The 57,671-nt window shown below is 61.2% G+C and carries 47 protein-coding genes, 2 tRNA genes and 1 other RNA gene (1 of these 50 only partly in view); 19 read left to right on the plus strand and 31 right to left on the minus strand.

Annotation, left to right across the window (positions count from 1 at the left end):
• Positions 1-402: the end of a bifunctional methionine sulfoxide reductase B/A protein gene (locus B3C38_RS10340; RefSeq protein ID WP_055201802.1), read on the plus strand. The gene continues 642 nt to the left of window position 1, outside the view; only the last 402 of its 1,044 coding nucleotides appear in the window; its start codon lies beyond the left edge, outside the window; its stop codon occupies positions 400-402.
• 300 nt (positions 403-702) lie between these two features.
• Here B3C38_RS10340 and B3C38_RS10345 read toward each other — a convergent pair whose 3' ends face one another.
• From B3C38_RS10345 to B3C38_RS10355, 3 genes are all read right to left on the minus strand, one after another.
• Complete coding sequence (locus B3C38_RS10345; protein ID WP_022333147.1) at positions 703-1,329, minus strand: CatB-related O-acetyltransferase; 627 nt, start codon at positions 1,327-1,329, stop codon at positions 703-705.
• An 11-nt stretch (positions 1,330-1,340) separates the two neighbouring features.
• Positions 1,341-2,603 (minus strand): Y-family DNA polymerase, encoded by a 1,263-nt coding sequence (locus B3C38_RS10350; protein WP_022333148.1) that lies wholly within the window; start codon positions 2,601-2,603, stop codon positions 1,341-1,343.
• Between the two features lie 106 nt (positions 2,604-2,709).
• Positions 2,710-3,162, minus strand: coding sequence for a LexA family protein (locus B3C38_RS10355; protein WP_022333149.1), 453 nt, complete (start codon positions 3,160-3,162; stop codon positions 2,710-2,712).
• Between the two features lie 76 nt (positions 3,163-3,238).
• On the opposite strand from B3C38_RS10355, the gene B3C38_RS10360 reads away from it, so the two are divergent.
• Together B3C38_RS10360 and B3C38_RS10365 are read left to right on the plus strand one after the other, a co-directional pair.
• Positions 3,239-4,123: a DMT family transporter gene (locus B3C38_RS10360; RefSeq protein ID WP_286727022.1), complete on the plus strand. Its 885-nt coding sequence runs from the start codon at positions 3,239-3,241 to the stop codon at positions 4,121-4,123.
• A 144-nt stretch (positions 4,124-4,267) separates the two neighbouring features.
• Positions 4,268-5,203, plus strand: coding sequence for a DUF1848 domain-containing protein (locus B3C38_RS10365; protein WP_286727023.1), 936 nt, complete (start codon positions 4,268-4,270; stop codon positions 5,201-5,203).
• Here B3C38_RS10365 and B3C38_RS10370 read toward each other — a convergent pair.
• The 7 genes from B3C38_RS10370 to B3C38_RS10400 all read right to left on the minus strand — a co-directional run bounded on the left by B3C38_RS10370 (position 5,200) and on the right by B3C38_RS10400 (position 9,493).
• Entirely contained in the window at positions 5,200-5,514 is a 315-nt protein-coding gene (locus tag B3C38_RS10370) for a hypothetical protein (protein ID WP_130064907.1), read from the minus strand. The two genes, B3C38_RS10365 and B3C38_RS10370, sit on opposite strands and share 4 nt — an antisense overlap.
• Before the next feature lie 102 nt (positions 5,515-5,616).
• On the minus strand, positions 5,617-6,777 hold the full coding sequence (locus tag B3C38_RS10375; RefSeq protein ID WP_286727026.1) for a MalY/PatB family protein: 1,161 nt from the start codon (positions 6,775-6,777) through the stop codon (positions 5,617-5,619).
• Between the two features lie 260 nt (positions 6,778-7,037).
• A tRNA-Asp gene (locus B3C38_RS10380) sits at positions 7,038-7,114 on the minus strand.
• A 495-nt stretch (positions 7,115-7,609) separates the two neighbouring features.
• Positions 7,610-7,686, minus strand: a tRNA-Asp gene (locus B3C38_RS10385).
• 55 nt (positions 7,687-7,741) lie between these two features.
• Complete coding sequence (locus tag B3C38_RS10390) at positions 7,742-8,278, minus strand: RsmD family RNA methyltransferase (RefSeq protein WP_018696062.1); 537 nt, start codon at positions 8,276-8,278, stop codon at positions 7,742-7,744.
• Entirely contained in the window at positions 8,269-8,835 is a 567-nt protein-coding gene (locus B3C38_RS10395) for a hypothetical protein (protein WP_278735208.1), read from the minus strand. The genes B3C38_RS10390 and B3C38_RS10395 overlap by 10 nt, the downstream gene beginning before the upstream one ends.
• Before the next feature lie 22 nt (positions 8,836-8,857).
• The gene (locus B3C38_RS10400; RefSeq protein ID WP_055210209.1) at positions 8,858-9,493 is read right to left on the minus strand and encodes a hypothetical protein; all 636 of its coding nucleotides are present in this window, start codon (positions 9,491-9,493) and stop codon (positions 8,858-8,860) included.
• Positions 9,494-9,547: 54 nt separating this feature from the next.
• Here B3C38_RS10400 and B3C38_RS10405 point away from each other — a divergent pair, with 54 nt between their 5' ends.
• From B3C38_RS10405 to B3C38_RS10420, 4 genes are all read left to right on the plus strand, one after another.
• Positions 9,548-10,963, plus strand: coding sequence for an ATP-dependent DNA helicase (locus B3C38_RS10405; RefSeq protein ID WP_130064904.1), 1,416 nt, complete (start codon positions 9,548-9,550; stop codon positions 10,961-10,963).
• On the plus strand, positions 10,956-11,531 hold the full coding sequence (locus tag B3C38_RS10410; protein ID WP_055201817.1) for a uracil-DNA glycosylase family protein: 576 nt from the start codon (positions 10,956-10,958) through the stop codon (positions 11,529-11,531). The genes B3C38_RS10405 and B3C38_RS10410 overlap by 8 nt, the downstream gene beginning before the upstream one ends.
• Before the next feature lie 158 nt (positions 11,532-11,689).
• A complete protein-coding gene (gene mutS, locus B3C38_RS10415) occupies positions 11,690-14,320 on the plus strand; it encodes a DNA mismatch repair protein MutS (protein WP_286727296.1) in 2,631 nt (876 codons plus the stop codon).
• Entirely contained in the window at positions 14,317-15,540 is a 1,224-nt protein-coding gene (locus B3C38_RS10420; RefSeq protein ID WP_286727027.1) for a WG repeat-containing protein, read from the plus strand. Before mutS ends, B3C38_RS10420 begins: the two co-directional genes overlap by 4 nt.
• A gap of 313 nt (positions 15,541-15,853) precedes the next feature.
• Here the strand turns inward: B3C38_RS10420 and udk are convergent, their stop codons facing one another.
• The 3 genes from udk to B3C38_RS10435 form a co-directional block, all read right to left on the minus strand.
• Entirely contained in the window at positions 15,854-16,477 is a 624-nt protein-coding gene (udk, locus tag B3C38_RS10425) for a uridine kinase (protein WP_022333162.1), read from the minus strand.
• Positions 16,478-16,551: 74 nt separating this feature from the next.
• Entirely contained in the window at positions 16,552-18,510 is a 1,959-nt protein-coding gene (gyrB, locus tag B3C38_RS10430) for a DNA topoisomerase (ATP-hydrolyzing) subunit B (RefSeq protein WP_286727028.1), read from the minus strand.
• 172 nt (positions 18,511-18,682) lie between these two features.
• Positions 18,683-19,420: a cell division ATP-binding protein FtsE gene (locus tag B3C38_RS10435; RefSeq protein ID WP_055201824.1), complete on the minus strand. Its 738-nt coding sequence runs from the start codon at positions 19,418-19,420 to the stop codon at positions 18,683-18,685.
• A 251-nt stretch (positions 19,421-19,671) separates the two neighbouring features.
• Between B3C38_RS10435 and B3C38_RS10440 the strand changes: the two genes are divergently transcribed.
• Both B3C38_RS10440 and ssrA read left to right on the plus strand, forming a co-directional pair.
• The gene (locus B3C38_RS10440) at positions 19,672-22,857 is read left to right on the plus strand and encodes an ATP-binding protein (RefSeq protein ID WP_286727029.1); all 3,186 of its coding nucleotides are present in this window, start codon (positions 19,672-19,674) and stop codon (positions 22,855-22,857) included.
• Positions 22,858-23,120: 263 nt separating this feature from the next.
• Positions 23,121-23,523, plus strand: a transfer-messenger RNA (tmRNA) gene (gene ssrA / locus B3C38_RS10445).
• 215 nt (positions 23,524-23,738) lie between these two features.
• Here ssrA and B3C38_RS10450 read toward each other — a convergent pair.
• Entirely contained in the window at positions 23,739-25,658 is a 1,920-nt protein-coding gene (locus tag B3C38_RS10450; protein ID WP_286727030.1) for a PQQ-binding-like beta-propeller repeat protein, read from the minus strand.
• Between the two features lie 84 nt (positions 25,659-25,742).
• Here B3C38_RS10450 and purT point away from each other — a divergent pair, with 84 nt between their 5' ends.
• Both purT and B3C38_RS10460 read left to right on the plus strand, forming a co-directional pair.
• Complete coding sequence (gene purT / locus B3C38_RS10455; protein WP_286727031.1) at positions 25,743-26,921, plus strand: formate-dependent phosphoribosylglycinamide formyltransferase; 1,179 nt, start codon at positions 25,743-25,745, stop codon at positions 26,919-26,921.
• A gap of 14 nt (positions 26,922-26,935) precedes the next feature.
• Entirely contained in the window at positions 26,936-27,376 is a 441-nt protein-coding gene (locus B3C38_RS10460) for a peptidylprolyl isomerase (RefSeq protein ID WP_055210220.1), read from the plus strand.
• A gap of 64 nt (positions 27,377-27,440) precedes the next feature.
• Here the strand turns inward: B3C38_RS10460 and B3C38_RS10465 are convergent, their stop codons facing one another.
• The 9 genes from B3C38_RS10465 to B3C38_RS10505 all read right to left on the minus strand — a co-directional run bounded on the left by B3C38_RS10465 (position 27,441) and on the right by B3C38_RS10505 (position 41,291).
• Positions 27,441-28,292 (minus strand): GNAT family N-acetyltransferase, encoded by an 852-nt coding sequence (locus B3C38_RS10465; protein WP_022333168.1) that lies wholly within the window; start codon positions 28,290-28,292, stop codon positions 27,441-27,443.
• Positions 28,293-28,488: 196 nt separating this feature from the next.
• Positions 28,489-29,676, minus strand: a complete 1,188-nt coding sequence (locus B3C38_RS10470) for a pyridoxal phosphate-dependent aminotransferase (protein WP_141417996.1) — start codon at positions 29,674-29,676, stop codon at positions 28,489-28,491.
• 184 nt (positions 29,677-29,860) lie between these two features.
• Positions 29,861-31,525, minus strand: a complete 1,665-nt coding sequence (locus B3C38_RS10475; protein ID WP_130064900.1) for a putative transporter — start codon at positions 31,523-31,525, stop codon at positions 29,861-29,863.
• 127 nt (positions 31,526-31,652) lie between these two features.
• Complete coding sequence (locus B3C38_RS10480) at positions 31,653-32,351, minus strand: LrgB family protein (protein WP_018696045.1); 699 nt, start codon at positions 32,349-32,351, stop codon at positions 31,653-31,655.
• A complete protein-coding gene (locus B3C38_RS10485) occupies positions 32,344-32,736 on the minus strand; it encodes a CidA/LrgA family protein (protein WP_022333171.1) in 393 nt (130 codons plus the stop codon). The genes B3C38_RS10480 and B3C38_RS10485 overlap by 8 nt, the downstream gene beginning before the upstream one ends.
• A 226-nt stretch (positions 32,737-32,962) precedes the next feature.
• On the minus strand, positions 32,963-35,596 hold the full coding sequence (gene feoB / locus B3C38_RS10490; protein ID WP_286727033.1) for a ferrous iron transport protein B: 2,634 nt from the start codon (positions 35,594-35,596) through the stop codon (positions 32,963-32,965).
• A gap of 82 nt (positions 35,597-35,678) precedes the next feature.
• Positions 35,679-37,043 carry an efflux transporter outer membrane subunit gene (locus B3C38_RS10495; protein WP_286727034.1) on the minus strand — a complete coding sequence of 455 codons (1,365 nt, stop codon included), beginning with the start codon at positions 37,041-37,043 and terminating at the stop codon, positions 35,679-35,681.
• Positions 37,040-40,177: an efflux RND transporter permease subunit gene (locus B3C38_RS10500; protein WP_286727035.1), complete on the minus strand. Its 3,138-nt coding sequence runs from the start codon at positions 40,175-40,177 to the stop codon at positions 37,040-37,042. Before B3C38_RS10500 ends, B3C38_RS10495 begins: the two co-directional genes overlap by 4 nt.
• A 4-nt stretch (positions 40,178-40,181) precedes the next feature.
• A complete protein-coding gene (locus B3C38_RS10505; RefSeq protein WP_286727036.1) occupies positions 40,182-41,291 on the minus strand; it encodes an efflux RND transporter periplasmic adaptor subunit in 1,110 nt (369 codons plus the stop codon).
• 174 nt (positions 41,292-41,465) lie between these two features.
• Between B3C38_RS10505 and B3C38_RS10510 the strand changes: the two genes are divergently transcribed.
• Positions 41,466-41,639: a histone H1-like protein Hc1 gene (locus tag B3C38_RS10510; protein ID WP_022333176.1), complete on the plus strand. Its 174-nt coding sequence runs from the start codon at positions 41,466-41,468 to the stop codon at positions 41,637-41,639.
• A gap of 107 nt (positions 41,640-41,746) precedes the next feature.
• Here B3C38_RS10510 and B3C38_RS10515 read toward each other — a convergent pair whose 3' ends face one another.
• The 4 genes from B3C38_RS10515 to B3C38_RS10530 form a co-directional block, all read right to left on the minus strand.
• Entirely contained in the window at positions 41,747-43,459 is a 1,713-nt protein-coding gene (locus B3C38_RS10515; RefSeq protein ID WP_286727037.1) for a lipid A phosphoethanolamine transferase, read from the minus strand.
• Between the two features lie 12 nt (positions 43,460-43,471).
• Positions 43,472-44,692, minus strand: coding sequence for a BamA/TamA family outer membrane protein (locus B3C38_RS10520; RefSeq protein ID WP_055210235.1), 1,221 nt, complete (start codon positions 44,690-44,692; stop codon positions 43,472-43,474).
• A gap of 4 nt (positions 44,693-44,696) precedes the next feature.
• Positions 44,697-45,215: a hypothetical protein gene (locus tag B3C38_RS10525; protein ID WP_055201849.1), complete on the minus strand. Its 519-nt coding sequence runs from the start codon at positions 45,213-45,215 to the stop codon at positions 44,697-44,699.
• A 102-nt stretch (positions 45,216-45,317) separates the two neighbouring features.
• Entirely contained in the window at positions 45,318-46,214 is an 897-nt protein-coding gene (locus B3C38_RS10530; protein WP_286727038.1) for a DUF4440 domain-containing protein, read from the minus strand.
• A gap of 141 nt (positions 46,215-46,355) precedes the next feature.
• Here B3C38_RS10530 and B3C38_RS10535 point away from each other — a divergent pair, with 141 nt between their 5' ends.
• Entirely contained in the window at positions 46,356-46,826 is a 471-nt protein-coding gene (locus tag B3C38_RS10535; protein WP_055201853.1) for a low molecular weight protein-tyrosine-phosphatase, read from the plus strand.
• A gap of 128 nt (positions 46,827-46,954) precedes the next feature.
• Here the strand turns inward: B3C38_RS10535 and B3C38_RS10540 are convergent, their stop codons facing one another.
• Both B3C38_RS10540 and fabG read right to left on the minus strand, forming a co-directional pair.
• A complete protein-coding gene (locus tag B3C38_RS10540; RefSeq protein ID WP_022333184.1) occupies positions 46,955-47,833 on the minus strand; it encodes a PorV/PorQ family protein in 879 nt (292 codons plus the stop codon).
• A 267-nt stretch (positions 47,834-48,100) separates the two neighbouring features.
• On the minus strand, positions 48,101-48,847 hold the full coding sequence (gene fabG, locus B3C38_RS10545; RefSeq protein WP_018696030.1) for a 3-oxoacyl-[acyl-carrier-protein] reductase: 747 nt from the start codon (positions 48,845-48,847) through the stop codon (positions 48,101-48,103).
• A 171-nt stretch (positions 48,848-49,018) separates the two neighbouring features.
• Here fabG and glyA point away from each other — a divergent pair, with 171 nt between their 5' ends.
• From glyA to B3C38_RS10575, 6 genes are all read left to right on the plus strand, one after another.
• The gene (glyA, locus tag B3C38_RS10550) at positions 49,019-50,299 is read left to right on the plus strand and encodes a serine hydroxymethyltransferase (RefSeq protein WP_141405605.1); all 1,281 of its coding nucleotides are present in this window, start codon (positions 49,019-49,021) and stop codon (positions 50,297-50,299) included.
• A gap of 12 nt (positions 50,300-50,311) precedes the next feature.
• Entirely contained in the window at positions 50,312-50,992 is a 681-nt protein-coding gene (locus B3C38_RS10555; RefSeq protein WP_195622563.1) for a DUF2461 domain-containing protein, read from the plus strand.
• A 196-nt stretch (positions 50,993-51,188) separates the two neighbouring features.
• On the plus strand, positions 51,189-53,117 hold the full coding sequence (locus tag B3C38_RS10560) for a PTS mannitol transporter subunit IICBA (RefSeq protein WP_286727039.1): 1,929 nt from the start codon (positions 51,189-51,191) through the stop codon (positions 53,115-53,117).
• 8 nt (positions 53,118-53,125) lie between these two features.
• Positions 53,126-53,389, plus strand: coding sequence for an HPr family phosphocarrier protein (locus tag B3C38_RS10565; RefSeq protein WP_237958177.1), 264 nt, complete (start codon positions 53,126-53,128; stop codon positions 53,387-53,389).
• Entirely contained in the window at positions 53,386-54,987 is a 1,602-nt protein-coding gene (gene ptsP / locus B3C38_RS10570) for a phosphoenolpyruvate--protein phosphotransferase (protein WP_286727040.1), read from the plus strand. Before B3C38_RS10565 ends, ptsP begins: the two co-directional genes overlap by 4 nt.
• Before the next feature lie 35 nt (positions 54,988-55,022).
• Positions 55,023-55,871 (plus strand): alpha/beta hydrolase, encoded by an 849-nt coding sequence (locus tag B3C38_RS10575; protein ID WP_022333191.1) that lies wholly within the window; start codon positions 55,023-55,025, stop codon positions 55,869-55,871.
• A 154-nt stretch (positions 55,872-56,025) separates the two neighbouring features.
• On the opposite strand, the gene B3C38_RS10580 is transcribed toward B3C38_RS10575, so the two are convergent.
• Positions 56,026-57,006: a FecR family protein gene (locus B3C38_RS10580; RefSeq protein ID WP_286727041.1), complete on the minus strand. Its 981-nt coding sequence runs from the start codon at positions 57,004-57,006 to the stop codon at positions 56,026-56,028.
• A 40-nt stretch (positions 57,007-57,046) separates the two neighbouring features.
• Complete coding sequence (locus tag B3C38_RS10585) at positions 57,047-57,658, minus strand: RNA polymerase sigma-70 factor (RefSeq protein WP_141405608.1); 612 nt, start codon at positions 57,656-57,658, stop codon at positions 57,047-57,049.
• Between the last annotated feature and the right edge of the window lie 13 nt (positions 57,659-57,671).

Below are 57,671 nucleotides of genomic sequence, written 5' to 3' on the forward strand. Positions count from 1 at the left end.
GTCGAGTCGGGCTACATCGGCGGCACGACCGAAAATCCCACCTATGAAGAGGTATGCAGCCACCGTACGGGACATGCCGAAGCCGTACGTGTGGTATTCGATCCTGCAAAGGTGTCCTACGAGACGCTGGCACGCCTGTTCTTCGAAATCCACGACCCGACCCAGGAAAACGGGCAGGGCCCCGACCTCGGCGACCAGTACCGTTCCGAGATATTCTACACCTCGCCCGCCCAGCAGGCGACGGCCGAGAGGCTCATCGCCGAGTTGCGGCGCAAAGGCTACGACGTCGTGACGCAAGTCACCCCTGCGGGCCGTTTCTGGCCCGCCGAGGATTACCACCAGCGATACTACGAGCGCAAGGGTACGCAGCCGTACTGCCACGCCTATACCAAGCGGTTTTGAGCCTGCGCCGGACTTGCCGTCGCATTGCGCCCGCCGCCTCCGTAAGGGCATTTCCGATTCCGATACGATTGTAAGACACCCCGCCTCACAGCGGGGTGTCGTGCCGTTCGGGCGTAATCCCGGCCAGGGGCGATACGGGGCCTCGGCGCCGAAGGGTTCTGAAAATCCGCTGCGACGAAACGCTCCCGGCCGAGGACAGATTGCCTTTCGGCCGTGGATTGGTTGCCTTCCGTCCGTGGACAGGCTGCCTTCCGGCTGTGGACAGGTCGCTGTGTTTTAGGCCGTTGCCGCGTGCAAAGCCTATTCTTCGGTGAGTTTCCCGATCTCGCCCTGCATGATATGGGGCAGATTTTCGCGGATTTTCCCGATGGGCCAGTCCCACCATCGCAGTTCCTGCAACCTGGCTACGGTGTCCGCGTCGAAACGCCTGCGGATCTCCCTGGCCGGCACGCCGCCGACGATGGTGTAGGGCGGGACATCCCTGGTGACGACCGCCCGCGCCGCGATCACCGCGCCGTCGCCGATCCTCACACCGGCCATGACGACCGCTTCGTACCCGATCCATACGTCGTTCCCGATTACGATGTCGCCTTTGTTGTCCCACGCCGCGGCGACATCCTTCCTGTCCAGCCCCCACTCCTCGAAAAAGAGCGGGAACGTATAGTTGGCCAGCGATCCCAGCGTGTGGTTGGCACTGTTGAACAGGAACTTGGCGCCGCACGCTATCGAACAGAACTTGCCGATCACCAGCCGGTCGCCGTTGACGGGGTAGTGGTACAGGACGTTGTTCTTTTCGAATTGCGTCGGGTCGTTCACGAAATCGTTGTAGATCGTGTAGTCCCCGACCTCGATCATCGGGTTGCCGATGACCGTGTTCAGGTAGACCGTCTGCCGGTCGTTCGTGCGGGGATAGGTCTTGCTATTCATGGTTGGTCGTTTCAGTCTGCTTTTACGGTGATGATCTGTTTCCAGTCGGTCGTATATTCCTGCGAGAGGTGCTGGCGGTTCATCTTCAGCGGGGCGAACCCCTGTGCCGCCACCACGACCCTGTTGCGGCCGTAGGTGCGGTTGGTCGCGTCCATGGCGTCCATCAGCCGGGCGTGCCTGGCACGATCCACGGGGTCGAACAGGTCGGTTTGCAGCCCCGTGCGCGACGAAATGTCCGAAAGCGTAATCCCGGCTTTCTTGTAGCCGTAGCCTTTGCGGAATATGCGTTGCAGGGCCTTTGCCGCCAGCGGCACCAGCTCCAGCGTGTCGTCGGTCGGCACCACGGGGCGCACGGTCTGGCTTTCGAAATACTGGGGCAGCTCCTCGCGGTGGCGGTTGGTGAGGATGTAGACCGTCACCTCGCCGCAGAGGCTTTGCTGGCGGCGCAGTTTCTCGGCGGCCATCGAGACGAACGCCGCCACCGAGGTGTGTATCTCCTCGTATTGGGTCAGCTCGTGCGCGAAGCTGCGCGAGACGGTGATCTGCTGTTTGGCCGGCGGGGCGCTCTCGAAGTCGATGCACGCCTCGCCCTGAAGCTCTTTCCATGTGCGCAGCCCCGTGACCCCCATGCGGCCGCGTATCCATGCCTCGGGACGCTGCACGAAGTCCCATGCCGTACGTACGTTGGCGGCCTGCAACATGCGCCGGTGCTTGCGCCCGATGCCCCAGACATCCTCTATCGGGAATTTGCGCAGTACCTTTTCGATGTCCTGCGGACGGTACATCAGGCAGGCGCCCTGCAACTTGGGGTACTCCTTGCAGAGTTTCGACGCGATCTTGGCCAGCGTTTTGGTCGGGGCGATGCCGATGCTCACGGGGATGCCCGTATTGCGGCGTACCGTGCGGCTGATGTGCCGTCCCAACTCCTCCAGTCGTCCGGTTTCGATGCCCCGCAAGTCGAGGAACGCCTCGTCGATGGAGTATACCTCGGCGGCAGGAACCATGCGGCGGAGCGTCCAGATCACGCGCCGCGACATGTCGCCGTAGAGGTTGAAATTACTCGAAAAGACGGCTACATTATGCCGTTTTTCGAGGTCGCGGATCTGGAAATAGGGGTGTCCCATGCGGATGCCGAGCGCCTTGGCCTCGTTCGAGCGCGCGATCACGCAGCCGTCGTTGTTCGACAGCACGACCACGGGCAGCCCTTCCAGTTCGGGGCGGAAGACCCGCTCGCACGAGGCGAAGAAATTATTGCAGTCGCAAAGTCCGTACATCGTTTTTTCGTGTTGCATGTCGTCCGTCGCCCTCTCCCTGGGCGTTGCCGCTCCCTCGCTGGGATATTGCTAGGGGTGAGGTAGTTGCGGCGTTTCGGCGGCCGCTTCAGACCTTTTTGATGGCGTACGTCACCACGCCCCATACCGTGAAATCGCTCTCCTGGCCGATCTCGATCGGTTTGTAGCGCTTGTTCGCGGGCACGAGGACGATCTTGCCCTGTCCCATCCGCAGGCGTTTGAGGGTGAATTCCCCGTCGAGGAAACATACGGCGACACAGCCGTCGTAGGCCTCCAGCGACTTGTCCACGACCAGCAGGTCGCCGTCGGCGATGCCGTCGTCCTGCATGCTGTCGCCCGCGACCCGAGCGAAGAATGTCGCACCCGGATTGCGGACCAGCTCCCGGTTCAGGTCGAGGGGCGGGTCGAGGTGGTCGTCGGCCGGCGAGGGAAAACCCGCCGAGACGCCGCTCGTCGCCACGGGAAGTTCCGTGCGGGTCGAGGTGTCGGGGCGGACGAGCCGGAGCCGTATTTCTTCCTGGTTGTCCATCTTGTTATCCATAGTCGCTGCAAAATTGCAAAAAATTTCGTGTAAACCGGCAATATTTCCTACATTTGCCTCCTGAAATCCCGGTTTTATGGAACGTGCCAAAGGTATTCTCTACGCGGCCCTGTCGTCGTCGACCTTCGGGCTGGCGCCGCTCTTCACACTGCTGCTGCTCGGCCTGGGCTACTCTTCGTTCGAGGTGCTGTCCTACCGTTGGGGTGTCGCGTCGGTGTTTCTCTGTGCCCTGGCGCTGCTCGCCGGGCGCAGTTTCCGCCTCTCATGGCCGGAATTGCGGACAGTATTCTTCCTGAGCCTTTTCCGCGCCGCCACGTCGCTGAGCCTGGTCATCGCCTACCAGCATATCGCCAGCGGCGTCGCGTCGACCATCCATTTCATGTATCCGCTGGCCGTCGCCTTGGCCATGATGTGCTTCTTCCGCGAAAAAGGCTCCGTATGGGTCTTTGCGGCCATCGGCATGTCCATCGTCGGCGCCGTGCTCCTCTCGCTGGGCAACGTCGATTTCACCCGGGGGAATACCACGCTGGGCATGGTCTCGGCCGCCGTTTCGGTCGTCTCCTACGGCGGTTATATCGTCGGCGTGCGCAAGAGCCGTGCCGTGGGGATCGACTCCACGGTGCTGACCTGTTACGTGATGGGGCTGGGGGCTTTGTATTTCATTGCCGGCGGCCTCTTTACGGGCGGTATCCGCATCGAGACGGACGGCACGGCGTGGCTCTGCATCCTCGGGGTGGCGCTTCCGGCCACGGCCGTGTCGAACATGACGCTGGTGCAGGCCATCAAACGCATCGGGCCGACGCTGACCTCGGTTTTCGGGGCCATGGAGCCGCTTACGGCCGTGGTCATCGGCGTCGCGGTCTTCGGCGAACGCTTTACGGCGCAGGGCGCTGCGGGCATCCTGCTGATCGTCGCCGCCGTCATGATCGTCATCCTGCACAGCGGCCGCCGGAAATCCTGACCACGCTGTGCTGCGGCGTGCTGCCGCCCGGGGAGCGCGGCTTCCGGATAAAGGCGGCGCGCATCCGGCCGGGAGACGGCTTCCCGGATACGGATAACGTACTCCCGGACAAAATAGAACTGACGGAAAACCCGTTTTACCGATATGATCATCAGTGCCAGCCGCCGGACGGATATTCCGGCTTTCTATGCGCCGTGGTTTTTCAACCGCCTGCGGGAGGGTTACCTCCTTGTACCTAATCCGTTCAACCCCAGGGCGCTCAGCCGCATCAGCCTCGGGCGCGACGTCGTGGACTGCATCGTATTCTGGACGAAGAACCCGGTGCCGATGCTGCCGCGGCTCGGGGAGTTGTCGGGTTACAACTATTATTTCCAGTATACGCTCAATCCCTACGGTGCCGACCTGGAAAAGCACTTGCCGCCGCTCGAAAAGCGGATCGAGACCTTCAAACGCCTCTCGGATAAGGTAGGGCGCGACAGGGTGGTGTGGCGCTATGACCCGATTCTCACCAATGCGGCCTGCGACGTGGATTTCCACTGCGAGGCCTTCGCCCGGATCGCCCATGCCCTGCGGGATCATACGACGACCTGCATGCTGGGCTTCATCGACCATTACCGCCATATCCGCGGTGTCCTCGGGGCGCTCGGTATCGGGCCCTTGCAGCGGGACGAAATCCAGCGGATGGCCGTGTCGTTCCGCCGGACGGCGGCCTCGACGCCGATCGCATTGAATACCTGCACCGCAAAGGTCGACCTTCGGCACCTGGGCATCCCGGCCGGCATGTGCATCGACCGCGGGCTGGTCGAACGCATTGCGGGCTATCCGATCGCGGCGAAGAAGGATGCGAACCAGCGCCATATCTGCAATTGCGTCGAGAGCATCGACATCGGCACCTATGAAAGCTGTCTGAACGGCTGTGTCTATTGCTATGCCATCCGGGGCAATTACGGTACGGCGGAGTATAACCGCCGCAGGCACGATCCCCGCTCGCCGCTGATGATCGGGCATCTTTGCGACGGTGATGTGGTGAAGGAGCGGCCGGTGAAAAGCCTCCGCAGCACGCAGCATACGCTGTTTTAACAGGACGGCGTCTCTTCGGGGGAGTGTTTCTTCGATATTTTCCCGGATAGCTCCCGGTATGTGCAGTTCATTATTTCATAGCGTTTTACTTCATGCGTCCTGCGGTCTTCCTGCACCAGATAGGCGCGTTTTGCCCACGCCTCGATCGTGAAATCGCATGCCGGCCCTTCCAATTTCAGCACGTGCGAGTCCATCAGGTTCCAGAAAATGAAGCGCAGCTTGTTGGCATAGCTTCCGTTTGCAAACGACATTTGTACGCCTGTTTCGTCCTTAAAATAGACGCTGTTGAAATTTTCTCTTGCCCGTCCCATAGCAGTTGTGTTTAGTCGGTGCAAAGGTCGGAAGGTATAATGACAAGTTTTGACACCGTTGTGTTTTTTTTGAATGCACGATGCCGGAATGGAGTTCTCGAACTATCGTTTCAGCACCTTTCGCAGCCTGTCGAGCCCCTCGGCCAGCAATTTCCGCGGGCAGGCGATGTTCAGGCGGATGAAATCCCGGCCGGCCTCGCCGTATATCGACCCGGGGTTTATGCGCAGTTTCGCCTCTTCGAGCAGCTTCGTCTCCAGCTCGTCGGACGTAAGCCCCGATGCCCGGCAGTCGACCCACACCAGATATGTCCCCTCCAGCGGCAGCACCGGGTACTGCGGCAGGTTGCGGTCGAAATACTCCCGCAGGAAGCGGTAGTTGCCATGCAGGTATTCGTTGAGCGCATCGAGCCATTCGGCGCCTTCGTCGTAGGCTGCGATCAGCGCTTCGATGGCCAGGGGGCCGATCTCCCCGGTTTCGTTGATCTGGAGCGAGTGCCCGATCCTTGCCCTCAGGGCCGCATCCGCCGCAAAGATGTTGGCGACCTGCAACCCCGCGAGGTTGAATGCCTTGCTCGGCGAGGTGCAGGTTACCGAGCGGCGTTCGAACTCCTCGCAGAGCGAGGCGAACGGCGTATAGCGGAATCCCGGCATCACCAGCTCGCAGTGTATCTCGTCGGCTACGACCACGACGTCGTGGCGCAGGCACAGCTCCCCGATGCGGTGTAGCTCCGCGGGCGTCCAGACCCGTCCGGCAGGGTTGTGCGGGTTGCACAGCAGCATCAGCTTCACGGCCGGGTCGGCGGCTTTACGCTCCAGGTCGTCGAAGTCGATCGTGTAGGTGTTGTCGCGGTATACCAGCGGGCTTTCGGCCGCCTGGCATCCGCTGTTGTGGATCGAGGTGAAGAAATGGTTGTAGACCGGCGTCTGGATCAGGACTTTGTCGCCCGGTTGCGTCAGGGCCTTGATGACGGCCGACAGGGCGGGGATGACGCCTGTCGTATGGAGCACCCATTCCGGCCGTATCTGCCAGCCGTGGCGGAGGCGGAACCACCCCGTAATCGCATCGTAGTAGGCTTTCGGAGCCGTCGCATACCCGAAAATGTCGTGTTGCACCCGCCGCTTCAAGGCGGCTGCGACAGCGGGTGCCGTGCGGAAGTCCATGTCGGCCACCCACATGGGCAGCACCTCGGGATCGGTATCCATATCCCATTTGATCGCGTTCGTCCCGCGGCGCGGGATTATTTCATCGAAATCGTATTTCATGCGGAATTGTATTTGCTTGTTCATAAATACGTCGGAGCCTCCCCGAAAGTTTCATTCCGGGTTCCGGTTTTGCACGGCAGGCAGGCTGCCGGCTGACCCTCACGTTCCGGCAGCGTACCCTTATGCTCGCCGATGTACCCTTATCTGCTTCTCCTTTCCCCATCCGTACCGCCATGCGATGCGGGGAAACGAAAAACGAGGCAGTCGTAAACTGCCTCGTTTCCTGTTTTTTATCTCCAAAGATTTCCTCTCCGGTTTGCTGGCGGTGCGTAGGGGACTCGAACCCCTGACCCCGTGCGTGACAGGCACGTATTCTAACCAGCTGAACTAACGCACCATTTTGGTATTGCGAGTGCAAAGATACTATATTTTCTAAAACCTGCAAATAATTCCGTGATATTTTTTTTGCCGTTTGCCTGCCGTGTCCGGCTGTGCCGCCGCCGGATGCGTGCCTCCCGGCAGGTGTGCTGTTCCCTGCCCCCTCCCGGCCTGTCCGGTGCTTCCCCGCCTCCCGCCGGGGATGTGGATGGATGCTCCGGAGCCGGCGGATGTTTTTCCTTTCCGGGGTCGCCGGGCGGATTCTCCGGAGCATCCTATTGTTTCCCTTTCCCGGAACCGTAGGGTAGGTGTCCTTGGGGACTTTCTTTCCGGCGTGAGCCCTCCCCCTTGTTCCGGCAGGCGTACCCCCTCCCTTATGCTCGTCGACATACCCTTATCTGCCTTGCCTTTCCCCGTCCGCACCGCCATGCGATGCGGGGAAACGAAAAACGAGGCAGTCGTAAACTGCCTCGTTTCCTGTTTTTTATCTCCAGAGATTTCCTCTCCGGTTTGCTGGCGGTGCGTAGGGGACTCGAACCCCTGACCCCGTGCGTGACAGGCACGTATTCTAACCAGCTGAACTAACGCACCGTTTGGTCTATTGCGAGTGCAAAGATAGTGTAATTTTTCAAAACGGCAAGCGCTTTTACGGCTTTTTGAAGAAAGAAAATTGTACGCTTCCGTAACTCCTTAATTGCCAGAACTCCTCGCAGGCCGAGAAATCCATTTTTTTCGAATGTTCGAAGATGAAAATCCCCTCCGGGCGCAGCAGGTTGCCCTCCAGCACCAGTTTCACCACCTGTTCGCTGCCCTCCAGGTCGTAGGGGGCGTCCGAAAAAATCACGTCGAACTGCTTGGTGCAGCTCTTCAGGTAGAGGAACGCATTGGCCTTCACGGGATAGAGGTTGCCGATGCCGAGCTGTGCCGCCGTCTGCCGGATAAAGTTGTAATGCACCGGGTTGATCTCCACCGATGTGACGCTCCGTGCTCCGCGCGAGGCGAACTCGTAGCTTATCGACCCCGTCCCGGCAAAGAGGTCGAGCACGTCGCACTGCTCGAAATCCACCAGGTTACCCAGTACGTTGAACAGGTTTTCCTTGGCGAAATCGGTCGTCGGGCGTGCCCGCAGGTTGCGCGGCGGGTTGATGGCCCGCCCCTTGTATTTTCCGCTGACTATTCGCATACGATCCGTTTGAAATAACCTTTCAGCAGCTTGCCGCACGCCTTGGCGTCGTCGCCGGAAATCCTGAGTTCGCAGCTTTTGAGCGCGAACTCCTTTTCGAGCCGTTCCGTGAAGTAGCATACGTCCGCCGTGTCCGGTGCGGGGATCACCCCCGCGAAGCGGAGGCTGCCGTCGTACACCTTAATATATAGGAGTCCCGCCGTGCGGTATGCCCATACGGTCGGTGTTCCGGCCTGCACCTCCCGGAGCAGCGGGGTGGTGTAGAGGATGCGGTCTCCCAGCTTCTCCTCCGCCTGCCGCAACGCCTCCCGGTGCGCAGCCATTACGGCGACGATTCCCTGCACGGGGAGGCTGCATACGGCGCGCTCTTCCGCGGCGGGAGCCATGCCGTTTGCCGCGAGCAGCGTCCCGGCGTCCCCGGTGCCGAGCACCTCCTCCGGGACGAGCATCGTCCGTGCCGTCAGCAGCTCCGCCTCCACGGGTTCCTCCCCCGGAAATTCCCCGTCGAGGCCGTGCGCCGAAAAAGAGTGTCCATCCAACGTAAGCTGAATGGACACCTTATTTGTAGCTTGCGGAGTGTTACTCCCAGTTACCTGCTTCATTGTTACCAGCTTCCATTGAACCGAACTTGACGCCGGGGTAGCGGTTGAAGTTGTTCTCCTCGTCGTCGATCAGGTTGATGATCTCCTGGCGGTAAGCCACCGTGTCGAGGAACATCTTGTAGGGTGCGCGGCACTCCACGATCGGGATCACGACCTTCGACTCGGTGGTGATGATGCCTGCCTCCATGATGTACTGGGCCTTGTCATCGGTGCCGGGGATGTAACGCAGCTGCTCAACGTCCTGTTTCGAAAGGCGCTTGGGCGAGAAGATCGTATCGATCACGGCGATCTTGAACTTCTCGACGTTCTTTTTGCCCATCTTCTTCAGCTGTGCCATGGCTACGGAGTCATCCTCGTCGACGATCTTGCGCTCGAGTTCGAGCGTATCCTGCAGGATGAAATTCGCCAGCGTGTCGAAACTGCCCGTGAAACGCTGGTACTTCGACTTGAATGCGCGCTGTGCCGTACGGATGTCCTTGATGCGGTCGATGACCTGGGCTTTCTTGGCCTTCAACTCGTCATCGAACTTGATCGGGGTCGAGATCTGGTCGTAGATAACGTAGACCAGCGCCACGATAGCTACAGCAAGAATGATTTGAGCGATTTTTTTCATTTTTTAAGCTAATCTAATATTTGTTTGTAATTTTGTACAAAATAAAACACACGCATGTTCAGCACACGTATTGCGACCCAAATTTACGCTAAAATTTGTTTTGAAACAACTCTTGGGCAAAAAAAAATCATAGAAAAATTGTCCGAATACCTTGCAGGTGACGATTTTTCGCGGATTTTCGTGCTGAACGGGTATGCCGGCACGGGCAAAACGACGCTGATTGCGGCACTCGTGGGGGCGCTTAAGGATTTGAATATCAAACCCATCCTGCTCGCCCCGACGGGCCGTGCGGCCAAAGTCCTCGCCCAATACGCTCAGGAAAAGGCTTTTACCATTCACAAGCGGATATACCGACAGCGCACCAATGCCGATTACGAATCGAAATATTCGCTCAACTTCAACGCCGAGAAGGGGGCGGTATTCATCGTCGACGAGGCCTCGATGCTCTCCGACAGCCCGGGCGGCGGGGCGCTTTTCGGTTCCGGGTCGCTGCTCGAAGACCTCGTGCAATACGTCCGCAGCGGCCGTGACTGCCGCCTGGTGCTCGTCGGCGACAGCGCCCAGCTGCCGCCCGTCGGGGCGGATCGCAGCCCGGCGCTCGACGCCGCGTCGCTCGCCCGTTTCGGCGATGTCGAGTACGCCACGATGGATGACGTGGTGCGCCAGGAGGCCGAGTCGGGGATTCTTTTCAATGCCACGCTCGTGCGGTGCATGCTCGAGAACGGCATCCACGAAATCCCGCATTTCGAAATGGGCTTCCCCGACATCGAGGCGGTCGAAGGCGGGGAGTTCCTCGAAAAGCTGCAGGATTGTTACGCCCGGTACGGCCGCGACGAAACCATCGTCATCACCCGTTCGAACAAGCGTGCCAACCGTTACAACGAGGGCATCCGCCGCAACGTGCTCTATGCCGAGGAGGAGATCGAGAGCAATGACATGCTGATGGTCGTGAAGAACAACTATTATTATACCGGGCACACCGAAAACTGCCCGATGCACTTTATCGCCAACGGCGACATCGCGCGGCTCAAACGGCTGCGGCGCTACGAGGATTTCTACGGTTTCCGTTTCGCCGACGTCGTGCTCGAATTCCCCGACTACGAGGATACGGAGATCGAATGCAGGATCCTGCTCGACACGATCGCCTCGGAATCCCCGTCGCTGACCCGCGAGGAGTCCTCGCGCCTTTTCTACGAGGTCGAGAAGGACTACCTCGACGTCAAAAGTAAAATCAAGCGCTTCAAGGAGATCCGCGAGAACCCGCATTTCAACGCGCTCCAGGTGAAATTCTCCTATGCCGTGACGTGCCATAAGGCCCAGGGCGGGCAGTGGAAGGCCGTTTTCGTCGACCGCTGTCTGTTCGGCGACGAGCCCATGACGCGCGACATGCTCCGCTGGCTCTACACGGCGCTGACGCGCGCCACCGATAAACTGTACCTCGTAAATTTCGACAAGAAGTTCTATGAATAGCGAACTGCATCCCCTCGAACCTTTCCTGCCGGCCAACGCCCGGGTGCTGATGCTGGGCAGCTTCCCGCCCAAGCGCATCCGCTGGTCGATGGATTTCTTCTACCCGAACCTGCAAAACGACATGTGGCGGATCGTGGGCTACCTTGCCACGGGCGACAAGTCGCATTTCCTGATGCCCGGCGGCCGGAAATTCGACAAGGAGCGCATCGAGGCCTTCTGCCGCTGCCGCGGGATCGCACTCTACGACACGGCGGTCGAAGTCATCCGGCTGAAAGACAATGCGTCGGATAATTTTCTTCAAGTCGTGCGCGAGGTGGATCTCGCCTCCCTGCTGGCGCGTATCCCGGCCTGCCGCACCCTCGTCACTACCGGCCAGAAAGCCACCGATACGCTGCGTGCGATCACGGGGTGCGACGAACCGGCCGTAGGCCAGAGCATCGGGTTCGAATATGCCGGGCGGAACATGCGGCTGTGGCGTATGCCCTCCTCGTCGCGGGCCTATCCGCGGCCTGTGGAGTGGAAGGCCGAATTTTACCGAAAAGTATTCGAAATGAATGAAATTCTGTAAAATAGAGTATCTTTGCGTAGCAAAAAAAACAAAAATAATTTCCATTCCCGGCTTGGTTTGAGAACCAAATTCTGTTATCTTTGTATGGAAATTACATACAATTTTTTATTGTGAACGCAGAGAAAAAAATAGACAAAAAATACGTCGAGACACCGCTGATGAAGCAATATTATTCGATCAAGGCGGTGCATCCCGATGCCATCCTGCTCTTCCGGGTAGGGGACTTTTACGAGACATTCGGCGAGGACGCGATCAAGGCCAGCGGCATCCTCGGCATTACGCTCACGCGGCGGGCCAACGGATCGGCAACCTACGTCGAACTGGCCGGGTTTCCCTACCATGCCATCGACACCTACCTGCCCAAGCTGGTACGGGCGGGCGAGCGCGTAGCCATTTGCGAACAACTCGAAGACCCGAAGCTCGTCAGGGGGCTGGTCAAGCGCGGCGTGATCGAGCTGGTCACCCCGGGCATCGTGCTGGGTGACAATATCCTGGCCAACAAGGAAAACGCCTTCCTCGCTTCGGTCTACTTCGGCCGGCAGACGACCGGTGTGGCGTTCCTCGACATTTCGACGGGCGAGTTCTACGTGGCCGAAGGCTCCGACAACTACGTCGACAAGCTCATTTCGAACCTCGCACCCAAGGAGATCATCTACCAGCGCGGTTACGAAGACCGCTTCTCTGCCGCTTTCGGGTCGAAACATTACACCTACCGGCTCGACGAATGGGTCTTCTCGGAGGAGGTCAACCGTGAAAAACTCTGCAAGCAGTTCATGACCACGTCGCTCAAGGGCTTCGGCGTCGACCATTTCACCAGCGGCATATCCGCCGCCGGCGCCATCCTCTACTACCTCGAATTCACCGAGCACCGCGACATCGCCCATATCCGTTCGATTTCGCGTATCGACCAGGACGACTACGTGTGGGTCGACAAATTCACGATCCGCAACCTCGAGCTGTTCTCGTCGAACGGGGGGTGCGAGAAGTGCAGCTTCGCCGATGTCATCGACCGCACGCTCACCCCCATGGGCGGCCGCCTGCTCAAACGTTGGATCGCCATGCCCGTCAAGGATACCGTGCAGATCAACGAACGGCTGGACGTAGTCGGACATTTCGTCGAGGATGCCGACCTGGCCGACACCGTGCGCGAGCAGGTGGCGCTGGTGGGCGACATGGAGCGTATCGCGTCGCGTATCGCCGCGGCGCGGGTGACGCCCCGGGAACTGGTGCAGCTCAAGAATTCGCTCTTTGCGGTCGAATTGCTCAAGGCGGCGCTCGAATCCACGGACGACGACCGATTGCATGCGCTGGCGGCGCAGATCGACCTGATGACCGACGTGCGCGACCGCATCGCGCGGGAGATATACCCCGATCCGCTCAACAACCAGATTCAGAAGGGCGGCGTCATCGCAGACGGCGTGGATCCCGAGCTGGACGACCTGCGCCGCATTGCGCTCCACGGCAAGGATTACCTGGCACGCATCCAGCAGCGCGAGAGCGAGACGACGGGCATCCCGTCGCTCAAGATCAGCTACAACAACGTCTTCGGCTACTATATCGAAGTGCGCAACGCCCATAAGGACAAGGTTCCCCAGAGCTGGATCCGCAAGCAAACCCTTGCCAATGCCGAACGCTACATCACCGAGGAGCTGAAGGAATACGAAGAGAAGATCCTCGGGGCCGAGGAGAAGATGCTGGTGATCGAACAGCGCATCTATGCCGACATCATCGCCCACATAAGCCGTTCGCTCTCCGTGCTGCTGCGCGACGCCGCTGTCGTGGCGCGTGTCGACTGCCTGCAATCCTTCGCCCGCATCGCCTGCGAACGCCGCTATGTCCGCCCCGTGCTCGACGACGGCAAGCGCATCGACATCCGCCAGGGACGCCATCCCGTCATCGAGACGCTCATGCCCGTAGGGGAGGAGTATATTCCCAACGACGTGTTGCTCGACGACAAGGAACAGCAGATCATGATGATCACCGGCCCCAACATGTCGGGTAAGTCGGCCCTGCTGCGGCAGACGGCGCTCATCATCCTGATGGCGCAGATGGGATCCTTCGTTCCCGCCAAGTCTGCGCATATCGGTGTGGTGGACAAGATATTCACGCGCGTCGGGGCGTCGGACAACATCTCGCAGGGCGAATCGACCTTCATGGTCGAGATGCTCGAATCGGCCAGCATCCTCAATAACATCTCCGACCGCAGCATCGTCCTGCTGGACGAAATCGGCCGCGGCACGAGTACCTACGACGGTATTTCCATCGCCTGGGCGATGGTCGAGTACCTGCACAACCACCCGACGGCGCACGCCAAAACGCTCTTCGCCACACACTACCACGAGCTGAACGAAATGGAGCAGATGTGCCCCCGCGTGAAGAACTACCACGTGAGCGTCAAGGAGATGGGCAACCAGATCGTCTTCCTGCGCAAGCTCGAACGCGGCGGCACGGAACACTCGTTCGGTATCCACGTGGCGCGCATGGCCGGCATGCCGATGTCGGTGGTGTCGCGTGCCGACGAGATCCTGCGCAACCTCGAATTGGTCTATGGCAACAACGAAATCGTACCGAGCCGCAGCCTCAAAAGCCGCGGCAAGAAACCGTCGCCGTCGGTCAGGGAGGCCGCCGAGGCCGGTGCCCCGCAGAACATGCAGTTGTCGATGTTCCAGCTGGACGATCCGGTGCTGGTGCAGATCCGCGACCAGATCAAGGGGCTGGACATCAATTCGCTGACACCCATCGAGGCGCTTAATAAACTCAACGAAATCAAAAAGATAACAGGCATATGATCAAGCATCGCATCATGTCCGTGGCGACTTTGCTGGGCGGAGTGATTTTTACCGGACATGTCGTGGCGCAAAGCCCGGAGGTGGCGCGGCGGCTCGATGCGAAATACGATGTGGTGTGGCCTGCGGTCGACGGACTTATAAGGGTCAATAAGGGCGGGTTCCGTATTCCCGATTCGCGTATGGAATCCAACGGGAAATACGGCTATGCCGATACCCTCGGGCAGGTGGTGGTGCCGCCGGCCTATGACGATGCCGCGGATTTCGGCAACGGCCATGCCGTGGTCGGGCGGAAAGTCCGGGACGGCAGGATGCTCTACGGCCTGATCGACCGCTCGGGGCGTGTGGTCGTGCCGCTGGAGTGGGAGCGCTTGGGCGGTGTCCGTGACGGGGTCTGTGTGGCCCGCACCGGCACGGCCGCCGAACGGGAATTCTCGCTCGCCGATACGCTGGGCTATGTACGCAGCATCGGTTACGACTATTGCAGCGATTTTTCCAACGGGCTCGCCCGCGTGGGTGTTGGTGCCTATGTCGAGAAGGAAAACGTGGCGGGGATTACGTTTCGGGATGCGTACGAATTCCGCGGGAAGTTCGGGTATATCGCCCCGGATGGCAGAATCGTTATTCCTGTGCAGTTCGACGACGCCCGGGATTTCGCGCAGGACGGGCTGGCCCCGGTCGGCATTCAGGGAAAATACTATGTCAAATGGGGGTTCATCGACAAGTCGGGGCGACAGGTCGTGCCGTGCAACTTTTACAGTGCCGAGGAGTTCCTGGGCGACCGGGCCGTAGTGAGCAAGGTTGTTGCGGGCGGGAAATTGGCCTACGGCTATATCGACCGCAGCGGGAAGGAGGTAATCCCCTGTCAGTTCGACATGGCTTCGGGCTTCCGCTTTGCCAACACATGGGTCGGCATGGAGCAGGACGGCGAATATACCTATACGCTGATCGGCCCCAACGGGGAAACTGTGCTGCCGTTCCGGGTGGGCGATTTGCAGGACGGAGGAAAATACGGGCACGCGGCGGCCTCCATCTCCGATGCCACGGGGTGTAAACGCTTCGGGATCGTCGCCAATAACGGGAAGGTGATCCTGCCGTTCGAGTACGACCATATAGCTATTTTTTCGGAGTGGGATGCGGTGAACAACCGCTGGCAGGAGAGCGCCATGGGAACAAAGGACGGGCAAAATTTCAGCTTCGACATCTCCCGGCGGGGCGAGTAGCCTTTTCCGCCCCGGCGTGTTCCTTCCTTCCGGCATTCGGTTCCGCGGCAGGCGGGTGCTTTCTGTTTTGTTTGGCCCCGGGTACCCATGTGCAGTGACGGTTGGCTGCCGCAGCCGGCAAGTCGCAGCTGATCGTAGCCTTAGGGTGCAAAGCGGCTGCGGCTTGGATTCCGATTCCGAAATAAAACCCCGGCGCAATCTCTTTGCGCCGGGGTTTTCGTTGCAGGATATCCGTAAATTCCTCGGAGTCCCGTCCTGTTATCTCCTTTCCCATAATGCCGTTCTCGGGCCTTTCGGTCACCCGGTTGTCCGGCTACTCGTTACGCGCGATCAGCGAACTGATGTTCTGGATCAGCATCGCCACGGCCACCGAGTTGAAACCGCCCTCGGGGATGATGACATCGGCGTAGCGCTTCGAGGGTTCGACGAACTCGTCGTGCATGGGCTTCACGGTCGAGGTGTATTGCGTGATGACCGACTGCATCGTACGCCCGCGCTCGCAGACGTCGCGCAGGATACGGCGCGCCAGGCGTATGTCGGCGTCCGTGTCCACATAGACCTTGATGTCCATCATGTCGCGCAGCTCCTTGTTTTCGAAGATCAGGATGCCGTCGACGATGATTACCTTCGAAGGCTTCACGCACACGGTTTCCGCCGTACGGTCGTGGTCGACGAACGAGTAGACCGGGTGCTCGATGGGGACGTTGTCCTTCAGCGCCTTGATGTGGTCGACCAGCATCTGCGTGTCGAACGCCTGCGGATGGTCGTAATTGAGTTTCGTGCGTTCCTCGTAGGTCAGCTCGGGGTGCGCCTTGTAATAGTAGTCGTGGCAGAGCGTCACGACGTCGTCGCCTACGAAGGCCTCTTGCAGGCGTTTGACGAGCGTGGACTTTCCCGAGCCGGTTCCTCCGGCGACTCCGATTACGGTAACTTTCATAGTGTCAGTCTGTAATATCGGTTATATAAAGAAAAGGATCGCACCTTTCGCAAGGGCAATCCTTTTCCTTTTCATTATGCGTCGATATTTGCGTAATGCGCGTTTTTCTCGATGAATTCGCGTCGGGGCGGCACTTCGTCACCCATCAGCATCGAGAAGATGCGGTCTGCCTCGGCAGCGTTTTCGATGTTCACCTGGCGCAGGATGCGCGTGTCGGGGTTCATCGTCGTTTCCCACAGCTGGTGGGCGTTCATCTCGCCGAGACCTTTGTAACGCTGCACGTGCGCCCCCTTGCCGAATTCGGCGGTGATGGTGTCGCGTTCCTTCTCCGTCCAGCAATAGCGCTCCTGCTTGCCTTTCTTCACGAGGTAGAGGGGCGGGGTGGCGATGTAGACGTGGCCGTTCTCGATCAGCTCCTTCATCTTGCGGAAGAAGAACGTCAGCATCAGCGTCGCGATGTGGCTGCCGTCGACGTCGGCATCGGTCATGATGATGATCTTGTCGTAGCGGAGTTTCTCCAGGTTGAGCGCCTTGCTGTCCTCCTCGGTGCCGATCGTCACACCCAGCGCCGTGAACATGTTCTTGATCTCCTCGTTCTCCCACATGCGGTGCTCCTGCGCCTTTTCGATGTTCAGGATCTTACCGCGCAGCGGCATGATGGCCTGGAAATTACGGTCGCGGCCCGATTTGGCCGTGCCGCCTGCCGAGTCACCCTCGACGAAGAAGATTTCGGCGATCGAACGGTCGCGGCTCGAACAGTCGGCCAGTTTGCCAGGGAGCCCGGCTCCCGAAAGCACGGTCTTGCGCTGCACCATCTCTCGGGCGTGGCGTGCCGCGTGGCGTGCCGTCGCGGCCAGGATGACTTTCTGCACGATGGCCTTGGCATCCTTGGGGTTCTCCTCCAGGTAGTGGCCCAGGGCGGCAGACATCGCCTGATCTACGGCGGCCGAGACCTCGTCGTTGCCCAGTTTGGTCTTGGTCTGGCCCTCGAACTGCGGCTCCTGCACCTTCACCGAAACCACGGCCGTGAGGCCCTCGCGGAAGTCGTCGCCGTTGATGTCGAACTTCAGCTTGGCGAGCATGCCCGAATCCTCGGCGTATTTCTTGAGCGTGCGGGTCAGCGCGCGGCGGAAGCCCGTCAGGTGCGTACCGCCCTCGATGGTGTTGATGTTATTAACATAGGAGTGCACGTTCTCCGAGAACGAGTCGTTGTACTGCATGGCCACCTCGACCGGGACACCGTTCCTTTCGGTGTCGAGGTAGATGATCTGGTCGATGATCGGCGTGCCGCGCGTGGCATCGAGGTACTGGACGAACTCCTTGAGGCCCTCTTCCGAATAGAAGTGGTCTTCGCGGGTCTTGCCTTCGTCGTCCTTGCGCTTGTCGTAGAGGTTCAGGCGGATGCCCTTGTTCAGGAACGCCAGTTCGCGCAGGCGGTTGGCCAGGATGTCGTATTTGTATTCCGTCGTGAGCGTGAAGATGCTCTCGTCGGGTTTGAACGTGATGGTGGTGCCGCGGTCGGAGCATTCGCCGATGACCTCGACCTGCGAGGTGGGAGCGCCCTTGCTGTACGTCTGGCGGTATATTTTCCCGTCGCGGCTGCGGATCTCGGCGATCAGCAGCGTCGAAAGCGCGTTCACGCACGATACGCCCACGCCGTGCAGGCCGCCCGAAACCTTGTAGCTGCCCTTGTCGAACTTACCGCCCGCATGGAGAACCGTAAGCACGACTTCGAGTGCCGATTTGCCCTCCTTTTCGTGGTAGTCGGTCGGGATGCCGCGGCCGTTGTCGCGTACGGTGATGGAGTTGTCCTCGTTGATCGTCACGTCGATGTCGGTGCAATAGCCCGCCAGCGCCTCGTCGATCGAGTTGTCGACCACCTCGTAGACCAGATGGTGCAGGCCCTTCTCGCCTATGTCGCCGATATACATGGCGGGGCGCTTGCGCACCGCCTCAAGCCCTTCGAGAACCTGGATATTCGAAGCGGAATATTCTTCTTCTTGCTTTTTTACGTTTTCTAATTCGGTACTCATCTGTCGTCTTTAAAATATCGTACAAATATACGAAATATATCCCGAATAAACAATAGCCGTCTGGCTTCTGCCAGCCGATTTTTTGCGGTTGCAGGACGTTTCGGAGGCATCCCCGCAGGGTGTGCCGCAACATACCCCGGGCGGGATGCGGCAGCGTGGGGTTTACGGTCTGTTATCCGAGTTCGGCTTTGAGGTCTACCTCGCGGATTTTACCCTGCGCAAAGAGTATGGCGCGGGCGGGGTAGTTCTCGATCAGTGCGGTGTTGTGCGTGGACATGACCACGGCACAGCCGCGGCCGGCAATCTCCTGGAAGAGCCGCATGATGCCTTCGGCCGTCACGGGGTCGAGGTTGCCGGTGGGCTCGTCGGCCAGCAGTACCTGCGGGTCGTTCAGCAGGGCGCGTGCGATGACCAGCCGCTGCTGCTCGCCCCCCGAGAGTTCGAACGGCATTTTGTAGCTTTTGGCCTCGAGGTCTACGAGCTTGAGCACCTGGTCGATCCGCTCCCGGATCTGGTCTTCGCGCTTCCATCCCGTGGCTTTCATTACGTAATAGAGGTTCATGAAGACGTTGCGGTCGGTCAGCAGCTGGTAGTCCTGGAATACGATGCCGATCCGGCGGCGGAGGTAGGGGATGTCGCGGCGCCTGAGCCTGCGCAGGTCGTAGCCTGCCACGCGTCCTTCGCCGGAGAGCAGCTGCACCTCGGCGTAGAGGGTTTTGAGCAGGGTGCTCTTGCCGCTGCCGACGCGTCCGATCAGGTAAACGAATTCGCCCGGAGCCACACACAGGTTCACATCCGACAGCACCATCTCTCCCCGGCGCATCAGCTTCTCGGCCGAGGTGCTGCCGAACGGGTTGTCCGCATGGTAGATGGCTGCGTTTTTCAGCCTTACGACATATTTTTCGCTCATAGGTTCTGGTCGCTGGAATTATTTTCCAAAGATAGTCAAAATATCCGTACGGGGATGTCGGCACGGCGAAAAAAACCGCCAAAACTGCTTCTGAAGGGATATTTTGATCCTTCTCGACCGGAAATATACAACAAAAAAGCCCTTTGGGTTGCGCAAAAACAACCGTATAATTTGCATTTCCGCCCGAGGGTGCTTAAATTTGCACGATAGGCCGTGACGCCTCGGTCTGTTGGTAAGCAAAAAATCTGTGAATGAAAGAAAATGAGATCCTGCGGGAGATTATGCGGGATGCCAAAATCGGTTGGTGGCAAGCCGACCGTAACCGCCGCGTGTTCCATATTTCGGAAGGGCTCCGCGACCTGCTGGGGGTCGCTTCGTGCGAAGTGACCTACGAAGAGTTCGGGAAGATGATAACTCCGGCCTACCGGGAATACGCCCTCGCCTCGATCGGGGTGCGGGGCGGCGCCGAACGCCTCTATCCGCTGCAAGGGGCGGAGGGAGAGATATGGTGCTACTGGAAACTGTTGCGCGAAGAGGTCGCCGACGACGGGGGAATGCTGCTGACGGGCTATTTCCGGGTGGTCGACCCGCCGTCCGAAGTGGTGAATTCGCAGGAAAAGCAACGCATCAATGACCTGCTGTTCCGGCTGAACAGCATTTCGCAGACGCTGCTTTCGCTGCTCAAGGTCGACGACCTGGATGCCGTGGTGAACAAAATCCTGGCCGACGTGCTGACCATGTTCGATGGCGGCAGGGCCTATATCATCGAATCCGACCCCGAACACCGCTTATATAATTGCACCTACGAAGTCACGGCCGAGAACGTCACCGGGGAACAGGAGCTGGTAAGCGGTATTTCGATGGACGAGGTGCCCTGGTGGACGCAGCGCATCGCCAACGGCCAGCCCGTAATCATCTCTTCGCTCGACGAATTGCCCGACGAGGCTTTCCGCGAGCGCGAGGTGCTGGCCATGCAGGACATCAAGTCGCTGATCGCCGTGCCGCTCCTCTCGCGCGACAAGGTGTGGGGATATGCCGGCATCGACATCGTGAACCGGCCCCGGAGATGGACGGGCGAGGATTTCCAGTGGTTTTCGTCGCTGATCAATATCATCAGCCTCTGTATCGAATTGCAGCGCTCCGAGCGCGAGGCGCAGTCCGAACGCAAGTACCTCCAGAGCCTCTACCACCACATGCCCCTGGGGTATGCCCAGCTGCGGGTCATCCGTGACGAGCAGGGGAAACCCGTCGACCTGCTGGTGCTGGATACCAACTACACCGCCGACAAGATCATGGGTACCAAGCGCGAAACCTATATCGGCAGGCGTATCTCCGAACTGGGACTGGATATGGAGCAATATCTGAAAACTTTTACGGAGGTGCTCCGCAGCGACGGATTTATCGAGCGCGACTCCTTTTACGAGATCTCGAAACGCTGGATACATTCCATCCTCTATACGACCCGGTCGGACGAGGTCATCAGCCTCTTTTCCGACACTACGGAAATGCGCAATGCCCACGAGGCGTTGTTCAACAGCGAAAAAATGCTGCGCAATATTTTCGACAACGTCCAGGTCGGGGTGGAGCTTTATGACAAAGAGGGCTGCCTGGTCGACATCAACACCAAAAACCTCGACATCTTCGGCATCGCGGCGAAGGAGGATGTGCTGGGGATCAATTTTTTCGAGAACCCGATCGTGCCCGAGGAGATCCGCCGCAACGTGCGCAACGGGCAGGAGCAGTCCTTCAGGCTCGATTATCCTTTCGACCGGCTGGGCGGCTACTATCCCTCCCGCAAGAAAGGCAGCGTGCAGATATATACCAAGGTGACCATGCTGTACGACATGTACGGCGAACTGGTCAACTTCCTGGTGCTGAATATCGACAACACCGAGATCAACGAAGCCCACCACAGACTGGAGGAGTTCGAAAGTTCGTTCTCGCTGGTGAGCCGCTTCGGCAAGGTGGGGTACGCCCGCTTCGACCTGGTGACCCGCGACGGGTATGCCGTGCCGCAATGGTACCGCAACCTGGGCGAGGAGAGCGACACCCCCATGACGCAGGTGATCGGCGTCTACAACCATGTCAATCCCGAAGACCGGGAGGCCATATTCCGGGAAATCGGGCGGGTCAAGGCCAACGAGTCGAACGGCTTCACGCTCGACCTGCGGGTCGGGCTCCGCGACGGCAAGAGCGGGTGGACGCGCGTCAATGTGGTGCGCAACCCGCTGAATACCGACCCCTCGAAGATCGAAATGGTATGCGTCAATTTCGATGTCACGGAACTCAAGCAGACGGAGAAGAGCCTGATCGAAGCCAAGAACAAGGCCGAGGTCAGCGACCGCCTGAAATCGGCCTTCCTGGCCAATATGAGCCACGAGATACGTACGCCGCTCAATGCCATCGTGGGATTCTCGAACCTGCTGGCCGAAACCGACGATATCGCGGAGCGCCGCGAGTACATGCAGGTCGTCGAGGAGAATAACGATCTGTTGCTCAAATTGATATCAGATATCCTCGACCTTTCGAAGATCGAGGCCGGAACGTTCGAGTTCAATTACGGTATGGTCGACGTCAACCGCATGTGCGAGGAGGCGGTGCGAGCGCTGAGCCTCAAGGTACAGGACAAGCCCGTCGAATTGCTTTTCGGCGACCATGAGGCGCAATGCTGCATCGTCGGAGACAAGAACCGGCTGTTGCAGGTCATCACCAACTTCATCAACAATGCGGTGAAATTCACCGAGCAAGGCTCCATCACGCTGGGCTACCGCCGGGAGGCCAGGGACTTGCTGTTCTACGTCGAGGATACGGGAAAAGGCATCTCCGAAGAGCATCTGCGCACTGTTTTCGACCGCTTCGTCAAGCTCAACAGCTTTGCGCAGGGCACCGGGCTGGGGCTTTCGATCTCGAAGAGCATCGTCGAGCAGATGGGCGGGCATATCGGCGTCGAGTCGGAGGAAGGCCGGGGCTCCCGTTTCTGGTTCACCATACCTGCCGTGGCATGCAATGCCGGGCCGGACGACGAACCGTCCGTTGTGGCTGAGGCTCCGCATCCCGTGTCCTGTCAGGACGGGAAACTCCCGTTGCTGCTCGTGGCCGAGGATACCGACAGCAATTTCCTGCTGGTGTCGCTGATGTTCCGCAAGGAGTTCGACATCGTGCGGGCCGTCAATGGCGAGGAGGCGGTGCGGATATGCCGGGAAATGAACCCTGCGGCCATCCTGATGGACATCAAGATGCCTGTGATGGACGGGTTCGAGGCTACGCGGCGGATCCGCGCGTTCGATCCCGCCGTGCCGATCGTCGCGGTCACGGCATTCGCCTACGACCGTGACCGGCAGAAAGCCTTCGCTGCCGGGGCCAACGGATATGTCGCCAAGCCGCTCAGCGGGGAGCATATCCGCCGCGTATTGGGGACATTGCTGGCGGAGATATAACCGCGTCGTGCGTTGCGGGTTTTGCCGGTAGGGAAGTGTCCGACGTTTTCCGGGGGATCGCCCGCCGCGAAACAACGGCGGCGCTGTGGCAGCCCGGTAGGGAAACCTGTGCCGGGAAGGGGTACCGCGGTGGCCGCGTCCGTTCCTGCCCTGTTTCCGGAAAATCTGCCGATCCCCGATGTATTTCCTGCCCGAGGAGCGGTATTTGGAAAAAAAGTATTATTTTTGCACTGTTTCCATGAGGCTTTGTCCCGCGAAATTCTGGGGGTGCCCGGTTTTGACAGCAGGCAGAGTTTGATTGTAAGCACGCCGAGCGCTGTGTGGCGGCTCGTAAATCCCGACGCTCAAGATTCAAATGGCAATAACAGCTATGCACTCGCTGCATAATTTTCAAGGAAAATTAGCTTAATCGCCGGGCCCAAGGCGGCTTGACGACGAGTATCCCGGGGAGTGGTTCCGCCCTTTAACCGCTTTCCATATGGGGTATCATCAATTCAGGGATAGTGCACCGGAGCGTCCCGGCCGGTGTGCGAAATTCAGGGACTGGGACTCGGGTTCGGTTGCCGCCTGCCAGGCCCGGGTAGAAGGATCAAACGGCGGCTAAGCGTGTAGAAAGCTTTCGGGTTCCCTGTTTGGACGCGGGTTCGACTCCCGCCACCTCCACGAATGTAAAACGCATCTGCTTATAAATAAAGCGGATGCGTTTTCTTGTTGTATTATATCCTTTATTGCTTGCAGAACGGATGTCGGCGCAGCGGCCCTTCGCAATTCGTGGCGGACACTTTTATGCGTCTTAAAACGTGGTTTCGGTCGTATGTCCAGCAGCCTTATGAGGGCGATGGCCTGCATCTGGTTTCGCAGGCGTCTGTCGCAAAGTGCCGTCAGGGAATCCGGAAGAGCTTGCCTTCGGCGAAGGTAATCCACAGCGACCCGTCGGGCGCCTGGCGGAAATCGTTTCCTGCCGAATTGCAGCATTTCACACTCCACAGCAGCGTGCCGTCTTCGCGCACGGCGGCAACCTGCCCGAGCCTCCCGGCGACATAGACCACACCGTCGCGCACACAGGCCGGGCAGGAGTTGTATTCGTATCCCCATCCCAGATCGGTGCACCATGTTTCGCGGTAGGCGTCCGCCGACGTGTCCACGGCCGCCAGCTCGCCGTCCATCGTCTTGTAATAGAATTGCCGTCCGTCACCGCCGAGGCCCGTCGTTTCGCGCGCTTTGCGGCTGTTGTCGCGCCATAGCTGCCGTCCGGTAGCCAGGTCGAGGCAGGTCACGGCCCGGTCGGGCGCCACGATGAAGACCTTGCCGCCGGCGATGCGGGGCACGACATGCCCCGGGGAGAGGAACACGCCGGGGCGGCCGTTGTTCCATTTCCAGAGGCATCTGCCCGTCGCGGCGTCGAGGCAATAAAGTTGCCTGTCCCACGCCCCGAATACCAGTTTCCCGTCCGCGAGCGTCGGGCGCCCCTGCGCCTGTCCCTGTCCGTAGTCGTAACGCCAGAGCAGTTTGCCGCTGCGCAGGTCTATGCGGCCGACGGAGCCGACGCCCAGCCCGATGTAGAGCGAGCTGCGGTCGACGAGCCCGTCGCCGACGACGGCCGTGGCGGTCGGCAGATGCCACCTTCGGCGGCCTGTCCGGGCGTCGAAGGCCCATATCCCGCCCGAGGCGGCGCCGACAATCACCAGCCCGTCCGTGCAGAGCGGGGTGGTGTAGAGCGCGTCGGGAAACCTGTGCCGCCACACTTCGCGCCCCCGGCGTGTGTCGTACGCCCGCAACACGCCCTGTGAATTGCCGTAGTAAACCATGTCGCCGCAGCATCCCGCGCCCGTCAGTACCATGGCGCTGTCCTGCAGGACGTATTCCATGCGACCTTCGTAGTCGGGTGCGGCGGGCGGCGGGTCGCAGGGCAGGGCGAGTATTTGCGGATCCCCTTCCAGGCATACCGTATGGCGGGTGCGTGCGGTGTGTCCGAGCGGCTTTTCGCGGATGCGCACCGAGTCGGCGAAGAAATCGAGCAGGGTATATCCCGGCGCCTCGCCCGGCCTGCCGGCCAGTGCCCGGCCGGGTATGCCCGCGATGCCGTCGAAATTGCGCAGGTCGAGCCGGTGGTAGTGCCCGTAGAGCGAGGCGGTGATGCCCAGCCGTTTGAGCGTTGCGACCACCTCCTGCCTGTTGGTGAGGTCTTTGTTGAGCGGGTAGTGGCAGAGGCTTACGATACGTTCGCCGGGACGGGCCCCGTCGGCCTGCGCTCCGAGCCATGCGAGGTCTTCGGTGCGCACGACGCCGTCGGCCATTTTCATGTAGGGCCCGCAGTTGTAGCCCAGGAAAAGGTAGCCTCCCGCACGGTGCGCGACGCGCCCGTCATGGCCGAATATGCGGCGGAATGTCGTGCATCCGCTCTCCGACCAGGTCGTTTCATGGTTGCCCATGACGGTGAACCACGGTTTTTCGAGCTGCGACATCAGCCCGTACACGTGCTCCAGTTCCTCGTCGCTGCCCGTGTTGGTGAGATCCCCGCCGAAGATGACCAGTTCGGCATCCGACGCGTTGGCTTCGGCGACGGCCACGCGGAAGAGCGAGTCCTGTGCATTGCCCGGCGTGACATGTATGTCGGTGAAAAAGACGACGTGCAGCGTATCGGCCGGGGAGGGGCGTGTTTGCGCCGCGGCGGTTCGGGTGTCCCGCCGCGCTGCGTGATCCGCCGTCGCGGAGGCTCCTGCCGCAGGCGCATGCACGGGAACGAGTGCCGACAGGCACCACGCCATGCCGAAGCACAGCCGGAGGGTTTGATTTTTCATGGCCGTCGAGGTAAGTTTTAATGCGGTAAGGTACGAAATTCAGGGCAAAAAACATATCTTTGTGCCACTGAAAAATACAGACATATGGCTAAAAAGATCATGCTGCTCGGTTCGGGCGAACTGGGCAAGGAGTTCGTAATCGCGGCGCAGCGACTGGGACAGACCGTCGTGGCGTGCGATTCCTATGCGGGCGCCCCTGCCATGCAGGTGGCCGACGCCTGCGAGGTGTTCCCGATGCTCGACGGCGATGCGCTCGCCGCCGCCGTGGCCCGGCACCGCCCCGACGTCATCGTCCCCGAGATCGAGGCGATCCGCACCGAACGCCTCTACGACTTCGAACGCGAGGGCATCCAGGTCGTGCCGAGCGCCCGCGCCGTCAATTTCACGATGAACCGCAAGGCCATCCGCGACCTTGCCGCCCGGGAGCTGGGGCTGAAGACCGCCCGTTATTTCTACGCCACGTCGCTCGCCGAACTGGAGGAGGCTGCCACCCGGATCGGGTTCCCGTGCGTGGTCAAGCCGCTGATGTCCTCCTCGGGCAAGGGGCAGTCGCTCGTCAGGAATGCCGGCGAACTGGAGAGAGCCTGGCACTACGACTGCGAAGGGTCGCGCGGCGATATCCGCGAGCTGATCATCGAGGAATTCATCCGCTTCGACAGCGAAATCACGCTGCTGACCGTCACGCAGAAGGACGGCCCGACGCTCTTTTGCCCGCCAATCGGCCATGTGCAGAAGGGCGGCGACTATCGCGAAAGTTTCCAGTCGCCCTACGTGGCACCGGAACACCTCGCTGAGGCGCAGCGCATGGCGGCCGCCGTCACCGAAGCCCTGACCGGTGCCGGGCTGTGGGGCGTGGAATTCTTCTTGAGCCACGAAAACGGGGTTTATTTCTCCGAACTTTCGCCGCGCCCGCACGACACGGGCATGGTGACGCTGGCCGGGACGCAGAACCTCAATGAGTTCGAACTGCACCTGCGCGCCGTGCTGGGGCTGCCGATCCCCGCGGTGACTTTCGAACGCCTGGGCGCCACGGCCGTGGTGCTCTCGCCCCTGGCAAGCCCCGTGGCGCCGCGCTACGAGGGGATCGACCGGGCGCTGGCCTCCGATCCCCGTACCGACGTGCGGATCTTCGGCAAACCCTCGGCGCGCGTCAACCGCCGCATGGGCGTCGTCGTGGGCTATGCGCCGCTGGGCGACGACCTCGATGCCCTACGCGGACGGGTGAAGGCCGCGGCCGCCGAAATCAAAGTCCTCGAACCTTAAAAACCTGTTTCGATATGGCACAATATGCAATTATTTCGACCGAGAAAGGCGACATGAAGGCCGAACTCTATACGGAGGAGACCCCCGGTACGGTGGCGAACTTCGTCGAGCTGGCCAACCACAATTTCTACGACGGGCTGACCTTCCACCGGGTGATCCCGGGCTTCGTCATCCAGGGCGGCTGCCCGCGGGGCGACGGCACGGGCGGCCCCGGGTACAAGATCAAATGCGAGACCTCGGCGCCGCGCCAGTACCACGACCGGGGCGTGCTCTCGATGGCCCATGCCGGAAAGGACACGGGCGGCTCGCAGTTCTTCATCTGCTGCGCCCGCGAGTCGACGCAGCACCTCGACGGCCGCCACACCTGCTTCGGCCGGGTGGTCGAGGGGCTGGACGTCATCGACGACATCCGTCCCGGCGATCTGATCCTCTCGATCCGCATCGTGGAGGAGTAGGCATACCGCCCGCGTGTACATGAACAAAGCCCTCCCTGTGCGGAGGGCTTTGTCCTTGCCCCCCCTATATTTTTTTCACCATTTCGAACTGCCGCCCCGTCACGGCGATGTTCGCCGCCTCCAGGAACGCCGTTAACGATTCGCAGCCGGCCTCGGTGTTTATGGCCTTGACCGAATCCGCCTTGTTGAGCCGGAGCGCTTCCCGCAGCAGCGAGGTGGCGATCCCCCGCCGCCTGTACCGCTTGTCGACAGCGATTAGGGCAATGTCGCCCGAGGCGGGTTCGAAGATGCAGTATCCCACTTGTGTCCCCTCTGCGCGGGCGCTCAGCCCGGCGAAGTCCCCCGCAGCCCGCCTTATGGCCTCGGGGCTGTTCTGCCAGGAGGGCATGAAATCCCAGAACTGCGGGTCGGGGGCGAACCGTCCCACATCGACGGGCGTTACCGTACAGGCAATGTCCGGGATTTTCGCGCCGAGGTGCACGTGCGCGCCCTGTTGTATGGAATAATTGAATTCACGCGCCGTTTCGAACCCGAGCTTCCGGTAGACCGATACCGCCTTTGTGTTGTGTTGCAGGACTTCCAGCAGGTATTGCCGGATTCCGGCCTCCCGCAAGTAGGGGATGGAGTGTTCGAAGACCTTTGCAGCGAGCCCCTGCCCGCGATAGGCTTCGAGGGTTCCCGTGCCGGTGTCGTAGGCCGTCGGCAGGCCGTTGAAATTCCCTCTCCCATTCAGGGTGAACGCGGCGATCCGCTCCCCGTCGAACGCGGCGAACGACAGGCGGGGATCGAAACCGCGCCTGCGCAGCATGCGCCGGAGCTGTGTTTCGTCCAGTTGGACTTCGTAATCGGCGAATGCCTGGCCGAATGCCTCGAACAGCGTGCCGAAACATGTATTTTCCAGTGATTTTATCTCCATATGTGTCTGTTTCGGATTTCGGGGGACAGGGCTCCGTCCCCTCTTTTCAAGAGTCGTCGGTTGCAGCTTCTTCCCGCTGCGGGATCGCGCTTTACGCCGGGCACCGCCCCCTCTTCGCCGGAAAGCGAACTGAAAAAAACTCCCCTCGGGAACCGATGTCCGCGAGGGGAGCGCCTTATTCCGTATTGCCCGGGAGTTATTTCCCGAACTTGGCGATGATATTGTCCGTAGCTTTTTTCAGCAATTCCTCAGGGCAGCAGAGGGTGATGCGGATGTAACGGTTGCCCTCCGAGCCGAAGATGCCGCCCGGGGTCAGGAACACGTCGCATTTGTCCATCACCTCGTCCGAGAATGCAAAGCTGTCGCCCTCGTACGATTCGGGCAGCTCGGCCCATACGAACAGCCCGGCCTGGTGCTCGCGGTATTTGCATCCCAGCGCGTCGAGCAGCGCATAGGCCTGCTTCTCGCGGCCGTAATAGATGCCGTTGAGCTCCTCGAACCACTCTTCGCCCAGTGCCAGCGCCGTGTCGGCCGCCGCCTGGATCGGGTAGAACATGCCCGAGTCCATATTCGACTTGAACGTCAGGATCGAGTCGATCCACTCCTTCTTGCCCACGACGACGCCCACGCGCCAGCCGGCCATCGAGTGGCCTTTCGACAGCGAGTTCATCTCCAGTGCGACGTCGCGTGCACCCTCGGCCTCCATGATCGAGATCGGGGCGGCGGCATTGCGGATGAAACTGTACGGGTTGTCGTGCACGATCAGGATGTTGTGCCGGGCACCGAAATCCACGATTTTCTGGAACAGCTCCATCGTCGGGGTCTGGCCCGTCGGCATGTTGGGGTAATTGACGAGCATCATCTTCACGCCGTCCAACCCGGCCTTCTCGATCGCCTCGAAATCGGGGTAGAAGCCGGTCTGCTTGTTCAGCGCATAGGGAACCATCTCGCCGCCCGAGAGGCGTACGGCAGCCGAGTAGGTGGGGTAGCCGGGATTGGGCACGAGCACCTTGTCGCCTTTATTGAGGAACGTCATGCATATGTGCATGATGCCCTCCTTCGAGCCGATCAGGGGTAGTACTTCGTTGTTGTAGTCCAGTTCCGTGCGGTACCATTTCTTATACCACTCCGCAAAAGCCTTGCGCAGGATGGGTTCTCCCTTGTAAGACATGTATTTGTGTACGTCGGGGCGCTGTGCCTCCTTTGCGAGGCGGTCGATGACCGACTGGTGCGGGGGCAGGTCGGGGCTGCCCATAGCGAGTTTCACGATCTGACGGCCCGTTGCCGCTTCGATTTCGGCGATCTCGCGCAGACGGCGCGAAAAATAGTACTCTCCGATGCCGTCCAACCGATGGGAACGGGCGATATTGACTGCTTTTGCCATAGTATAAGGGTGTTTGGATTTTTGCCAGCAGCAAAGATAGGTATTCCGATTAAAATTTAAAAGCCATCGTTGAATTTTATCTGCCATCCGACTCTCTCTGACGCTTCATTTCCCGCCCAAAACTGCTTTTGAGCGACATGCGGGACGGGTAACAGTTCGTAACATTTTTTACGAACCACCCCGCTTACAGCGCGAAGAGGATGAATATCTGCGCCGTCAGCACGCGCAGGAACATCACTACGGGATAGACCGTCGAATAACCCACGGCCGGCATGTCGTTGCCTGCCGTCGCATTGGCGTAGGCCAGCGCCGGGGGATCGGTCGTCGATCCGGCGATAAGTCCCATCAGCGTGTAGTAGTTCATTTTGAGCCACAGCCGCGCCACCAGCGCGACGATTATCAGCGGCAGGACGGTGATGGCGACGCCGTATCCGATCCAGCGGTAACCGCCGTCGACGATGGCGTCGATGAATCCGTCGCCCGCGCCGATGCCCACCGCCGCGAGGAACAGCGCGATGCCGATTTCGCGCAGCATCAGGTTGGCGCTCATCGTAGTGTAGGTGACCAGGTGGAAATGCGTGCCGAAGCGTCCGATCAGGATGGCCACGATCAGCGGGCCTCCTGCCAGTCCGAGCTTCACGGGCTGGGGTACGTTGAGCAGCGGAATTGACCCCAGCAGCACACCTAAAGCGATACCTACGAAGATCGTCACCAAATTAGGCTGGTTCAGCTTCTTGAGCGAGTTGCCCAATACGTCGGCCACCTGCGCCACGGCTTTCGCGGGCCCTACGACCATCACACGGTCGCCGACCTGCAGTTCCAAGCCCTGATAGGGGATCAGATCGACGCCCGCGCGGTTTACGCGCGTGATGGTGATGCCGTATTTCGTGCGCAGGCGCAGGTCGGAGAATTTCTTGCCGTTGAGCGACGATTTCGTAATCAGGATGCGGCGCGACACCAGCTCGGCATTGGGCGTATTGTTGCCCCACTGCTCGTCGGTCATCTCCACGCGGCGGCCGAAGAAGGCCACGATCGCCTCGATGTCCTCGGCCTGCGAGATCAGCCACAGCCGGTCGCCGATATGTATCACGCTCTCCGCATCGGCCATCGAGATCGTTCCGTCGGGACGCAGGATGCGCGATATGACGAACTGACGGTTGATCAGGTCGCGGACATAGGCCACCGTGCGGCCGTCGAGCGTCTTGTTGGTGAATTCGACCGAAACCTTGTCGGCGAGCTTGTGTTCACGGCTCAGCGCCGCCAGCCCCTCGTCCTCCTTTTCGAACTTCACGCGCAGGGCGTAGCGGATGAAGATCATCGTGAATATGATGCCCACGACGCCGAGCGGATAAGCCACGGCGTATCCCAGCGCGATCGTGGGGTCTTCGATTCCCAACGCATCGGTGTAAGCCTGCTGCGCGGCACCCAGTCCGGGGGTGTTGGTCACTGCGCCCGAAAGGATGCCGACCATCGTCGGAATCGGCGTGCCCGTCGCCAGATGAACTACATAGGCCGTCGCCACGCCCAGCAGTACGATCGCTACGGCACACATGACCAGCGTCATGCCGCCGTGCTTGAACGATGCGAAAAATCCCGGTCCGACTTGCAGACCGATCGAGAAGACGAACAGAATCAGCCCGAATTCCTGCACGAAGTGCCTGACCTCGCCGTCCACCGTCATTCCGAAATGACTCAGGACGATACCTACGAACAGAATCCATGTGATTCCGAGCGAGATGCCGCCGATTTTGACTTTTCCGAGCAAAATGCCGATGGTGATGACCAATGCGAAGGTCAGCACGGCATGGGCGATGCCGCTGCCGAAGAACAAGGTGTGTAACCACTCCATATTAACCTACTTTTGTGCGAATTGCCAGCAATTGTGCAAAAGTAGTATTTATTATAGAATTTAAAAAACTTTGATGCGACTTTTATAAGCCCGATATATGCCCGTCCGCCTGCCGCAGGGCTTACTGCTAATACAGATACCGCTCCATCAGCGGCATCAGCAGCGCCGTAGCCAATCCCATCAGGGCCATCGCCAGTCCGCTCAGGGCTCCTTCGACGGCTCCCATCTCGATGGCGCGCGCCGTACCGATGCCGTGCGCCGCGGCTCCCAGCGCAAACCCCCTTGCTTCGGCATCCCGCACGCCACAGCGGCGCAGGATCCACTCGCCGAAGATACTGCCGAAGATCCCCACGCAGAACACCACGACCGACGTGACGGGGACGATGCCGCCCAGCGGCCCCGAAACCGACACGGCGATGGGCACGGTGACCGACTTGGGGGCTATCGAGTTGAGTATCTCGCGTCCGGCGCCGAACGCCATGGCGATATATACGACGCTCAGCACGCCCGCCACGCAACCCGCAAGGGTGGCGATGCCGACCGGGAGCAGGCTTCCGCGCAGTTGTTCGACCTGTTCGTAGAGCAGGTAGCCGAGTGCGACGACCGACATGCCCAGGGCAAAGTCGAGGATGCCCGTGGCTTCCTGGTAGCGGGCATAGCCGATGTCCGCCGCACGGAGGAATACGATGACGGCGACGAACGTGAGCAGCACGGGATGCAGCAGCGGCATCCGGATGCGGCGGTAGACCGCCGTCCCGAGGCAGTAAAGCCCCACGGTGAGCGTCAGCAGGAAGAGGTCGGTGGAGAGGAACGCCTTGTCAATCATTGTCCGGGGTGTTTGCGGCGGTTTCACGAAGGTGCCGGATGCGGCGCAGGCGCGAGCGGCGGTTCAGGCTCTGGAACGTCTGCCCCGTCACCAGCAGCACGATGATCGTCGAGGCGATGCCCGAGATTACGATCGCCCACAGGTTGTCGAGGATCACGCGGTAGGAGTCCATCAGCCCTACGCCGTAGGGGACGAAGAAGAGTGCCATGGCCCCCAGCAGGAACCGGGCTGCGGGACGTACCGTTTCGGCTTTGACCCAATGCAGGCACAAGGCTGCGAAGAGCAGGATCATGCCGATGATGTTACCTGAAACATAACCTCCGGTAAGGATGCTCAATGCATTGCCGATCAGCCAGAAAAGAAGGATGTAAAAAAGTCCGGGCATTGTGTGTGCGCTTGATTCCGGGGCAAAGATAGCATTTCCGGCCGGAAGTTGTTGCGCCCGCCTGTGATTTTATGTGCGGAGTGTCTTTTTCAGCGGGCACTGCGTACTGGCGCACGACGCGCATCCGCCGCGCCGCCTGCCCCTGAAGAAGCACCACATCCGCCGCACTACGACGGCTGCGACCGCGATGCCGATACCCCAGACCGCAAAGTCCTGCCACCCCATGTCAGAGCCACATGAAAAGGCGGTAGACCGCCCATGCTACGACCCACGCCAGCACCGTGTTGTAGGCCACGGCGGCCGCGGCCCATTTCCACCCGGCCTCGGCGCCGATGGCGGCGATGGTCGCAATGCAGGGGAAGTAGAGGAGGATGAATACCAGGAAAGCCAGTGCCGATGCCTGCGTGAAGTCGCCGCTTGCCAGCAGCTTGCGGGAGAGGTTCACGGTTTCCTCGTCTTCGCCGGCCGGCTCCGTGACCTTGCCCGCCTGCGTGCCCGTGCCGATCTGTGCGTCAGTGTTTTCCGCAATGCGGATCGCCGTCTGTCCGTCCGCCCCGCCGATAACGGCGATGCTGCTTTCCGGTACGCCTTCGATCTCGATCTTTTCGCCCGACCCCGTGACGATCTCCGTCGTGCCAGCGCCGGGGGCGGTTGCCGCCTCCCCGCCGTCGGAATAGAGCACGCCGAGCGTGCTGACGACGATCTCCTTGGCCGGGACACCCGACAGCAGTGCCACGCCCGCCTTCCAGTTCAGCCCCAGCGGAGTGAATACCGGCGCGCAGTTCTGCCCGAGACGCCCGAGGTAGGAGTTCTCGTAGTGGGCCGCCGTGCCGCCCTCTTCGCTGCGGGGGTAATAGCTCAGGAACCATACGACCATCGAAGCGATCAGGATCATGCCTCCCATCTTGCGCAGGTATTGCGCGCATTTGTCCCACATGTGGGTGAGCGTCGTCTTCCATGTCGGCAGGCGGTAGGGCGGCAGCTCCATGACGAAGGGCGTTTCGTCCACCGGGAACATGAAGCGCCGCATCAGCCGTGCCGTGACGACGGCCAGCACGACTCCCAGCACATAGAGCCCGATCATCACCAGACTGGCGTCGGCGGCGAAGAACGTCCCGGCGAGCAGGAGGTAGATCGGTATTCGTGCACTGCATGACATGAACGGGGTTATAAGTATGGTTATCAGCCTGCTGCTTCGGCTCTCGATCGTCCGGCTGGCCATGATGGCCGGGACGTTGCAGCCGAAGCCCATGATCAGCGGGATGAACGATTTGCCGTGCAGGCCGATGCGGTGCATCACGCGGTCCATGATGAACGCGGCGCGCGCCAGGTAGCCCGAGTCCTCCATGAACGAGATGAACAGGTAGAGGATCATGATGTTGGGCAGGAAGACGATGACTGCCCCCACGCCGCCGATGATGCCGTCGACCAAGAGGTCGCGCAGCGGCCCCGCGGGCAGCAGCGCGTCCACGCCGCTGCCGATCCATCCCACGAGCGTGTCGATCCACTCCTGCGGGTAGGCGCCGAGGCTGAATGTGCACCAGAACATCAGCCACATCAGGAAAAAGAAGATCGGGAAGCCCCACAGCTTGTGCGTCACGAAGGTGTCGATCAGCTTCGTGGCCGAGGCCTCTTCGCGTTTCCCCGGGGTGTAGGTCTCCTTGAGCGCCCCCTGAATGAACCCGTATTTCTGGTTGGCGAAAGCCGTCTCGACATCCTCGCCCAGGGCTTCGGCAATGCGTTTGGCCTCGCGGTCGCGGATCTCCGCCCACTCGGGGTAGCGGCTGCTGCCGCGCAGCTGTTCCTCGACCTGCCTGTCGCCTTCGAGCATCTTCATGGCGTAGTAGCGCGGCGGGAAGGCCTTGGGCAGTTCGCCGCGGTAGTCGCTCATGTCGTCCTTGAGCCGCCGGAGCCCCTCTTCGATGACGGGGCCCATGTTTATGTGGATGTGGCGTACGCGCTCGTCCTGGTTCTCGTACACGGCGATCACGGTGTCCAACAGCGCTTCGATGCCTTTGCCGTTGCGTGCCTCGACGGGTACCATCGGTACGCCGAGCATCCGTCCCAGGTTGTCGTAATCGAGCTCCGAACCGCGTGAATCGAGCTCGTCATACATATTGAGAGCCACCACCATGCGCGGGTTTATATCGATCAGCTCGGTCGTCAGGTAGAGGTTGCGTTCGAGGTTCGACGCCACGACCGAATTGATGATGACGTCGGGTGTCTTTTCGGCGACATGGCTGCGGACGTAACGCTCCTCGGGGGTATAGGCCGAAAGGGCGTAGGTGCCCGGCAGGTCGGTCACCTCGAAGCGGTAGCCGCGGTAGTAGCGGTGCCCGCTCTTGGCGCCGACGGTCACGCCGCTGTAATTGCCCACGTGTTCATGGCCGCCCGATATGGCGTTGAAAAGCGAGGTCTTGCCGCTGTTGGGGTTGCCCACGAGCGCCACGCCGATCGTGCGGCTGTGGCGCGAGATGACCTCGTCGGCCGTGGCGCAGTCGTCTTCCGCGCCCGGCGTCCCGGCGGCGGGGTATTCGGGGGCTTGTTCCGGCGTTCCGCAGCCGCAATACCCGTGGCGGTGCCCGGGATGATGGCGGTGGTGGTGATGTCCTCCGGCAAGGTATTCGTTCACTTCGCTGTCGGAGAGTACGACGACCATGTCGGCCTCGGTACGGCGCAGCGAGATGTCGTAGCCCATGATTTTATATTCGATCGGGTCTTTCAGGGGGGCGTTGAGCAGTACTTCGACCCGCTGCCCGCGGACGAATCCCATCTCCATGATGCGCCGGCGGAAGCCTCCGTGGCCCGTCACCTTGAGGATCGTGGCCGACTCGCCGGTCTTAAGTTCGGATAAACGCATTGTCGCTCTTTAGTTTTGGCGCCAAAGATACGACTTTGCGGCCGGATATGCAATCCCCATTTGTGGGTATATTCGGGCGGCCTTACCACCCGCCGCCCAGTGCCTTGCAGAGGTTCACGTAGTTGATGTACTGCTGTGCCGCGATGTTCACCAGCTCCATCTGCGACTGGTAGAGGCTCCGCTGGGCGTCAATTACGTCGAGGTAGTCCGACAGCCCGCTGCGGTAGAGCGCCTGCGTCATGGTGGCGATGCGGTCGTTCGAAACGACCAGTTCGCAGGAACGCTCTGTCTGGGTGCGGTAGGTGGCGATGGCGACCAGCGCCTTCTCGACATCTGCGAATGCCGTCAGCACGGTTTGCTCGTAAGTCTTTGCCGCTTGCGTATAACGCTCCATGGCCGCCAGCTCCGAGCGGCGCAGCTTGCCGAAGGCGAACAGGGGTTGCGTGAGCGAGCCCAGCGCATCCCACGCCCAAGGGTTTGCCGAAGTTAAACCTTTGATCGAATTGGAGGCTATTCCTCCTTTGGCTGTCAGTGCAATGGACGGGAATCTTGCCCCGCGTACAACCCCGGCATTCGCGGCCGCTTGGAGCATATTGTAACGCGCCTCCATGATGTCCGGGCGCCGCTTGAGCAGTTCCGACGGAAGCCCTACGGGGATGTCGGCGGGATGGCGGTCTGCGAGCAGGCGCAGCCCCGAGCCCGTGCTGTCCGCCGCCTGCGGCGTTTCGCCCAGCAGTATGTCGAGCGACAGCCGCGTCTGCTTCACGGCGCGCTCGTATTGCGGGATGTCCGCCTCGGCCGTGTAGACCAGGCTGCGTGCCTGCTCCAGCGCCACGCCGTCCGACATGCCGTAGCGGAACATCGAGTCGATCAGTGCGGCCGATTCGCGCCGCAGGGTGCAGCTGCGCCGGGCGATCGCCAGGTCGCGTTCGTATTCGAGCAGCGTGAAGTAGGTCGTGGCGACCTCCGCGGCCAGCGACAGCCGCACGCCCCGCAGCGCCCATTCCGAGGAGGCGATCTGCGCCCTGGCCGCCCGTTTGGCGTTGCGCAGCTGCCCAAACAGGGCGATTTCCCACGAGAGCGACGGTTCGACGGCGTAGGTCTGTACGATCTTGGTCTGCGGCGTGTATTCCCCCTCGGCCGTGACGCCTATGCCCACCTGGGGCAGGAACTGCGCCCGCACGACGCCGAGGTTCTGCCGCGCCTCTTCCACGCGCGAAGCCGCTACGGCCACGTCGCGGTTGTTCTCCAGCGCCCGCTGCACGAGGTTGGCGAGCACCGTGTCCCCGAACAGCCGCCACCAGTCGGAGGCGAGTGCCGCGGTGTCCCGCGGGAAGCCTTCGCCGTAGAGGTAGCCGTCGGGCACGTCGATCTTGGGCGGGTAGAAACGGGGTGTGCAGGCCGCGCAGGCGAGTGCGAAGATTAGGGTAAGGTATCCGGTTTTCATAGTTTTTCCTCCTGTTTTTTGCGTTCGCGGCGGCGTTCGAAATTCCCGATGCGCCCCACGAAATAGTAGAGTGCCGGGTAGACGAAGATGCCCAGCAGCGTGGCGAACAGCATGCCGCCCACCAGTGCCACGCCCATGATGTTGCGTGCCGTGGCGTAGACCCCGCTGGCGAATACCAGGGGCATGACGCCGAGGATGAACGCGAAGGCGGTCATGATGATCGGCCGCACGCGCAGTTTGGCGGCGCCGATCGCGGCGTCCATCAGCGACAGGCCCTTTTCGTTGAACAGCCGGTCGGCGTACTCCACGACCAGGATGGCGTTCTTGGCCGCCAGGCCGATGAGCATGACCAGCGAAATCTGCATGTAGACGTCGTTGACGAAGAAGGCGTCCAAAAGGTGCGATACCCCGATGAAGAGCACGGCGCCCAGCACCGCGACGGGGACGCTCATCAGGATCGCCAGCGGCAGTCCCCACGACTCGTAGAGCGCCGCGAGGGCCAGGAAGACGAACACCAGCGCCAGCAGGTAGACCAGCCCGCCCGTCTTCGAGGCATTGGCTTCCTGGTAGGAGGTGCCGCTCCACGCCGTGCCGATGTCGTCGGGCAGCACCTCGCCGGCCGTACGGGTGATCTGCTGCATGACGGTCGTGGTCGAGGCGCGCGCCGTGGGCGTCACCGTGAGGGAGATCGAGCGGTAGAGGTTGAACTGCGAGACGTATTCCACGCCCACCGTGTCGACGACCTCCACGAACGACGATACGGGCACGCTCTCGCCCGAGGACGAGGCGACGTAGTAATTGTCGAGCGAGCGTTTGTCGATCCGGTATTCGGGGGCCGCCTGAATATAGGTCTGGTAGAGCTTGCCGAAACGCGAGAAGTTGTTGATGTAGGCGCCTCCCAGCAGGGTCGTCAGGTCGCCGTACAGCACGCCCAGGTCGACGCCTGCGGCGAGCGCCTGCTCCTTGTCGATGCGCAGGCGGCGCTGGGGCACCCCGGCGTTGAACTGCGTGGTCACCGAGGCGATCGAGGGCTGTTTGCGCAACGAATCCATCAGCCGTCCGGCCTGGGCGAGCAGGTAGGCCGTGCCGCGCCCTTCGAGATCCTGCACCTCGACCGATACGCCCGAGGTGATGCCCAGCCCGGGGATCGAGGGCGGGATGAAGGCATAGCACTCGGCGCCCGGCACAGCGACGTACAGCTCGTCGGTGAGTTTCTGTGCGATTTCCATGGCCGAGAGTTTGCGGTCGGCGAAGTCGACCAGCGAGACGAAGATGATGCCGCTGTCGGTCGAGGCGATGCCCGCCATCATGTTGAAACCTGCGGCGAACGAGGTCGAGGCCACTTCGGGCAGGGTGCGGATCACGGCGTCGGCCTCCTCCATGGCGGCCTGCGTGACGGGCAGCGCCGAGGCTTCGGGCGTGGAGACCATCACCATGACGTAGCCCTGGTCTTCCTCGGGGAGGAACCCGGCGGGCAGCTTGCGCCATACGACGAAGATGACCGCGAGTACCACGGCGATGAATACGCCCGTGCGCGTCACGTGGCGGATAAGCGTCGGCGTAAAGGCCGTATAGCGATCCATGTTGCGGGAGAACCAGCGATTGAAAGCGGCGAAAAAGCCTTTCTGCGGCGGTTCGCGGCGGCGCAGCAGCAGGGCGCACAGCGCCGGGGAGAGCGTCAGGGCGTTGAATGCCGAGATCACCACCGAGACGGCGATCGTGATGGAGAACTGCTGGAACAACCGGCCTGTGATGCCGCCCGTGAACGACACGGGGACGAATACGGCCAGCAGCACGACCGTCGTGGCGACGATGGGCGAGGCGACGTTCTTCATGGCTTCGAGCGCCGCGGCGCGGGGCCGCATGCCGGCGGCGATGTTGACCTGCGCGGCCTCGACGACCACGATGGCGTCGTCGACCACCAGGCCGATGGCCAGCACCAGCCCCAGCAGCGAGATGATGTTGACCGAGAACCCCAGCAGCGGGAAGAGCGCGAAGGCGCCGATGAGCGAGACGGGGATCGCCACGAGCGGGATGACGGTCGCCCGCCAGTCCTGGATGAAGAGGTAGATGATGAAGATCACCAGTAGGAGGGCGATCACCAGCGTGTGGAATATGTCCCGGATACCGGCGTCGATGCTGGTCGTGGTGTCGACGATCGTGGTGGCCGCAATGCCGTCGGGCATGCGTTTTTCGAGCCGTGCCATCGCCGCCCTGACCTTCTTGCCCACCTCCACGGCGTTGCTGCCGGGCTGCTGGTAGACGACGATCATGGCCGTGGGCTTGCCCTCGAAGAGCGAGCTCACGCCGTAGCTCTGGCTGCCGAGCGAAACCTCGGCCACATCGCACAGCCGGATCTGCTGGCCTTCCGAAGTCGTGACGACCACGATATCGCCGAACTGCGCGGGGGTGGTGATCTGCGGCGGCATGGTCACCGTATAAGTATAGGTGGTGCCGTCGGGCGCGGGTTCGGCCCCGAACTGCCCGGCGGGGTAGATGCCTCCCTGGTTCTCGATGGCCGCGGTGACGGCCGAGACCGGGATGCCGTAGTATTTCAGCACGTCGGGCTTGAGCCATACGCGCATGGCGTACTCGCCGGCGCCCATGATCGACACCTTGCCCACGCCGTTGATCTTGAGCAGCTCGTTCTGGAGGTTGATGTAGGCGTAGTTGGAGAGGAACTCGGCGTCGTAGCGTCCGTCGCTGTGCAGCGAGAAGACCAGCAGGAAGCCGGTCATGGTCTTGCGCGTGGTGACGCCCTGCTTGGTGACCGTCAGCGGGAGCTGTGCGGTGGCCGACGAGACGTTGTTCTGGGTGAAGATGGCGTCCAGGTCGGGGTCGGAGCCTATGTCGAAGGTCACCTGCATGACCATCGAACCGTCGTTGGCGCTGGTGGTTTGCAGGTAGAGCATGTCGCTTACGCCCATGACGCTCTGCGCCACGGGTGTCGCCACGGCGTTGTTGACCGTCTCGGCATCGGCGCCGTCGTACGTGGCCGAGACCTCGACCACGGGCGGCGTGATGTCGGGGTACTGTTCGATCGGCAGGTTCAGGATCGAAATCAGCCCCACGAGCACGATGACGATGGCCAGCGACAGGGCGAAGATCGGGCGCGAAACGAAAAATTTCTCCATGGCGTCACTTTTTTTCGGGGATGACCTTCATACCGTCGTGCAGTTTCTGCTGCCCGGCCGTTACCACCAGTTCCCCGTCGATAAGCCCTTCGTCGATGCACCACATCGTCCCGTACGTGTCACCCGGGATCACCCGGCGGTACATGGCCGTGCTGTCGGGGCGCACCACCCAGACCGAGTTGACGCCCTGTGCCTGCCTCACGCACGCCTGAGGAACGACCACGCGCGGCCGTACCGGGCCGACGTTGGCCTCCACACGGGCGAACTGCCCGGGTTTGAGCGAACGGTCGGGGTTGGGGAACATCACCACCAGCACGAGCGTCCCGGTCGTGCTCGACACGTCCTTGCGCGTGTAGTCGTAAAGCCCCTCGTAGGGGTATACCGTGCCGTCGGCCAGCATCAGGCGGATGTCGGTAAGCAGCCCCGCGTTGTCGAAGATCGAGGTGCGCGGCCCCGCCGCGCGCAGGTATTGCGCCATAGGGATCGCCACGTCGACGGTCAGCGTATCGATGTTCGAAATGGTCGTCAGCACGCCGAACTGCGTGCCCGGCCCCACGTAGTCGCCCACGTGTGCCGAGGTGTTGGAGATGATGCCGTCGATGGGCGAGCGAAGCTCCGTGTAGCCGACGTTCATGCGGGCGCTGCTGAGGGTTTGCTCGGCCGAGCGGACGGTGGCTTCGGCGGCTTTGTACTGGGCCGTATACTGGTCTAACTGCGACTGGCTGATGGCGTTGATCCTGGCCAGCGGCACGGCGCGGTCGTAGTTGTTGCGGGCTTCGACGGCCTGTGCCCGGGCTGATTGCAGGGCGGCCTCGGCTGCGAGCATCGAGGTCGAGAGCTGGTCGGGGTCGATCGTGAACAGCAGTTGCCCGCGCTTCACGGGCATGCCGTTGGCGAACTGCTTCGTAAGCAGGTAGCCGTTCACGCGCGGCTGGATCACCGCGTCGAAATTGCTCGCCAGGTAACCGATGAACTCCATGCGGTTGGGGACGCTGTCCGTGACGGCTTCGGCCACGCCGACCCTGAGCGGGGGCATGGCGGTTTGGGGCTTGTGCCTGCGGCACCCCGCGAGGAGTACGGCGAGCAGCCCCGTGATAAGGAAAAGTCTGTTCATACCGGGATGTTTTACGCCCTTGCAGGGACAAAAAACGTACCGTGAACAGGGTGAGAGTTAGTTAAAAAGGGGATTTTATGCTAAAAAAGGCTGATTTTTTTGGCTGCAAATGATGATGTTTAGATAATTTTTATATCTTTGCGTTGATAACAAACCCAAATTAATATAAAAGTTATGAAAGAATTAGTAGCAAAGATCAATGCCGAATACGAAGTATTCGCAGCAAATGCAGCAGCACAGGTGGAGAAAGGCAACAAGGCTGCCGGTACCCGTGCCCGCAAGTCCGCACTGGAGATTTCGAAGCTGATGAAGGAATTCCGCAAGATTTCCGTAGAGGCTGCGAAATAATCGCTGACTACGTAGACGCAACAAAGGCTGTCCTTGGGGGCAGCCTTTGTTGTTTTCGTGCCGTATGCGGATCGTTCCCGCGACAAGCCGCACGGTCGCGGCGCAGGTCAGGGCTCGATGCCGAATTTGCGGAACACCTTCATATCCTCTGCGGAGAGGCCCGTCTTGCGGAACGGTACGGCCTCGTTGTGGTCGTTCAGGTAACGGCGCGGCCGGGTGCGGTCGTAGTCCGCGTTGACCAGCGACACGCCCGTGTCGATGTAATTCCCCCGGATCGAAGCCATGTCGGCCATGGTGTGGAACAGCGCATGGGTCGTGGCGGGCGCCGTGGCGTTTGCCTCGGCGGCAGCGGCCTTGTCGGGGAAATTCTGCCGGTAAGCGTCGGAGAACCACGCCAGCGAAGCGACGTAGAGCTGGTAGGCCGTCGTCGTGGGCGAAGCGTGCAGGAACCGTTCGCGCCTGTCATCGAGGATGTCCTCGCCGTGGTCGGCGCAGTAGAGCAGCGCCGACGAAGTCCCGCGCAGCCCGCGCAGGTACTGGATCGTCTCCGAGAGGAAGAAATCCGTGTAAAGGATCGAATTGTCGTAGGCGTTGCGGAGCGTCTGCACGTGTTCCCGTGAGATCGCCACGTCGTCGTCGGGGCGGAACTGCGCAAACTCGCGCGGGTAACGCTGGTGGTAACTGAAGTGCGAGCCGTAGCAGTGGAGTATGAAGAGCATCTTCTGCGCCTTGTTGCTTTCCACGGCGCGGCGCACCTCGTCCAGCAGCTGCATGTCGTGGCGCGGCGAGCGGATATAGATCAGGTGGTCGGCGTCGCGGGCGAGTTTGTCGATCATGGCGCCCTGCGGCGACTGGTTGGAGATGAACCAGGTCTCGAAACCGGCCTCGTTGAACAGCGCCGGGAGCCCCTTGCGGCGGTAGAGTTCGGGATGTTCGTCGGTCGCAACGGACGAGAGGATCAGCGGCACGCTCTTGTGCGTGGTGTTGCTCTGCGTGAGCATGTCGCGGAAAACGACCAGGTCATCGACCTGCGAAAGGCGGGGATTCGTCTCGCGGCCGTAACCGTACAGCTGCCAGTTCATCGCACGCGAGGCTTCGCCGATGACGTAGACGTATATCTCGCGCCCCGGTGCCTGGGCCGTGCGCGACGCGCCGTAGGTGAAATCCTCCGAGGTCTCCTCGAAATTGTAGGCCTTGCGGAATTCCGTGGCACTCAGGTGTACGTTGTAGAGCACGTTGAGCGGGAAGATCTCGTCCCGCAGCACGTGCCGGTCTTCGCTCACGCGGTAGGCCGGCCACAGCGCCAGCATGCCCAGCGCCATGAGCACCGCCCCGGTCAGCCCGACGTTCATGCGCGTGGTGCGCGATATCTGCCGTTTGTGCCCGATTTCGCGCGCGGCGAACCACAGCAGCGGCAGGTACATCACGCAGACCAGGATCACGGAGGGGTAGATGTTGCTCAGCAGCTCGCCCGCCTCGCCCGGGTTGGTCGTCACCAAGTTGGTGAACATGTCCGTGGCGATGATCGAGTTGCCGAAGAGGTACAGCAGCACGATCTGGAACGCGCACAGGAAAATGAACGGGAACGCCAGCCAGATCATTATGCCCGAACGGCGCAGCGCCACGCTCCACATCATGTAAAATCCCAACGGCATCAGTATCAGCGCCTCGACCGTCCAGACGGAGTAGGGTTCGGTATTGGCCAGCACGCAGTTGGGGATAATCAGCGCGACAAAGAAATAGACGGTCAGCAGCGTGGTGAAACGGCTGCGGGTTTTGACCGTCCGTTGTCGGTTATGTTTGTTCGGATCAGCATTCATATCTTTACTAACCTAAAAAGCTTCGTTCAGGCTCAGCAGGAATCCGCTGGTTTTCTTGCCGAAGCCGTAATCGAGCCGCACATTGACCCGTTTTTTCAGCTCCCATCGCAGGCCGACGCCATAGTTGGGAAGCGTTTCCGACCAGTCGAACCGGTCGAGACTGTTGAATACGTTGCCGGCACCGCCCCATACCGTGCAGCCGATACGCCGCCAGATGCGCTGGCGCAACTCTACCTGGAAGGTAATCATGTCGTTGTCCGTATAGCGCCCCTGGTAGTAACCGCGCATGCGCTGCGAACCGCCCATGCGGGCCAGCATCGGCCACGGGGTGCCTTCGGAGTTGAACTCCGCGTAGAGGTCGGTGGCGATCAGTCCCCCTTTCCACACCTGCCGGTACCAGTCGGCCGTGAAGGTCGTGCGCCACAGCGACTTGCCGCAGTTGCCAAGCCCCTTGGCGTAGAAAGTCTCCTCCAGGCTGACATAGATGCCCCGGTACGGGTTGGGGATGAAGTCGCGCGAGTCGTACTCGAGGATGGCTCCGATGCCGGTGGCAGTGTAGTGCGTTTTCTGCCCGTACTCCTGCAGGTAGCCCTCGCTGCGGGCGTCGAATTTCTTGCCCTGCGTGTGCTCGAAGCTCAGGATGCCGCCCACATAGGTGTTGGGCAGCACGCGGTGCAGGTAGCGCCCCTTCACGAGGTAGCGTTTTTCGTTGTACGACCCCTCTTCGTTATACCGCCCGTCGTGGTAGCCGATGCCCCACATGTCGCGGGGCGCCGAGGCGAACATTACCGTGTAGTCGATGCGCTTGCTGTTGCGGGCGAAGATGTTGTTGCCCGTGACCCCCAGCGCATAGAACCCCGAGATCGAGACATTGGCGAAGATCGAGATGTCCGAGGGTGCCGTCACCGAGTCCGTGCGGTCGATGCGGTAGAGGCCCGCGGCCAGCAGCCCGATGCCGAGGCTCGTATTCTTCGAGTAGCTCGGGCCCCCCGCGAAAGTGAAGTCGATCTTCTTTTCGAACGTGCGGTCGGTGGTCGAACCTTCGAAGTATTTTACGACGCGGCGCAGGAACGGCGGGCGCTTTTCGGCCTGCGGTTCCTCTTCCTGCCCCGGAAGCGGGGTGTACGTATAGTGCAGCGTATCGCTGCCGTTGATGTATACCTCCTGCTCCTGTGCCCGTCCGTGCAGAACGAAACCCAGGACGAAGCATACAACGGCTATCCTGCGCAGCATCCGGCTATTTGTACTTCTCGATTGTTTCGTAGAAATCGGCCTTGTCCTGCTCCGAGAGCACGCCCTTGCGCAGGAATACCAGCTCGCCTTCCTTCGATACGATCATCAGCACGAACTGGTTGTTGCAGTCGCCCAGCTCCCATGCCGTGCTCAAGATACGATCCTGGTCGGCCAGCACCAGCGCGCCGTTCTTGGCCGTGCGCTTCTTGGCCATGTTGCGGGCCATGCCGTTGGGAACCATCGGTGCGTCCTTGAGGTTCATCACCCCGAAGCCGTAGATGTTGTCCCCCTGTGCACGGTGGTTCTCCTCCAGCTCGACCGTGAAGTCGTTGTTCTGCTTGTGGCGGTCGGGGTCTACATAGAATATCATCAGGTTCTTCTCGCCCCAGTACGGCAACTTGGCCGGTTTGCCGTCGAGGTCGAGCACTTCGACATTGTTCACTTTGCGCGGCAGTTCCTGTGCTGCGGCTGCGGATGCCGTGAGCGAGAGGGCCGCCAGCATCGCGATTACTTTCATCTTCATTATATTCTGTTTTTTGGTTTTAAATGAAAACAAATCGGGACAAAGTTACAATATTTCCGCCAACATACCGACCGGCAGGCGATCTAATATTGTTCTCTTCGTTCAATTTTTTCGTTTCGCAGGGAAAAGGGCCGTGTCGAACGCATAGAGCCCCCCGCCGGACATGGCCAGGAACACATAGACCCCCAGCCAGGTGAATGCCAGCGTCCCGAAGCCCGGGGCGCCCCAGAGCAGCACCCCGAGGATTCCCGCCGCCATGACGATGGCCGAGGCACGTACCCACAGGCCCATGATTATCAGGGTGGCGAGCACCACCTCGACGAGCGAGACGATGACGAATACGGCCGGGCTGCCGGCGAATGCGAAAGAGGGATACGAGTTGACGATCTCGTTGTAATCCTGTATTTTGCCTATGTTGTGGAAGAACATCATGCCTCCCGCGAACAGGCGCATGTACAATACGGCCCAATCCATGTGCCTGCATTGTGCGATCCGTTCACCGATTCTTTTTTCCATGCCCCGTGCCGTGCAATTTGCATTCCAAACCCCGCACAGCGAATATTCGGCAACGCCGCACCGCCTCAATCGTCCTGCCGGGCGAAAGACCAGTGCGTATGTACGATCGATCTCCCAACCGCCGGACGTTGCGGCCGTGTAAACTTCCGTGTAGTGCATCCTGAACACCTGCCCGTCCCTGAGAACCTCGTAATCGTATGCCAGGACGGTAGCGCCCGGCGACAACCGCACGACGGGGTCGATCATCCGGTACGTGTCGATCCTGACTTTGCCCCTGACCGTGCCGTAGTACTCTCCGAGGGCTTTTTTGCCGATGATTTTGCGTCCGAGAGCCGGGTCGAAATAGACTACGTCGCCGGACGTGAGTTCCAGGAACCCGTCGGGGTCGCCCTGGTTCCACCGCTCCAGTGCCCGCCGTTCCAATGCGATGATTGCGGCTTCGGGATCCCCGCCGCAGGGGGTGTGGTTCGTGTTTCGGTACATAAAATTGAATTTAGGATGTATGACGTGTCGGACTTGTTATACCGCGGGTTACCGGCACAGGCTCCGCCTTTTGGACGGGCAGCGGCACGGCACGACCCGATAAATTTGGCACTCCTCGCGTCTTGTACTATCTTTGCAGCCATGGAAACAAAGATACTTTTCGTTTGTTTGGGGAATATTTGCCGCTCCCCGGCTGCCGACGGAATCATGCGGCACATCGTCCGCGAACGCGGGCTCGGGGCGGAGGTTGCGGTCGACTCGGCCGGGACATATGCCGGGCACACGGGCGAACTGCCCGATGCCCGCATGCGGCGGGCTGCGTCGCGCCGCGGTTACGAACTGACGCACCGTGCCCGGCAGATCCGCGAGGAGGACTTCGGGAAATTCGACATGATCGTGGTGATGGACGACCGCAACTACGAGCACGTACACCGGCTGGCGCCGTCGCGTGCGGATGCCGCCAGGATCTTCCGTATGCGGGAGTTTTTCAGCCGCCATCCCGGCTGGGATCATGTTCCCGATCCCTATTACGAAGGGGCCGAGGGCTTCGAGCTGGTGCTCGACATGCTGGAAGACGGCTGTGAGGGAATCCTCGCACACCTCGGGAAATAGGCTGCCGGAATACCGGGCGGACGGGTGCAGGTGTCATTTGTCGGAAAACCCTGCCGGCACCGCGGCTCGGAATGCGAAACACCGGCCCGGAAGTACCCGGGCCGGTGTTTTCATGTTCCGGAAATCCCTTAGAAATCGAGCCCGAAGCTGATGCTGTACGTGTTGTGCAGCAGTGTCTCCTTGCGTGCGATCAGGTAGGCGAAATCGAGGCGCAGGTGCAGGAACCGCACGCCGGCGCCGACCGACCCGTAGGTGGGGTAGTAATTCCGCCGTTCGCCGTAGTGGTAGCCTGCCCGCAGCTGGATGAGCTGCATGAGGTTGTATTCGGCGCCTACGGACATCTGGAACCCGCGCACCCGTGCCGGGGAGAAATAGTAGCCCCAGTCCGCCCCGACGGTTATTTCGTGGGCATCGGAGAGGAACGTATCCAGCGCCACGCCTGCCGTGAGATCCATCGGCAGCGTATAGTCCGTTTTCCCGAGGTATCCGCCCAGGTTGCCCAGCTTGCCCCCGACGCGCAGCGTGGAGTAGCTGCCGACGTTCTCCAGCGGCATCGACCATGCCGCGCTCAGGTCGACGGCCAGTGCGTCGGCCGTGTCGTCGGGGCGTTTGAGGTGCATGTAGCGCCCCACGATGCCGACGGCCCACCTGTCGCCCAGGCGGCGCGAATAGCCCAGGTCGACGGCCATGTCGTTGTTGCCCCGTTCGCGCAGGTATTGCCGCCAGCCGATCTGTGCCAGGTTGACGTTGTCGAACCGGCAGAACCCGGTCACGGCATAATAATCGAATTCGCCCTGCCCGTAGTAGGACGAGGAGACCTGCGAGGGCATCTGCGAAAAGATGGCCGTCGCCGAGTTATTATAGATGGCGTGCGAACCCGACAGGGTCGTCATGGCTACGCCGCCCATGCCGAGTGCCTTGGCGTCGGGTGTCGGGAGCGTAGCCTCCTGCGCCGTCGCATACAGCGCGGCGGCGAGGAGTGCCAGGGTGGTTGTCAGACGTTTCATACGGCAAATATAGCAAAAAAGATGCAACTTGTATTCCGGGGCACCGGCTGCACCCGTTCCGCGGGCACGAGATCCGCTTCAGGAGCGCTGCGACAGACTCGAAGAAGTGCGAAAAGGCTTCTGCCGACGGAGCGTAAGCGTGCGGAACTCCCGGTAGGATGCGAATATAAGAAAAGTGCCCGCCGGATTTGTCCGGACGGGCACTTTTCCTTTTCGGCCGGTGTCTCGCGGCGCGGTTTTCCGTATTTCTATGGCCTGTACCGCCTTTTAGCAGTTCATCGCGCCGCAGCAGTGGATCACCTGCCCGCTGACATACGACGAGAGATCCGATGCGAGGAACAGCGCGACCTTGGCCACATCCTCGGGCGTGCCGCCGCGGCGGAGCGGGATCTGCTTGTACCAGCCTTCCTTCACCTCGTCGGGCAGCTTGTCGGTCATCTCGGTCATGATGAAGCCCGGGGCGATGGCGTTGGCGCGGATGCCGCGCGGGCCCATCTCCTTGGCGATCGACTTGGCCAGGCCGATCATGCCGGCCTTCGAGGCCGAATAGTTGCACTGGCCCGCGTTGCCGCTGACGCCCACCACCGACGACATGTTGATGATCGAACCGCTCTTCTGGCGGGCCATAATGGGCGTCACGGCATGGATGAAATTGAACGCCGACTTGAGGTTTACGGTCAGCACGGCGTCCCACTGCGCCTCGGACATGCGCATCATCAGGCCGTCCTTGGTGATGCCGGCGTTGTTCACCAGGATGTCTATGCGACCGAAGTCCTTCACGATCCGGTCGATGACCTCATGCGTCTCTTCGAAATTCGCCGCATTCGAGGCATAGCCTTTGGCCTTGACGCCCAGCGCCGCGATCTCGGCCTCGGTGGCCTTGCCGTTCTCGTCGATCGCCAGGTCGGTGAACGCCACGTCGGCGCCTTCCTTGGCGAATTCAAGTGCGATGGCTTTGCCGATGCCCCGGGCAGCACCCGTTACGACAGCCACTTTTCCTTCGAGTAATTTCATAACTTTCAACGTATTAAGAGTTTCGGTAAAATATTCTGTTTTTCCTTTTTTCGTCCAAAAGACGAACAAAGTTAAGAAAAATATTTTGAAACGTCCCGCCGCCGCCGGATTTTCGCCAAATATTACTAACTTTACCCTCCGTAAACGGAATTTCGTAAAACCCTTAACGATATGAAAAGAGACACCCAGATTTTCGATCTGATCGCCGCCGAGCGCAGCCGTCAGATGCATGGCATCGAATTGATCGCCTCGGAGAATTTCGTCAGCGACCAGGTCATGGAAGCCATGGGCTCCGTGCTGACCAACAAATATGCCGAGGGCTATCCCGGAGCCCGCTATTACGGCGGCTGCGAGGTCGTGGACAAGGTCGAAACACTCGCCATCGAACGCATCTGCCGCCTCTACGGCGCCGAATACGCCAACGTGCAGCCCCACTCGGGCGCACAGGCCAACATGGCGGTATTCTTCGCCTGCATGCAGCCGGGCGATACCTTCATGGGGCTCGACCTGGCGCACGGAGGCCACCTTTCGCACGGTTCGCCGGTCAACATGTCGGGTAAGTATTTCAACGCCGTGGGCTACCAGCTCGACGAGGCCACGGGCGTCATCGACTACGACGCCATGGAGCGCAAGGCGCTGGAGTGCAAGCCCAAGGTGATCGTCGGAGGCGCCTCGGCCTATTCGCGCGAATGGGATTACAAACGTATGCGCGCCATCGCCGACAAGGTGGGGGCGTTGCTGCTCGTGGACATGGCGCACACGGCCGGCCTGATCGCCGCCGGGCTGCTGGACAACCCCGTGAAATACGCGCATATCGTCACCTCGACGACGCACAAGACCCTGCGCGGCCCGCGCGGCGGTATTATCCTGATGGGCAAGGATTTCGAGAACCCCTGGGGGCTCACCACGCCCAAGGGTGCCGTGAAGATGATGTCGCAAATCCTCAATTCGGCCGTATTCCCCGGCATCCAGGGCGGCCCGCTGGAACACGTCATCGCCGCCAAGGCCGTGGCGTTCGGCGAGGCGCTCGAGCCCTCGTACAAGGAGTACCAGGCGCAGGTGCAGAAGAACGCCAGGGCGATGGCCGAAGCGTTCGTTAAACGCGGTTACAAGATCGTTTCGGGCGGCACGGACAACCACCTGATGCTGGTCGACCTGCGCACGAAATTCCCCGAGCTGACGGGCAAGCTGGCCGAGAAGTGCCTCGTGGCGGCCGACATCACCACCAACAAGAACATGGTGCCCTTCGACAGCCGCTCGCCGTTCCAGACCTCGGGGCTGCGCTTCGGGACGCCGGCCATCACCACCCGCGGCCTGAAAGAGGACAAGATGGACTACATCGTCGGCCTGATCGACCGGGTGCTGCACGACCCCGAGAACGAAGCCAATATTGCCGCCGTACGCAAGGACGTGAACGCCCTGATGGCCGACTATCCGCTTTTCGCCTGGTAAAATTCCGGTAGGATGAAAGAGGTCATCGACTTTTTCCGCCGCCTGCACGACAACAACGACCGTGCATGGTTCGACGCCCACCGCACCGAATGGGCGCACGTGAAGGGATGCTTCGCGGCTTTCACGGAGCAGCTCATCGCCGGGATCGCCGAGTTCGACCCCACGGTGCGCGGCCTCAGGGTGCAGGACTGCACCTACCGCATCGCCCGCGACACGCGGTTCAGTCCCGACAAGTCGCCCTATAAAACATATATAGGTGCGTATATCGCGCCCAAGGGCAAGAAGTCGGGGTTTGCAGGCTACTATTTCCACATCGAACCCTGCTGCGACAGCCTCGTATGGAGCAACCTGCTTTCGGCGGGGCTCTACTGCCCCGAGCCGGTCGTGCTGCGCAGCGTGCGCGAGGAGATCCTCGACAACGGTGCGGAAATCGCGGCGGCCATCCGCAAGGCCAAGGGGTTCGCCATCGTCGAAGAGAACAAGCTCAAGCGGGTGCCTACGGGATTCCCTGCCGACAGCGAGTATGCCGAGATGCTGAAACTCAAGGATTTCTATATTGCCAAGAAGATCACCGAGGAGTTCCTGCTCTCGGACGACCTGCTGGAGCGAACCCTCGCGGAGTTCCGCCGCACGCAGCCGTTCATCGCGATCCTGAACCGTGCCGTGCAGTTCGCCTACGAAGAGATGATGTAACCTGCCCGTGCAATAATGCAACCGCCTTCCCTGACCGGGGAGGCGGTTTTTTGTTGGCGGGAGCCTCCGGCGCGGCACCGTACGGGGGCAATAAAAGGCAAAATCCGCCGCCGCCCGAAAAAAAACAGGGCGATTCTTTGCCTGCGGAATAGGTGATTCGCGCGCTTTCCTTGTATTATATACAAGAAAGAAAGCTATGCGACAACAAATACAGAAATTCGGCAGGGCCCTGAGCGGCATGGTCATGCCCAACATCGGCGCGTTCATCGCGTGGGGATTCGTCACGGCGCTCTTCATCCCCTCGGGATGGTGGCCCAACACCCAGATGGCACGCCTGGTCGACCCGATGCTGACCTACCTGCTGCCGTTGCTGATCGCCTATACGGCCGGGCGCAACGTCGCCGGCGAACGCGGCGGGGTAATCGGGGCCATTGCCGCCATGGGCGTCATCGTCGGCAGCGATATCCCGATGTTCATCGGAGCCATGGTCATGGGCCCGCTGGGCGGGTATACGATCCGGTGGTTCGACAAACTTACGCAGGGACGCATAAAGGCGGGCTTCGAGATGCTCGTGAGCAATTTCTCGATAGGCATCCTCGGTATGCTGCTGGCCATACTGGGCTATTGGGTCATCGGCGGTGCGGTGACGGGGCTGACGCTGCTGGTCAGCAACGGCGTGGAGGTCGTGATCCGCCACGGACTGCTGCCGCTCGTGTCGCTTCTGGTCGAGCCGTCCAAGGTGCTGTTCCTCAATAATGCCCTGAACCACGGCATCTTCTCGCCGATCGGCATCGAGCAGGCCCGCGAAACCGGGCAGTCGATCATGTTCCTGCTGGAAACGAATCCAGGCCCCGGGCTGGGCGTACTGCTGGCCTGCTGGTTTTTCGGCCGCGGCAATATGCGCCAGTCGGCGCCCGGCGCCGTAATCATCCAGTTCTGCGGCGGTATCCACGAAATCTATTTTCCCTATATCCTGGCGCGCCCGGCGCTGATCCTCGCCCCTGTTGCGGGCAGTGCCGCCGGGCTGCTGTTCTTTTCGCTTGCCGGGGCCGGACTGGTGGCGCCGGCTTCGCCCGGCAGCATCATTTCGGTGCTGGCCATGGCTCCCAAAGGCCAGACCCTCGTCGTGCTGGCCGGAGTGCTGATCTCCACGGCGGTGTCGCTGCTCATGGCGGCGCCCTTCGTCCGGCGTGCCGCCACCGCGGAGGATATGCCGACAGGCGCAATCCCCGCCACGCAGGGCGGGGCGCCCGCCGTAAAGGCCGCGCAGTACTTCCCGGCACATATCCGCAAGGTGGTTTTCGCCTGCGATGCGGGCATGGGGTCGAGTGCGCTGGGTGCCACGCGGTTTCGAAAAAGGCTCTCCGATGCGAGCATCGGCATGGTGGTCGGCAACTGTGCCGCGGACGGCATTCCCGCCGATGCCGACGTCGTTGTCTGCCAGTCCGTGCTGGCCGGGCGGATCGCCGGAGCGGGACATGGCGCTGCGCTGGTCGTGATCGACAATTTCCTGGCAGACCCGGCCCTCGACGCCCTGTTCGCCCGGTTGGCGCAGCAGGACGGTGCGGACGCCATTCCCCGAGCCGGCGGTCTGCCTGCCGGGACGGCGGATGCACAGCCCTCCGACGCCGGCCTGCGAAGGGTGGGGGATGCCCCGGATCGCATGGCCGCCCCGCAGCCGGACGATGCCGCGGGGCGGTCTTCCGGCGAGGTTTTGCGCCCCGGGAATATCCGGACGGGGCTTCCCTCCGAACCCAAGGAAGCCGCGATCCGGCGGGCTGGGGAACTGCTCGCAGCGGGCGGATATGTCGAACCCGGATATGCGGATGCCATGCTGCGCCGCGAGGAGTCGGCAACGACCTATATGGGCATGGGCATCGCCATTCCGCACGGGACGTCCGACGCCAAGAAGTGCGTCCTGCACTCGGGCATTGTGGTGCTGCAATACCCCGGCGGGGTTGCGTTCGGCGACGAAAAGGCATACCTCGTAGTGGGCATTGCCGGCGTGGGGGACGCCCACCTCGATATCCTGGCCCGGCTGGGCGAGGTATTCGGGGACGAAGAACTGTTGCGGAGGCTGACGACCGAAGACGATCCGCAGGCGATATACGAAGTACTGAAATAACTACTTATATGACAACCGGAAAAGTAACGATCACCGCCCCTAACGGCATGCACGCGCGGCCTGCGGGCGAACTTGTAAAGTTAATCAGAGGGCTTGCGCCCGCCAGGGTCACCCTGCGCACCGCGGCCCGGGAGGCCAGTGCCGTGAGCATTCTTTCGCTCCTGGCATTGGGGCTCAAACACGGCACCGAAGTGGAAGTCTGCGCCGAGGGCGGCGACGAAGCCGCCGCCGTGCGGGCCGTAACGGATTTCATCGCCGGCATCCGCGAATGATGTTCACGATCCGAGGAATCCCGACGGCGGGGATCGCCGTCGGGACAGCGTTCGTGCTGCAACGCCGCGCATCCGCCGCTGCTACGGCCGCGGCAGGCGACCCCGTGGCCGAGGCCGGGCGGTTCCATGCGGCGCTGGAGCGTGCGAAGGCGGAGCTGTCCGCACTGGCAGAAGGCGAGGCTGTTTTCGCCGCCCATCTGGAGATGGCCGGCGACCCGATGCTCGCCGGGCTGGTCGAGGGAAGGATTGCGGAAAAGCACCTGTCCGCCGGGCAGGCGCTCGGCGAAGCCTGCGAAGAGGTGTGCGGCATGTTCGCGGCGCTCGACGACGACTACCTGCGGGGACGTACCGACGATGTGCGGGACGTATGCGCGCGTATCCGCCGCGTCCTGTCGGGCGAAACCGCCCACGACCCCTTTGCCGGACTGGCTCCCGGGACGATCGTGGTGGCCGACGAACTGGCGCCTTCGGATACGGCACAGATGGATTTCGGCAGGGTCGCCGGGCTGGTGACGGCACACGGAAGCGTGACGAGCCATGTCGCGATCATCGCCCGGAACAAGGGCATCGCGGCGCTGGTCGGCGTTGCCGGGTGCATGCGGCAGGTCAGAACCGGCGACCGGCTGATAATCGACGGGGAGCGGGGCGAGCTGATCGTCGACCCCGATCCGGCTACCGGACGCAAATACGCCGCACGGCTCGAATCGCTGCGCCAGGATGCGTTCCGCTGCGCGGCGGAGGCGCAGGCGCCTGCCGTTACGCCCGGCGGGCGGCGGATCACGGTGCTGGGCAATGCCGCGAACGTCGATGAAGTGCGACGCGCGCTCGATGCAGGCGCCGAGGGCATCGGACTTTTCCGGAGCGAGTTCCTCTACATGCAGGGCCCGGCGCTCCCCGACGAAGAGACGCAGTTTGCGGCATACCGTGCCGCGGCGGAGCTTTGCGGGGCACGTCCGCTGACTGTACGGACACTTGATATAGGCGGGGACAAAGCATTGCCCTACATGCACTTCGAGCCGGAGGAAAACCCGTTTCTGGGATGGCGTGCGATCCGGGTTTCGCTGGCCATGCCGGAGCTGTTCCGCACCCAGCTGCGGGCATTGCTGCGCGCGAGCGCATTCGGCAACGTGCGGGTGATGTTCCCGATGATAGCTTCGGTCGGGGAGTTCCGCGCCGCCAAAGCGGTTGTCGAGACCTGCATGGCGGAACTCGACGCAGAAGGGGTTGCCTACGACCGCGATATAGCGCTGGGGGTGATGATCGAGACCCCGGCCGCCGTATTCATCGCCGACGAACTGGCTGCCCGGGCGCGTTTTTTCAGCATCGGCACCAACGACCTGACGCAGTACGTGATGGCTGCCGACCGTGGAAACCCCCGCGTAGCCTACCTTTGCGACGCATTCGACCCGGCCGTGCAACGCAGCATCGGCATGGTACTCGACGCCGCGCACCGGGCGGGTATCGAAGCCGGGATGTGCGGCGAACTGGCCGCCGACCCGCGCGCCACGCAGCGCCTCGTGGCGCTCGGCCTCGGGGAATTCAGCGTCGGCCCCCCGGCCATCGCCCCGTTGAAACACCGTATACGGACTGACAAATAATTTTTATCTTTATCCCAACGTCTAAAACTCGAATTATGAAGAAAACAATGCTCCTGCTCTTCGCCCTCATGCTGTCGTCGGCGATTTGTGCGCAGGATTACCACGTTGTCCTGTGGGACAACACGACGGCACCCACCTCGAACGGGCTTTCGGGCGACGAGGTCGAATCCAAGCCCGGACAGTGGAAAAACACGCAGACGGCCGAAATGTGGATTTACAAGGCCGGGGACAATGCCACGGGACAGGCGCTCGTGTTTTTCCCCGGGGGCGGCTATTCGTCGCTCTCGGTCGGCAACGGACATAAGGAGGCCCAGTGGTTCGCCCGGAACGGCATCACGGCCGCGGTGGTGAAATACCGCCTGCCCAACGGCCACAGCGAGGTTCCGCGCAACGATGCCGACGAGGCGCTGCGCGTGATGCGTTCGATGGCTGCGGAGCTGAACATCGACCCCGCGAAAGTGGGGGTGTCGGGGACTTCGGCCGGGGGTTACCTCGCCGGGAGCGTCGGGACGCTTTCGGACGTGAAGCCGGGCTTCATGATCCTCTTCTACCCGGTGATCTCGGCCGACCCGGACAAACGTCACAAGGGGACTTTCGTACAGCTGCTCGGCGCCGAAGATGCCGACAAACCCCTTGCACAGGAGTTCTCGCTCGAGAAGAAGGTCGATGCCGCCACGCCGCCGACGCTGTTGTTCCATTGCGACGACGACAAGGTGGTACCGGCCGTGAACAGCGCGCTGTTCTACCAGAAGCTCAAGGAACACGGCATCAAGGCCACGCTGCACATCTATCCGTCGGGAGGCCACGGCTGGGGCATGAACTCCCGCTTCCGCTATTACGACGACTGGCAGAAAGCCACGCTCGACTGGCTTTCGACGCTCTGATCCCGCGGCGCCTGCGCTCCGTGAAACGATAAAAGAGGCTCCCAAGGAGCCTCTTTTTGTTGTGCGGTTCTGCCGGCATTCCGGTACGCGAGCCGACGTCGGTGCCGCGTGCGTCCGATCCCGGGAATCCGGCGGACGGTATTCCCCAGTAGGGTTATTTTTTGCGGTAGATAACCTCGCAATGCTCGCCCGTGAGGTATTCGACGATATTGAGCACCTCTTCGAGCGAATTGGAACGCTGGTAATTGAACGTATAGCGTTTGTCGTCGTAGCGTCCCGCCACCGAGAGCCGCACGCCGAAGGTCGTCTCGATGTGCGAGATGATCTCGTGCAGCGTAGCGTCGGACATCGTCACCAGATCGTACTGGGTCAGCACGAGGTGCGAAGCGTTGACCTGCGTAATGGCGAGGTTGTCGTCCGCAGCGTCGTATAGGGCGCGCTGGTCGGGTTGCAGCGTCACCAGGTTGACCCCTGCGGGCGTCTGAAGGCGTACGGAACCGTGTTCGAGGACGACTTCGGCCTGCTGCGAACCTTCGTAGGCCTGCATGCAGAAGGAGGTGCCCAGCACGCGCACGCGCAGTTTGTCGGTGGACACGACGAACGGGGCGGCTTCGTCCCGCGCTACCTCGAAGAAGGCCGCACCGGCCAGCTGCACGTTGCGCTGCGTCGGGCCGAAAGCTTCGGGCAGCGTCAGCCTCGTACGGGCGTTGAGCCACACGTGCGTCCCGTCGTCGAGCGTGACGGTCGTCACCGCATCGCCCGTGTTCTCGTAAACCCGGTATATTTTGGGTGCCGAAAGGAAATGCCATGCCGTGCCGGCGCATACGGCGAGCAGGACGGCAGCAGCGGCCCCCAGCGTCCACCGCACCAGCTTGCGGCGCCTGGCGGATCGCTCCCCGGCGGCTATCTTCCCGATCCGGTGGTCGGTGCTGCGCATGAACGATGCGAAGCGCGCCAGGTCGGTGCTCTCTTCGAAGACGCAGCGTGCCCCCCACAGGCTCTTCAGTTCGAAGAAGTATTTGCGGTGCTCCTCCGACTCCTCCAGCCACGCGAGGAGATATTTTTCCTCCTGCTCCGAAGTCTCCCCGGCAAAGTATTTCTGTATGACAGCGTCCATTATAATCGTATCGTCCATTTGTTCTGTGTCCGTTTAGTATACAATCCACGGGCGAAATCTACCCAAGCGGATGGGAATTATTTTGCAAAAAAATGAAAAACAGCAGCAGAATCAGCTCCGATTTCGACAATTTCGCCCGCAGTTGCCTCAGGGCAAGGTAAATATGGTTTTCGACCGTGCTCTGCGCAATCCCCATCCGTTCGCTGATCTCGCGGTGGGAGAACCCTTGCAGGTAACTCAGCGAAAAGACCTCGCGGCATTTGGCCGGGAGGGCTGCGATCGCCTCGTTGATGCTCGTGCGCAGATCTTGCGAGTAGAGCTTTTCGATGACCGGATTCCGGTCGGGATCGTAATAGGCGTAGCCGATGCTTTCGATACGTTCCTGGTAGTAGGAGCGGTAGCTGCACGCATGGCGGTGCTTGTTGACGTAGTTGACCGACTGGTTATAGACCGAGCGGAGCAGGTACCCGTAGAGCGACTGCCCCGGGTCGAGCGCCTCGCGGCGCACCCATACGTTAACGAATACGTCCTGCACGACGTCCTGCGCCCAGTTCCCGTTCAGGAAGAGGCGTGCGTAGGCCGTCAGCGGCGCATAATAACGGCCGCACATCTCGTCGAAGGCTTCGCGGCTCCCGGCGCGTATGGCGGATATGAGTTCTGCAGGCTCCATGTTCGTATCGTAT

The organism is Alistipes sp. UBA1686, from assembly GCF_002320215.1.
Taxonomy (GTDB): domain Bacteria; phylum Bacteroidota; class Bacteroidia; order Bacteroidales; family Rikenellaceae; genus Alistipes; species Alistipes onderdonkii.

Coding starts and splice junctions, on each gene's coding strand:
- B3C38_RS10345 (WP_022333147.1), bottom strand. CDS start 1,329: ATGAATAGCAAGACCTATCCCCGCACGAACGACCGGCAGACGGTCTAC.
- B3C38_RS10350 (WP_022333148.1), bottom strand. CDS start 2,603: ATGTACGGACTTTGCGACTGCAATAATTTCTTCGCCTCGTGCGAGCGG.
- B3C38_RS10355 (WP_022333149.1), bottom strand. CDS start 3,162: ATGGATAACAAGATGGACAACCAGGAAGAAATACGGCTCCGGCTCGTC.
- B3C38_RS10360 (WP_286727022.1), top strand. CDS start 3,239: ATGGAACGTGCCAAAGGTATTCTCTACGCGGCCCTGTCGTCGTCGACC.
- B3C38_RS10365 (WP_286727023.1), top strand. CDS start 4,268: ATGATCATCAGTGCCAGCCGCCGGACGGATATTCCGGCTTTCTATGCG.
- B3C38_RS10370 (WP_130064907.1), bottom strand. CDS start 5,514: ATGGGACGGGCAAGAGAAAATTTCAACAGCGTCTATTTTAAGGACGAA.
- B3C38_RS10375 (WP_286727026.1), bottom strand. CDS start 6,777: ATGAAATACGATTTCGATGAAATAATCCCGCGCCGCGGGACGAACGCG.
- B3C38_RS10390 (WP_018696062.1), bottom strand. CDS start 8,278: ATGCGAATAGTCAGCGGAAAATACAAGGGGCGGGCCATCAACCCGCCG.
- B3C38_RS10400 (WP_055210209.1), bottom strand. CDS start 9,493: ATGAAAAAAATCGCTCAAATCATTCTTGCTGTAGCTATCGTGGCGCTG.
- B3C38_RS10405 (WP_130064904.1), top strand. CDS start 9,548: ATGTTCAGCACACGTATTGCGACCCAAATTTACGCTAAAATTTGTTTT.
- B3C38_RS10410 (WP_055201817.1), top strand. CDS start 10,956: ATGAATAGCGAACTGCATCCCCTCGAACCTTTCCTGCCGGCCAACGCC.
- mutS (WP_286727296.1), top strand. CDS start 11,690: ATGAAGCAATATTATTCGATCAAGGCGGTGCATCCCGATGCCATCCTG.
- B3C38_RS10420 (WP_286727027.1), top strand. CDS start 14,317: ATGATCAAGCATCGCATCATGTCCGTGGCGACTTTGCTGGGCGGAGTG.
- udk (WP_022333162.1), bottom strand. CDS start 16,477: ATGAAAGTTACCGTAATCGGAGTCGCCGGAGGAACCGGCTCGGGAAAG.
- gyrB (WP_286727028.1), bottom strand. CDS start 18,510: ATGAGTACCGAATTAGAAAACGTAAAAAAGCAAGAAGAAGAATATTCC.
- B3C38_RS10435 (WP_055201824.1), bottom strand. CDS start 19,420: ATGAGCGAAAAATATGTCGTAAGGCTGAAAAACGCAGCCATCTACCAT.
- B3C38_RS10440 (WP_286727029.1), top strand. CDS start 19,672: ATGAAAGAAAATGAGATCCTGCGGGAGATTATGCGGGATGCCAAAATC.
- B3C38_RS10450 (WP_286727030.1), bottom strand. CDS start 25,658: ATGAAAAATCAAACCCTCCGGCTGTGCTTCGGCATGGCGTGGTGCCTG.
- purT (WP_286727031.1), top strand. CDS start 25,743: ATGGCTAAAAAGATCATGCTGCTCGGTTCGGGCGAACTGGGCAAGGAG.
- B3C38_RS10460 (WP_055210220.1), top strand. CDS start 26,936: ATGGCACAATATGCAATTATTTCGACCGAGAAAGGCGACATGAAGGCC.
- B3C38_RS10465 (WP_022333168.1), bottom strand. CDS start 28,292: ATGGAGATAAAATCACTGGAAAATACATGTTTCGGCACGCTGTTCGAG.
- B3C38_RS10470 (WP_141417996.1), bottom strand. CDS start 29,676: ATGGCAAAAGCAGTCAATATCGCCCGTTCCCATCGGTTGGACGGCATC.
- B3C38_RS10475 (WP_130064900.1), bottom strand. CDS start 31,525: ATGGAGTGGTTACACACCTTGTTCTTCGGCAGCGGCATCGCCCATGCC.
- B3C38_RS10480 (WP_018696045.1), bottom strand. CDS start 32,351: ATGATTGACAAGGCGTTCCTCTCCACCGACCTCTTCCTGCTGACGCTC.
- B3C38_RS10485 (WP_022333171.1), bottom strand. CDS start 32,736: ATGCCCGGACTTTTTTACATCCTTCTTTTCTGGCTGATCGGCAATGCA.
- feoB (WP_286727033.1), bottom strand. CDS start 35,596: ATGCGTTTATCCGAACTTAAGACCGGCGAGTCGGCCACGATCCTCAAG.
- B3C38_RS10495 (WP_286727034.1), bottom strand. CDS start 37,043: ATGAAAACCGGATACCTTACCCTAATCTTCGCACTCGCCTGCGCGGCC.
- B3C38_RS10500 (WP_286727035.1), bottom strand. CDS start 40,177: ATGGAGAAATTTTTCGTTTCGCGCCCGATCTTCGCCCTGTCGCTGGCC.
- B3C38_RS10505 (WP_286727036.1), bottom strand. CDS start 41,291: ATGAACAGACTTTTCCTTATCACGGGGCTGCTCGCCGTACTCCTCGCG.
- B3C38_RS10510 (WP_022333176.1), top strand. CDS start 41,466: ATGAAAGAATTAGTAGCAAAGATCAATGCCGAATACGAAGTATTCGCA.
- B3C38_RS10515 (WP_286727037.1), bottom strand. CDS start 43,459: ATGAATGCTGATCCGAACAAACATAACCGACAACGGACGGTCAAAACC.
- B3C38_RS10520 (WP_055210235.1), bottom strand. CDS start 44,692: ATGCTGCGCAGGATAGCCGTTGTATGCTTCGTCCTGGGTTTCGTTCTG.
- B3C38_RS10525 (WP_055201849.1), bottom strand. CDS start 45,215: ATGAAGATGAAAGTAATCGCGATGCTGGCGGCCCTCTCGCTCACGGCA.
- B3C38_RS10530 (WP_286727038.1), bottom strand. CDS start 46,214: ATGTACCGAAACACGAACCACACCCCCTGCGGCGGGGATCCCGAAGCC.
- B3C38_RS10535 (WP_055201853.1), top strand. CDS start 46,356: ATGGAAACAAAGATACTTTTCGTTTGTTTGGGGAATATTTGCCGCTCC.
- B3C38_RS10540 (WP_022333184.1), bottom strand. CDS start 47,833: ATGAAACGTCTGACAACCACCCTGGCACTCCTCGCCGCCGCGCTGTAT.
- fabG (WP_018696030.1), bottom strand. CDS start 48,847: ATGAAATTACTCGAAGGAAAAGTGGCTGTCGTAACGGGTGCTGCCCGG.
- glyA (WP_141405605.1), top strand. CDS start 49,019: ATGAAAAGAGACACCCAGATTTTCGATCTGATCGCCGCCGAGCGCAGC.
- B3C38_RS10555 (WP_195622563.1), top strand. CDS start 50,312: ATGAAAGAGGTCATCGACTTTTTCCGCCGCCTGCACGACAACAACGAC.
- B3C38_RS10560 (WP_286727039.1), top strand. CDS start 51,189: ATGCGACAACAAATACAGAAATTCGGCAGGGCCCTGAGCGGCATGGTC.
- B3C38_RS10565 (WP_237958177.1), top strand. CDS start 53,126: ATGACAACCGGAAAAGTAACGATCACCGCCCCTAACGGCATGCACGCG.
- ptsP (WP_286727040.1), top strand. CDS start 53,386: ATGATGTTCACGATCCGAGGAATCCCGACGGCGGGGATCGCCGTCGGG.
- B3C38_RS10575 (WP_022333191.1), top strand. CDS start 55,023: ATGAAGAAAACAATGCTCCTGCTCTTCGCCCTCATGCTGTCGTCGGCG.
- B3C38_RS10580 (WP_286727041.1), bottom strand. CDS start 57,006: ATGGACGATACGATTATAATGGACGCTGTCATACAGAAATACTTTGCC.
- B3C38_RS10585 (WP_141405608.1), bottom strand. CDS start 57,658: ATGGAGCCTGCAGAACTCATATCCGCCATACGCGCCGGGAGCCGCGAA.